General features: G+C 57.2%; 56 protein-coding genes (2 of these 56 running past the window's edge). 29 read left to right on the forward strand and 27 right to left on the reverse strand.

What is annotated here, in order from left to right:
- From MID00_RS20185 to clpS, 11 genes are all read right to left on the reverse strand, one after another.
- A protein-coding gene (locus tag MID00_RS20185; protein ID WP_021446747.1) for an ABC transporter ATP-binding protein crosses the window boundary here: on the reverse strand, positions 1-722 show its 5' portion. 16 nt of this gene lie to the left of the window's left edge; only the first 722 of its 738 coding nucleotides appear in the window; its start codon is at positions 720-722; its stop codon lies off the left edge, out of view.
- Entirely contained in the window at positions 719-1,543 is an 825-nt protein-coding gene (locus MID00_RS20190; RefSeq protein ID WP_026482887.1) for an ABC transporter ATP-binding protein, read from the reverse strand. Before MID00_RS20190 ends, MID00_RS20185 begins: the two co-directional genes overlap by 4 nt.
- Before the next feature lie 8 nt (positions 1,544-1,551).
- A complete protein-coding gene (locus MID00_RS20195; protein ID WP_021446748.1) occupies positions 1,552-2,658 on the reverse strand; it encodes an ABC transporter ATP-binding protein in 1,107 nt (368 codons plus the stop codon).
- Positions 2,655-3,587: a branched-chain amino acid ABC transporter permease gene (locus tag MID00_RS20200; RefSeq protein ID WP_021446749.1), complete on the reverse strand. Its 933-nt coding sequence runs from the start codon at positions 3,585-3,587 to the stop codon at positions 2,655-2,657. The genes MID00_RS20195 and MID00_RS20200 overlap by 4 nt, the downstream gene beginning before the upstream one ends.
- A gap of 128 nt (positions 3,588-3,715) precedes the next feature.
- Positions 3,716-4,873 (reverse strand): branched-chain amino acid ABC transporter substrate-binding protein, encoded by a 1,158-nt coding sequence (locus MID00_RS20205; RefSeq protein ID WP_009455707.1) that lies wholly within the window; start codon positions 4,871-4,873, stop codon positions 3,716-3,718.
- Positions 4,874-5,002: 129 nt separating this feature from the next.
- On the reverse strand, positions 5,003-8,776 hold the full coding sequence (gene putA / locus MID00_RS20210) for a trifunctional transcriptional regulator/proline dehydrogenase/L-glutamate gamma-semialdehyde dehydrogenase (protein ID WP_254499462.1): 3,774 nt from the start codon (positions 8,774-8,776) through the stop codon (positions 5,003-5,005).
- Positions 8,777-8,887: 111 nt separating this feature from the next.
- Complete coding sequence (locus MID00_RS20215) at positions 8,888-9,502, reverse strand: membrane integrity-associated transporter subunit PqiC (RefSeq protein WP_251196257.1); 615 nt, start codon at positions 9,500-9,502, stop codon at positions 8,888-8,890.
- Positions 9,499-11,151 carry an intermembrane transport protein PqiB gene (locus MID00_RS20220; protein ID WP_254499463.1) on the reverse strand — a complete coding sequence of 551 codons (1,653 nt, stop codon included), beginning with the start codon at positions 11,149-11,151 and terminating at the stop codon, positions 9,499-9,501. Before MID00_RS20220 ends, MID00_RS20215 begins: the two co-directional genes overlap by 4 nt.
- A 10-nt stretch (positions 11,152-11,161) precedes the next feature.
- Positions 11,162-12,361, reverse strand: coding sequence for a paraquat-inducible protein A (locus MID00_RS20225; RefSeq protein WP_254499464.1), 1,200 nt, complete (start codon positions 12,359-12,361; stop codon positions 11,162-11,164).
- Between the two features lie 93 nt (positions 12,362-12,454).
- The gene (gene clpA / locus MID00_RS20230) at positions 12,455-14,776 is read right to left on the reverse strand and encodes an ATP-dependent Clp protease ATP-binding subunit ClpA (RefSeq protein ID WP_035268183.1); all 2,322 of its coding nucleotides are present in this window, start codon (positions 14,774-14,776) and stop codon (positions 12,455-12,457) included.
- A gap of 93 nt (positions 14,777-14,869) precedes the next feature.
- Positions 14,870-15,193, reverse strand: a complete 324-nt coding sequence (gene clpS, locus MID00_RS20235; RefSeq protein WP_026482895.1) for an ATP-dependent Clp protease adapter ClpS — start codon at positions 15,191-15,193, stop codon at positions 14,870-14,872.
- Between the two features lie 166 nt (positions 15,194-15,359).
- Between clpS and MID00_RS20240 the strand changes: the two genes are divergently transcribed.
- Complete coding sequence (locus tag MID00_RS20240) at positions 15,360-15,605, forward strand: cold-shock protein (RefSeq protein ID WP_003801483.1); 246 nt, start codon at positions 15,360-15,362, stop codon at positions 15,603-15,605.
- Positions 15,606-15,651: 46 nt separating this feature from the next.
- Complete coding sequence (locus MID00_RS20245; protein ID WP_115635105.1) at positions 15,652-16,122, forward strand: DUF192 domain-containing protein; 471 nt, start codon at positions 15,652-15,654, stop codon at positions 16,120-16,122.
- Here the strand turns inward: MID00_RS20245 and pcaF are convergent, their stop codons facing one another.
- Together pcaF and MID00_RS20255 are read right to left on the reverse strand one after the other, a co-directional pair.
- Positions 16,123-17,328, reverse strand: a complete 1,206-nt coding sequence (gene pcaF, locus MID00_RS20250) for a 3-oxoadipyl-CoA thiolase (protein WP_009455691.1) — start codon at positions 17,326-17,328, stop codon at positions 16,123-16,125.
- 383 nt (positions 17,329-17,711) lie between these two features.
- The gene (locus MID00_RS20255; RefSeq protein WP_254499465.1) at positions 17,712-18,533 is read right to left on the reverse strand and encodes a phosphatase PAP2 family protein; all 822 of its coding nucleotides are present in this window, start codon (positions 18,531-18,533) and stop codon (positions 17,712-17,714) included.
- A gap of 254 nt (positions 18,534-18,787) precedes the next feature.
- On the opposite strand from MID00_RS20255, the gene bfr reads away from it, so the two are divergent.
- A complete protein-coding gene (gene bfr, locus MID00_RS20260; protein WP_009455687.1) occupies positions 18,788-19,252 on the forward strand; it encodes a bacterioferritin in 465 nt (154 codons plus the stop codon).
- 139 nt (positions 19,253-19,391) lie between these two features.
- Here bfr and sodB read toward each other — a convergent pair whose 3' ends face one another.
- Together sodB and xseA are read right to left on the reverse strand one after the other, a co-directional pair.
- A complete protein-coding gene (gene sodB / locus MID00_RS20265; protein ID WP_009455685.1) occupies positions 19,392-19,970 on the reverse strand; it encodes a superoxide dismutase [Fe] in 579 nt (192 codons plus the stop codon).
- Between the two features lie 54 nt (positions 19,971-20,024).
- Positions 20,025-21,371, reverse strand: coding sequence for an exodeoxyribonuclease VII large subunit (gene xseA, locus MID00_RS20270; RefSeq protein WP_009455683.1), 1,347 nt, complete (start codon positions 21,369-21,371; stop codon positions 20,025-20,027).
- Positions 21,372-21,796: 425 nt separating this feature from the next.
- Here xseA and MID00_RS20275 point away from each other — a divergent pair, with 425 nt between their 5' ends.
- From MID00_RS20275 to MID00_RS20320, 10 genes are all read left to right on the forward strand, one after another.
- Positions 21,797-22,402 (forward strand): MotA/TolQ/ExbB proton channel family protein, encoded by a 606-nt coding sequence (locus MID00_RS20275; protein ID WP_009455681.1) that lies wholly within the window; start codon positions 21,797-21,799, stop codon positions 22,400-22,402.
- On the forward strand, positions 22,402-22,806 hold the full coding sequence (locus MID00_RS20280; protein ID WP_009455679.1) for a biopolymer transporter ExbD: 405 nt from the start codon (positions 22,402-22,404) through the stop codon (positions 22,804-22,806). Before MID00_RS20275 ends, MID00_RS20280 begins: the two co-directional genes overlap by 1 nt.
- Positions 22,803-23,882 carry a tetraacyldisaccharide 4'-kinase gene (gene lpxK / locus MID00_RS20285; protein ID WP_254499466.1) on the forward strand — a complete coding sequence of 360 codons (1,080 nt, stop codon included), beginning with the start codon at positions 22,803-22,805 and terminating at the stop codon, positions 23,880-23,882. The genes MID00_RS20280 and lpxK overlap by 4 nt, the downstream gene beginning before the upstream one ends.
- Positions 23,882-24,067: a Trm112 family protein gene (locus MID00_RS20290; protein WP_009455665.1), complete on the forward strand. Its 186-nt coding sequence runs from the start codon at positions 23,882-23,884 to the stop codon at positions 24,065-24,067. The genes lpxK and MID00_RS20290 overlap by 1 nt, the downstream gene beginning before the upstream one ends.
- A 1-nt stretch (position 24,068) precedes the next feature.
- Positions 24,069-24,833: a 3-deoxy-manno-octulosonate cytidylyltransferase gene (gene kdsB, locus MID00_RS20295; RefSeq protein ID WP_250757036.1), complete on the forward strand. Its 765-nt coding sequence runs from the start codon at positions 24,069-24,071 to the stop codon at positions 24,831-24,833.
- Positions 24,834-24,935: 102 nt separating this feature from the next.
- Positions 24,936-25,592, forward strand: coding sequence for an adenylate kinase (gene adk / locus MID00_RS20300; protein WP_009455661.1), 657 nt, complete (start codon positions 24,936-24,938; stop codon positions 25,590-25,592).
- Between the two features lie 63 nt (positions 25,593-25,655).
- Positions 25,656-26,420, forward strand: coding sequence for a 3-hydroxyacyl-CoA dehydrogenase (locus MID00_RS20305; RefSeq protein WP_060186008.1), 765 nt, complete (start codon positions 25,656-25,658; stop codon positions 26,418-26,420).
- Between the two features lie 18 nt (positions 26,421-26,438).
- A complete protein-coding gene (murJ, locus tag MID00_RS20310; protein WP_009455656.1) occupies positions 26,439-27,992 on the forward strand; it encodes a murein biosynthesis integral membrane protein MurJ in 1,554 nt (517 codons plus the stop codon).
- Between the two features lie 56 nt (positions 27,993-28,048).
- Positions 28,049-28,312 carry a 30S ribosomal protein S20 gene (rpsT, locus tag MID00_RS20315; protein WP_009455654.1) on the forward strand — a complete coding sequence of 88 codons (264 nt, stop codon included), beginning with the start codon at positions 28,049-28,051 and terminating at the stop codon, positions 28,310-28,312.
- A gap of 156 nt (positions 28,313-28,468) precedes the next feature.
- On the forward strand, positions 28,469-29,410 hold the full coding sequence (locus tag MID00_RS20320) for a 2-hydroxyacid dehydrogenase (protein WP_009455653.1): 942 nt from the start codon (positions 28,469-28,471) through the stop codon (positions 29,408-29,410).
- 55 nt (positions 29,411-29,465) lie between these two features.
- Here MID00_RS20320 and MID00_RS20325 read toward each other — a convergent pair whose 3' ends face one another.
- Positions 29,466-29,780 carry a DUF3579 domain-containing protein gene (locus MID00_RS20325; protein WP_009455652.1) on the reverse strand — a complete coding sequence of 105 codons (315 nt, stop codon included), beginning with the start codon at positions 29,778-29,780 and terminating at the stop codon, positions 29,466-29,468.
- Between the two features lie 252 nt (positions 29,781-30,032).
- Here MID00_RS20325 and argF point away from each other — a divergent pair, with 252 nt between their 5' ends.
- On the forward strand, positions 30,033-30,974 hold the full coding sequence (argF, locus tag MID00_RS20330; RefSeq protein WP_021446751.1) for an ornithine carbamoyltransferase: 942 nt from the start codon (positions 30,033-30,035) through the stop codon (positions 30,972-30,974).
- Positions 30,975-31,213: 239 nt separating this feature from the next.
- On the opposite strand, the gene MID00_RS20335 is transcribed toward argF, so the two are convergent.
- From MID00_RS20335 to MID00_RS20365, 7 genes are all read right to left on the reverse strand, one after another.
- A complete protein-coding gene (locus MID00_RS20335) occupies positions 31,214-31,921 on the reverse strand; it encodes a response regulator (RefSeq protein WP_009455639.1) in 708 nt (235 codons plus the stop codon).
- Complete coding sequence (locus MID00_RS20340) at positions 31,918-34,587, reverse strand: sensor histidine kinase KdpD (protein WP_254499467.1); 2,670 nt, start codon at positions 34,585-34,587, stop codon at positions 31,918-31,920. The genes MID00_RS20335 and MID00_RS20340 overlap by 4 nt, the downstream gene beginning before the upstream one ends.
- Before the next feature lie 45 nt (positions 34,588-34,632).
- Entirely contained in the window at positions 34,633-36,717 is a 2,085-nt protein-coding gene (gene kdpB, locus MID00_RS20345) for a potassium-transporting ATPase subunit KdpB (RefSeq protein ID WP_254499468.1), read from the reverse strand.
- 14 nt (positions 36,718-36,731) lie between these two features.
- Positions 36,732-37,406: a potassium-transporting ATPase subunit KdpC gene (gene kdpC / locus MID00_RS20350; protein ID WP_009455608.1), complete on the reverse strand. Its 675-nt coding sequence runs from the start codon at positions 37,404-37,406 to the stop codon at positions 36,732-36,734.
- A 12-nt stretch (positions 37,407-37,418) separates the two neighbouring features.
- Positions 37,419-39,122 (reverse strand): potassium-transporting ATPase subunit KdpA, encoded by a 1,704-nt coding sequence (gene kdpA / locus MID00_RS20355; protein WP_254499469.1) that lies wholly within the window; start codon positions 39,120-39,122, stop codon positions 37,419-37,421.
- A 136-nt stretch (positions 39,123-39,258) separates the two neighbouring features.
- The gene (gene kdpF / locus MID00_RS20360; RefSeq protein ID WP_022983188.1) at positions 39,259-39,354 is read right to left on the reverse strand and encodes a K(+)-transporting ATPase subunit F; all 96 of its coding nucleotides are present in this window, start codon (positions 39,352-39,354) and stop codon (positions 39,259-39,261) included.
- 77 nt (positions 39,355-39,431) lie between these two features.
- Positions 39,432-40,184: a type 1 glutamine amidotransferase gene (locus MID00_RS20365; RefSeq protein ID WP_009455602.1), complete on the reverse strand. Its 753-nt coding sequence runs from the start codon at positions 40,182-40,184 to the stop codon at positions 39,432-39,434.
- A 214-nt stretch (positions 40,185-40,398) separates the two neighbouring features.
- Here MID00_RS20365 and MID00_RS20370 point away from each other — a divergent pair, with 214 nt between their 5' ends.
- The 6 genes from MID00_RS20370 (at position 40,399) to MID00_RS20395 (ending at position 46,118) form a co-directional block, all read left to right on the forward strand.
- On the forward strand, positions 40,399-41,454 hold the full coding sequence (locus MID00_RS20370; protein ID WP_128831599.1) for a LacI family DNA-binding transcriptional regulator: 1,056 nt from the start codon (positions 40,399-40,401) through the stop codon (positions 41,452-41,454).
- A gap of 149 nt (positions 41,455-41,603) precedes the next feature.
- Entirely contained in the window at positions 41,604-42,566 is a 963-nt protein-coding gene (locus MID00_RS20375; protein ID WP_251196394.1) for an ABC transporter substrate-binding protein, read from the forward strand.
- A gap of 22 nt (positions 42,567-42,588) precedes the next feature.
- Entirely contained in the window at positions 42,589-43,395 is an 807-nt protein-coding gene (locus MID00_RS20380) for an iron ABC transporter permease (protein ID WP_026482917.1), read from the forward strand.
- Positions 43,396-43,402: 7 nt separating this feature from the next.
- Entirely contained in the window at positions 43,403-44,215 is an 813-nt protein-coding gene (locus MID00_RS20385; protein ID WP_009455599.1) for an ABC transporter permease, read from the forward strand.
- On the forward strand, positions 44,205-45,269 hold the full coding sequence (locus tag MID00_RS20390; RefSeq protein ID WP_254499470.1) for an ABC transporter ATP-binding protein: 1,065 nt from the start codon (positions 44,205-44,207) through the stop codon (positions 45,267-45,269). The genes MID00_RS20385 and MID00_RS20390 overlap by 11 nt, the downstream gene beginning before the upstream one ends.
- A 15-nt stretch (positions 45,270-45,284) precedes the next feature.
- Complete coding sequence (locus tag MID00_RS20395; RefSeq protein WP_254499471.1) at positions 45,285-46,118, forward strand: phosphodiesterase; 834 nt, start codon at positions 45,285-45,287, stop codon at positions 46,116-46,118.
- Between the two features lie 252 nt (positions 46,119-46,370).
- On the opposite strand, the gene argG is transcribed toward MID00_RS20395, so the two are convergent.
- A complete protein-coding gene (gene argG / locus MID00_RS20400) occupies positions 46,371-47,705 on the reverse strand; it encodes an argininosuccinate synthase (protein ID WP_035268236.1) in 1,335 nt (444 codons plus the stop codon).
- Positions 47,706-47,882: 177 nt separating this feature from the next.
- Between argG and MID00_RS20405 the strand changes: the two genes are divergently transcribed.
- From MID00_RS20405 to MID00_RS20420, 4 genes are all read left to right on the forward strand, one after another.
- Positions 47,883-48,473 (forward strand): peroxidase-related enzyme, encoded by a 591-nt coding sequence (locus MID00_RS20405; RefSeq protein ID WP_009455594.1) that lies wholly within the window; start codon positions 47,883-47,885, stop codon positions 48,471-48,473.
- 2 nt (positions 48,474-48,475) lie between these two features.
- Positions 48,476-48,865, forward strand: a complete 390-nt coding sequence (locus MID00_RS20410; RefSeq protein ID WP_009455593.1) for a YbaN family protein — start codon at positions 48,476-48,478, stop codon at positions 48,863-48,865.
- A gap of 46 nt (positions 48,866-48,911) precedes the next feature.
- On the forward strand, positions 48,912-49,325 hold the full coding sequence (locus MID00_RS20415; RefSeq protein ID WP_009455591.1) for an NUDIX domain-containing protein: 414 nt from the start codon (positions 48,912-48,914) through the stop codon (positions 49,323-49,325).
- A gap of 158 nt (positions 49,326-49,483) precedes the next feature.
- Positions 49,484-49,957, forward strand: a complete 474-nt coding sequence (locus tag MID00_RS20420; RefSeq protein ID WP_009455589.1) for a hypothetical protein — start codon at positions 49,484-49,486, stop codon at positions 49,955-49,957.
- Here MID00_RS20420 and metC read toward each other — a convergent pair.
- The gene (metC, locus tag MID00_RS20425; protein WP_254499472.1) at positions 49,937-51,160 is read right to left on the reverse strand and encodes a cystathionine beta-lyase; all 1,224 of its coding nucleotides are present in this window, start codon (positions 51,158-51,160) and stop codon (positions 49,937-49,939) included. The two genes, MID00_RS20420 and metC, sit on opposite strands and share 21 nt — an antisense overlap.
- Positions 51,161-51,306: 146 nt before the next feature.
- Here metC and MID00_RS20430 point away from each other — a divergent pair, with 146 nt between their 5' ends.
- Positions 51,307-51,768 carry an Lrp/AsnC family transcriptional regulator gene (locus tag MID00_RS20430; RefSeq protein WP_009455584.1) on the forward strand — a complete coding sequence of 154 codons (462 nt, stop codon included), beginning with the start codon at positions 51,307-51,309 and terminating at the stop codon, positions 51,766-51,768.
- Positions 51,769-51,786: 18 nt separating this feature from the next.
- Here MID00_RS20430 and MID00_RS20435 read toward each other — a convergent pair whose 3' ends face one another.
- Complete coding sequence (locus MID00_RS20435) at positions 51,787-52,656, reverse strand: MOSC domain-containing protein (RefSeq protein ID WP_254499473.1); 870 nt, start codon at positions 52,654-52,656, stop codon at positions 51,787-51,789.
- Between the two features lie 544 nt (positions 52,657-53,200).
- Between MID00_RS20435 and MID00_RS20440 the strand changes: the two genes are divergently transcribed.
- The 4 genes from MID00_RS20440 (at position 53,201) to MID00_RS20455 (ending at position 56,451) form a co-directional block, all read left to right on the forward strand.
- Entirely contained in the window at positions 53,201-53,467 is a 267-nt protein-coding gene (locus MID00_RS20440; protein ID WP_009455580.1) for a hypothetical protein, read from the forward strand.
- A 181-nt stretch (positions 53,468-53,648) separates the two neighbouring features.
- Positions 53,649-55,097 (forward strand): GGDEF domain-containing protein, encoded by a 1,449-nt coding sequence (locus tag MID00_RS20445; protein ID WP_009455578.1) that lies wholly within the window; start codon positions 53,649-53,651, stop codon positions 55,095-55,097.
- 313 nt (positions 55,098-55,410) lie between these two features.
- On the forward strand, positions 55,411-56,097 hold the full coding sequence (locus MID00_RS20450) for a 3'-5' exonuclease (RefSeq protein ID WP_009455576.1): 687 nt from the start codon (positions 55,411-55,413) through the stop codon (positions 56,095-56,097).
- A gap of 87 nt (positions 56,098-56,184) precedes the next feature.
- A complete protein-coding gene (locus MID00_RS20455) occupies positions 56,185-56,451 on the forward strand; it encodes a DUF3892 domain-containing protein (protein ID WP_230940605.1) in 267 nt (88 codons plus the stop codon).
- An 88-nt stretch (positions 56,452-56,539) separates the two neighbouring features.
- Here the strand turns inward: MID00_RS20455 and MID00_RS20460 are convergent, their stop codons facing one another.
- Positions 56,540-56,630, reverse strand: partial view of an ABC transporter substrate-binding protein gene (locus tag MID00_RS20460; protein WP_021446758.1) — the end only. It continues 1,061 nt past the right edge of the window; the window shows 91 of its 1,152 coding nt (coding positions 1,062-1,152); its start codon lies off the right edge, out of view — the gene reads right to left on this strand; it ends in the stop codon at positions 56,540-56,542.

A 56,630-nucleotide genomic window follows, 5' to 3' on the forward strand; every position in this document is an offset into this window, starting at 1 on the left:
TCTTCCCCCAAATACGCCGCCCTCACCTTCGGATCATGCAGCAACTGTGCAGCCGGGCCTTCCAGGATAATCCGCCCCGACTCCATCACATATCCCCGATCTCCCAGCTCTAAAGCCAGTCGCGCATTCTGCTCAATCAGCAAAATCGTCACGCCTTCTTTGGCAATCGTCTGAATCAGTTCAAAAATCCGTTCAACCATGATGGGAGCCAAGCCCATGGACGGCTCATCCAGCAACAACAATGAAGGCCGGGAAATCATGGCCCGTCCCATTGCCACCATCTGCTGTTCCCCACCCGACAAAGTCCCTGCAGACTGCTTTTTTCGTTCAGCCAGACGTGGAAACAGGGTATAGATACGCTCGATATCCTGACGTACTTCATGGTGATCCTTGCGGGTATACGCCCCCATGGCCAGGTTTTCTTCAATCGTCAGCTGCGGGAAAATCCCCCGCCCTTCCGGCACCATGACCACGCCACGTCTCACCAACTGATGCGACGGCAAGCCGACGATGCTTTCGCCTTGATGTTCAATCTGCCCCGCAGCCGCAGGCACCAGTCCTGTAATGGCTCGCAGTGTGGTGCTTTTACCGGCGCCGTTTGCACCGATCAAGCAAACCAATTCACCCTTACCCACCCGCAGGTCCAGGCCACGTACCGCCCGGATGCCGCCATAAGCTACATCCAGACCCCGAATATCCAGCATCAACGGTTCTGTGCTCATGCCTTTTCCTCTTCAACGGTAATGCCCAGCTCTTTGGCTGCACCTGCGCCCAGATAGGCTTCGATCACGCGTGGGTTATGTTGGACTTCGGCTGGCTTGCCTTCGGCCAGCACTTTGCCGTATTCCAGCACCAAAACCCGGTCGCACAGGCCCATAACCAGCTTCATATCGTGTTCGATCAGCAGGACGGTAATACCGTCGCCACGGATTTTTTCTATCAGTTGGCGCAGGACTACGGTCTCGGACGGGTTCATACCTGCTGCGGGTTCATCCAGTGCCAGCAGCATGGGATCGGTTGCCAGTGCGCGGGCGATTTCCAGGCGGCGCTGGTCGCCGTAGGACAAGGAGCGGGCAATCTCATTAGCGTGCTGGGCAATGCCTACGTAATCCAGCAGCTCGTAGGCACGGGCCTCGATCTGTTCTTCTTCCTGACGGGTAGCGCGGTTACGCAGCACCGCCCCCAGCACGCCAGCACGGGTGCGGACGTGGCGACCGATCATGACGTTTTCCAGGGCAGACAGGCTGCCGAACAAGCGGATGTTCTGGAAGGTACGCGCAAAGCCGGATTCAGCGATTTGATGGGGTTTGCAATCGGTCAGGTTGCGGCCTGCAAAGGTGCAGCGGCCCGACTCGGGAATGTACAAGCCTGTCATCACGTTGAACAGCGTGGTCTTACCTGCGCCATTCGGGCCAATCAGACCGTAGATATCGCCCTTGCGAATGCTGAAGCTGACTTCAGACAAGGCCTGCAAACCGCCGAAGCGTTTGGACAAACCTTCTGCCTGCAACAGCACCTCGCCGTCTTTTACTTGTTGGTTCATGCTCAGACTCATGCTTGCACCTGCTTCATTTTGCGTTCACGACGGCGCACTGCAGAGGGCCACAGGCCTTCGGGGCGGTAGATCATGACCAAGACCAAGGCAAAGCCGAACAACAGCATACGGATGCCGTCCGGGTCCAGAATCACGTCGCCGAACACGCTTTGCTGCAGAGGTACGACGACGGAGCGCAGCAGTTCGGGGAAGACAGATAGCAGCAAAGCGCCAACGATCACGCCGGGGATATGGCCCATACCACCCAGCACCACCATGCACAGCACGGAAATGGACTCGGTCAGGCTGAAACTCTCCGGGCTGACGAAGCCTTGCATGGAGGCAAACAAGCCACCGGCCACACCACCAAACGTGGCACCCATGGCAAAGGCCAGCAGTTTGACATTACGGGTATTGATCCCCATGGCCTTGGCAGCGATTTCATCTTCGCGGATCGCTTCCCAGGCGCGCCCAATGCGGGAGTGCTGCAGACGCACGCAGATGAACACAATCAGCAGCGTGATCAGCAGGAGAAGGTAATAATATTTTTCTGGCCCGGTTATCCGTATGCCAAAGAGGGTTTCCGCCTTGCCAAAGATGAAGTCGCCAATCTTGAAGGTATCGACCCGGTTGATCCCTTGCGGACCGTTGGTGATGTTGACCGGCGCATCCAGGTTGTTCATGAAGATGCGGATAATTTCACCGAAACCCAGGGTCACAATGGCTAGATAGTCGCCCCGCAAACGCAGGACCGGAAAGCCTAGCAGCACACCGAATACGGCAGCCAGGGCGATACCGGCTGGCAATACCATCCAGAACGGCAGGTGCAGACCAAAATGCGGCGATGCCAGCATGGCCCAGACGTACGCCCCTACCGCATAGAAAGCGATATAGCCCAAGTCCAGCAGACCGGCAAAACCCACCACGATGTTCAGGCCCAGGGCCAGCATCACGTACAGCAAGGCAAAGTTCAGGGTGCGGATCCAGCTTTGTCCCGCCATGCCCAGCACGAAGGGCAGAATAGCCAGCACCACACCAATCAGCAGCGCACCGACCCAGACTTTAGCGGGCGTTGCGGGGCGCTGTTTGGAGCCAGCGCCACTTAATGTTTGATTCAGACTCATGCGCGATCTCCCACACGTTCACCCAACAGGCCCGAGGGACGGAAAATCAGCACCAAGATCAGCACGATAAAAGAGAACACATCCTGATAGTTACTGCCAAAGACCCCATTGGTCAGGTCGCCGATGTAGCCTGCGCCCAGAGCTTCGATCAAGCCCAGCAGCAAGCCACCCAGCATGGCGCCACCCAAATTACCAATGCCCCCCAGAACGGCGGCGGTAAAGGCTTTCAGGCCCAGCATGAAGCCCATCGTGTATTGGGCGACGCCGTAGTAAGTCACGATCATCACGCCTGCGACGGCGGCCAGGGCCGAGCCGATCACAAAGGCAGCGGAGATCACGGTATTGATGTTCACCCCCATCAAGCCAGCTACTTCGCGGTTCTGGGCGGTTGCACGCATGGCGGTGCCCAGACGGGTGCGGTGAACCAGCACCATCAGGCCGGACATGATCGCAGCGGCACCACCGATAATCAGAATTTGCAGCAAGCTGATGCGCGCGTCGCCCAGCTGGAACACCATGGGTTCAATAATGTGCGGGAAGCTCAGGTAATTGCGCCCCCAGATCATCATGGCCAGGTTCTGCACAATAAAAGACACACCAATAGCGGTGATCAGTGCAGCCAGACGGGGCGCACGACGCAAGGGGCGATACGCATAACGCTCGGCAGTCCAGCCTATGCCCATGCAGACGGGGATAGCGGCCAAGAGGGCCAACCCCACCATCAACCAGGCGGACAGGCCTGCCGGGTCCGCGCCGACCAGCGATAACACCACTGTCGTGGCCAACATCGCCCCAACCATGACTACATCACCATGCGCAAAATTAATCAGGCCAATAATTCCATACACCATGGTGTAGCCCAGCGCCACCAAGGCGTAGACACTGCCCACGGTCAGGCCATTTATTAGTTGTTGTATCAGGATTTCCATAGATTGGGACTCGTGGTCATTGCTCCCTGCCCCGGCGCACGGCGATAGAACAGGGAGCGCGGGCCTGCCAAACACAGGCCACGGTAAAGATGAGCCCCGAAGGGCTCAAACTGCAGGATCAAGCGTGCTTAGTTAGCCTGACTGACCATGGTTTTCACCATCGTCCACTTGCCATCTTTAACTTCGTAGATGGTGACGGCGATTTCTTTCAGGTCGCCATTCTGGTCGTAGGCAATGTTGCTGCTGGTGGCGCCGTTGCGTTTCAATGCGGCCAGTTTGGGCAGGTAGTCTTCTGCTTTGGAAGAACCAGCTTCCTTCATGGCGGTGATCATGTTCCAGGCGCCGTCGTAGGCGTACGGAGCGTAAACACCGGGTTCTGCCTTGAAGCGGGCCTGGTAGTCCTTGGCAAACTTCTCGCCAGCCGCCATGGTGGACAGAGGCACACCTGCCAGGGAGGCGTAAGTGCCGTCAGCAGCTGCACCGGCCAGACGCAGGAAGGTGTCGCTGCGCGTCATTTCACCCGACACCAGCGGAGCCTTGATATCCAGTGTCTGCATTTGACGCTTCATCGGGCCGGACTGCGCATCCAGACCACCAAAGAAGATGGCATCGGGTGCCTTGGACTTGATATTGGTCAGAATGGAGGTGAAGTCATTGGCTTTGTCCGTGGTGTATTCACGGGCCACGATCTGACCACCGGCTTTTTCTACCGCACGGGCAACCTGGTCAGTCAGACCCTGGCCGTAAGCGGTACGGTCGTCGATCAGTGCCACTTTCTTGGCTGCCAGATCCTTGACGATGAACTGACCCACAGCGGCACCTTGCTGGGTGTCGCTGGTCATCATGCGGAAGGTGTTGTCGTAACCTTGCTGGGTGTACTCAGGCGAGGTTGCCATGGCGATCTGGGGGATGCCCGCGTCGTTGTACACACGCGAAGCAGGAATCGTGGTGCCCGAGTTGAAGTGGCCCAATACGCCATCCACACCATCGTCCACAATTTGCTGGGCAACCTGGACCGCTGTACGCGGGTCAGCCTGGTCATCCTTGGCCACCAGTTCAAAACGGGCGGTTGCGCCATCAATTTCAATTTTCTGGGCGTTGGCTTCTTCCAGCGCCAGCACCAGACCATTGCGCATGTCTTCACCGTAGTGAGCCTGCGGGCCGGTCAAGGGGGCGGAAAAGCCCAGCTTGATTACCTTGTCAGCGGCAAAAGCAGGACTGGCTGCCAATGCACCAAAAACCGCGGTCGAAACCAAGGCCAATTTAAAGCTCGTGATGGACTGCATATTGTTCTCCTTCGTTTTTTAATATAGCCGCGCTACATGCCGGCCCGTGCCGTGAGAATGAACGCAGGGCCGCCGCTCCAGGTGAAATGTGCGACCAAACGTGTGCATAGAAATGGGTGCCATCTGATGTCAACCGACCATCATCAAACTGGCATTGCCCCCAGCTGCCGCTGTATTGGTACTGACCGAGACTTCGCGCAACAAACGCTCGACGAGGTAAGTCGCGCCCCCCTCCAATTCCTGCGTCAACAGCCCTTGAACCCCAACAATGGGGCCACGGCGTTCAGCCACTTGTCCCAATACTTGCCGGAGTTCGTCGCTGTCGCCTTCAAACAAAACAGCATCATAATCTGCCTCACCCAAATCGGACATGGCAATTTGCTCGGCAGGCGCGTCCTGCCAGCCTCCCAGACCCAAACGGTCCAGTAGGATGGCCTGGTTGCCGCTACGTGCGCAGGCCTCGCGCTGAGCTTGCCAGCCGTGCACGCTGACAGGCATGCACAGAACGCGACCTCGTGGGTGCAACTGATAAATATTGGACTCGCCCGTCGGACCAGGCAAGACAGCACCCTGCTCCTGCCAAGCTTGCAAAGGCAGGTTCTGCGGGCAACGGCTAAGCAGTCGGCGCAAGTACAAGGGGCCGCCTGCTTTGGGGCCTGTACCCGACAAGCCCTCACCACCGAAAGGCTGTACACCCACCACCGCGCCCACCATATTGCGATTCACATAGACGTTACCGGCGTGAATGCGCGAAACGACACGCTCCACGGTTTCATCCAGACGGGTGTGAACGCCAAAGGTCAGTCCGTAACCACGTTCGTTGATCTGATTGATCAGGCTGTCCAGCTCGCTACGCTTGAAACGCATCACGTGCAGAACGGGACCGAAAATTTCGCGTTCCAGATCCTTGACCTGCTCGATCTCGATAATGGTCGGCAAGACAAAGGTGCCTGTCAGGCTGCGGCTTTGTTCACTTTGCGTGATACGGAAACCAGCCTCGCGCATGGCGCTGATGTGCTCTTCGATACCGGAGCGGGCTTCTTCATCAATCACCGGACCTACATCCGTGCTGAGCAGATCGGGATTGCCCACGCTCAGCTCCTGCATGGCACCGTTGAGCATGTTCAGCACACGCTCGGCCACATCTTCCTGAATGCACAGCAGCCGCAAGGCGGAACAACGCTGGCCTGCCGAGTCGAAAGCAGAATTCAGTACATCAAACACCACCTGCTCAGGCAAGGCCGAGCTGTCGACCACCATGGCATTCAAGCCACCAGTTTCTGCAATCAGCGGGACGGCCTGACCGTCTGCCGTCAGGCGTTTAGCCAATTGGCGATTCAAGCCCATGGCAACGGCAGTCGAGCCGGTAAACATCACAGCATTAACCTTCTCACTGGCCGCCAAAGGCGCGCCCACGGATGGGCCATCACCAGGCAGGAGCTGCAAGGCACCGGGAGCAATCCCTGCCTTGTGCAGCAGCCCGACGGCGGCCGCCGCAATCAGGCAGGTTTGTTCAGCAGGCTTGGCCAGGACGACGTTGCCTGCAGCCAGAGCCGCCGAGACCTGACCCAGGAAAATAGCCAAGGGGAAGTTCCAGGGGCTGATACACAGCACCACACCGACGGGACGATATTCGTCATTATCAAAGTCGCGCAGAACCTGTCCGGCGTAGTAACGCAGGAAGTCCACGGCTTCACGCACTTCGGCAATCGCATTCGCATAGGACTTGCCAGCTTCACGCACCAGCAGGCCCATCAAGTCCTGCATATTGTCTTCAAGCAGTTGGGCGGCTTGCTGCAGGGCGGCGGCGCGTTCTTCTACCGGCGTGGCCTGCCAGATTGGTGCATAGTGGCTGGCGGCGTCCAAAGCCTGCTCCACATCCTGTGCAGTGGCAAACATGACCTGCCCCACTACATCCTGATGATTAGCTGGATTACGCACAATCGTTGCCTTGGACTCGTCCCAGACCGGATTGCCCTGCCCCAGGATAGGCTGAGCCTGACGTGGCAAGGCAGCGGTTTGCATCAAGGTAGCGGCCAAAGAACCCAGGCGGTGCTCGTTGCTTAAATCCAGGCCAGCCGAGTTCAAGCGCTGCTCCGCCTCCCAGTACAACTGGCGCGGCAACGGAATCTTGTCATGTGGTCGACCCAAGGGTTGCAGGCTCAGGGCCTGAGCCACGGGGTCGGCAATCAGCTGCTCCATGTTCACATCGGCATCGCCAATCTGATTCACGAAAGAGGTGTTGGCACCGTTTTCCAGGAGACGACGCACCAGATACGCCAGCAAGGTTTCGTGAGAACCAACGGGTGCATAGATACGGCAAGGACGGTTCAGCTTGCCGTCCTTGATCGGGCCGACTACCTCGTCGTACAGGTCCTCGCCCATGCCGTGCAGGCACTGGAACTCGTATTGGCCGGTGTAGTAGTTCTGGCCAGCCATCACATAAATAGCAGCCAGGGTTTGCGCATTGTGTGTCGCAAACTGCGGGTAGACGGCTTCTGGGGCCTGCAAAAGCTTGCGAGCGCAAGCCAGGTAAGACACATCCGTGTGCACCTTGCGGGTGTAGACGGGGTAGTCTTCCAGACCATCAACCTGGGCACGTTTGATTTCCGAATCCCAGTAGGCGCCTTTCACCAGGCGCAGCATCAAGCGGTGACCGCTGCGGCGGGCCAGATCAATCAAGTAATCGATGACAAAGGGTGCCCGCTTTTGATAAGCCTGCACCACAAAGCCAATGCCGTTCCAACCTGCCAAAGACGGGTCAAAACACAGCTTGTCCAGCAGATCCAGGGACACTTCCAGGCGGTCTGCTTCTTCGGCGTCAATATTCAAGCCCACATCGTAGTGATGCGCTAATTGTGCCAAGGACAACAAGCGCGGGAACAACTCCCGCATGACGCGATCACGCTGGGAACGGCTGTAGCGTGGGTGCAGCGCGGACAGCTTGATGGAAATGCCGGGGCCTTCGTAAATCCCACGACCCTGGCTGGCACGACCGATCGCGTGGATGGCCTGCTCGTAAGCCTGGTAGTAGCGCTGGGCGTCTTCCGCTGTCGTCGCGGCCTCGCCTAACATGTCGTAGGAATAACGGAAGCCCTGCTCTTCAAACTTGCGGCTATTGGCCAGTGCCGAGGCAATGGTTTGGCCAGTCACGAACTGTTCGCCCATCATGCGCATGGCAACGTCCACGCCTTTGCGGATCAAGGGCTCGCCACCCTTGCCAATCATGCGGGTCAAGGCGGAGGACAAATTCTTTTCACTATTTACACTGACCAGGCGCCCCGTCAGCATCAGGCCCCAGGTGGCGGCATTCACAAACAACGAGGGGGACTCGCCCATGTGTGCACGCCAGTCGCCGTGGCTGATTTTGTCGCGAATCAAGGCATCGCGTGTCGCGCGGTCAGGGATACGCAGCAAGGCCTCTGCCAGACACATCAGGGCAACGCCTTCCTGGCTGGACAAGGAGAATTCCTGGATCAAGCCTTCTACGCCACCGCCACGGCGCTTGGCGCGCAAGGCTTTAACCAGACGAGCGGCCAACTCCTGGGCACGCGCACTTTGAGAAGAACGCGCTGCACTTAACAGCAAGGGCAGACAGTCGGTTTCTGGACGGCGGTAGGCGGCGGTAATGGCAGCGCGCAACACACTTTGCGGTTGCACATCCTGCGCAAAGCCGTAAAACGGGATGGAAGGCATGAGTACACCTTCTTCGGCGGCTTCGGAGTCCCCCCCGCTTAGCAGCGCCAATTCGCTGGGCAGCACACCGCGCTCGATTCCTTCGATATAAGACAGCAAGGCCTGCTTATGCAGCCAATGAGGGGTGCACTGCAACTGATCCGCCGCACGCCGCAGGCGCTCGCGCAGTTCTATATCGACTTTAATCCCTAAGGTTGTGCTCGCCATGCTTCTTATCCCGGTTACGCTTTGTTGACTGCGATAAGCCGAAATAATACTGATGGTTAACCCAAATTCGTATTCAGGTTAACCCGCACATAAAAAAGTTAACCAACAAGGTTAACTAACGCAGAGCATGGCTTTGCTCAGGTTAACCGGGACAGGTTTACCTTGCATTTGTGCGGCCAGTGCATCCGCCCAGCGCTGCTGCAATTGGCGATGCGCCTGCACCAGTTCTGGCACAGAGGACGCAGGCTCGGAGTCCAGCCAGCGGCATTGCTGGGCCTCCCCCTCAAAGCCAACTGGCGTCAGTGTCCAGCTCAACTCCAGGGTAGCGCGTTCGCCATAGACAGATTCGAAGCGCTGTACCAGCACATCGATCTGCCACAGCGGTGTTTTCGGAGCAGCGCTGGCCAACTGGGGAACGCCCAGGCGATCCTGCAAACCAGACGCCAAAGCCAGGGACATTTCATCAGGTAAAGGTGAGGCCCACTGGCTATCGTTGAGCAGGTTGACCTGCCCGCCCGCGGTCTGCGTCAGCACAAAGGATCGACGATCCAATTGAGCAGGCACATCCATGCGTCGCAACTGAAAGCCCTTCCACACTTGCGTGGAAGGAGCCGCAGCCGCCGGAGCGGCATTGGACGCTTGCAAGGTGTAGTAAGTAGGCGTGGTCGAAGCGCAAGCCGTCAGCAAACCGGCGAACGCCACGGGAATCAGAAAACGAGACATCATGGCGCAGGCTCCGGCAGCACGTCAGGGGAACGACCTCGCAGGACCGCCGAGGGCTGGCTTTGCAAGGTATCGCTTAAATCACGCAGGGATCGCAAGGAGCGCTTCAGCTCGCTCAAGGTTTGATCCACAGAAGTATTGAAGGAAGAATCCGAATCCAGCATGGCACCCAGTTTCTGAACAGCGGCATCCATGGACTTGAGAGCGCCATTGAGCTGCGGCACCGTCGTCTTGTCCAGTTGCTTGAGCACCTGACCTAGCTCCGTGAGCCCGCTTTGCAGATTCTTGCCGATCTGATCGAACGGGATAGCAGCAATCTTGGTAACGATATCGCTGACCTGCTCCTGCAAACGGTCGAAGTCGCCCGCAATGACGGGCACCACCAATGGCTTGGCGTTTTCATCGAAGTCCGCTTCAGGCGCTTTGTCGAAGAACTCTAGAGCAATGTACTGCTGGCCCGTAATCAGGCTGGCAGGACGCAATTGACCACGCAGACCACGCTCAACCATCGGTTTGAACAAGGCGCTCATTGGATCTTTCTCGTCCGGTCTAGCCTCCACCACCCGCTCGTACAGGCGGCCAAAACGCTGCGGATAGATACGTGCCTTCACCAGGGCAAAGAAGCGCTTACGCTCAAAATCGAACTCCAGATCCACATCGTAGACCTGCCCCAACTCCAGGCCCCGGAACTCCACCTTGGAGCCCGGCACCAGGCCACGCACGGACTGATGGAAATGGAAGCGCAATTCAACCGCGGGACCATCCGGCTCAGCCATCGCGCGCTCTTGTGTGGGGAACAGTTCGTATTGCGAATCAGCCTGAGCAATATCCGTAGGCTCGCCTTCCATCTGATCAAAGGCCAGACCTCCTGCCAAAGCAGAGACCAAGGAATGCGTACGCACATTAAAGCCGGTGGAATCCAGCGACATATTGACGCCGCTGACGTTCCAGAAGCGCGAGCCCTGCGTCACGAATTTGTCGTTAGGAGCATCGACAAACACCTGCACACGCACCCCATTGCCTTCTTCGTTCAGTTCATAACTGCTGACTTGCCCAACCTGTATGCCCTTGTAGTACAAGGGCGAACCCAGATCCAGCGAGCCCAATTCGGGCGCAGTCAACACGTAACGCTTACCAGCACGGCCACTGGTTACTTCCGGCGGACTTTCCAGGCCCACAAAGTCCAGTTGCTCGCCTTTTTTATTCACTTCAAAAGGCGCGTCCACACCGATATAAACACCCGACAACAAGGTGCCCAAACCGGAGACCCCACTTAAGCCCAAACGCGGGCGCACCACCCAGAAACGCGTGTCTTTTTGGGTAATGAACTCGGAGCCATCACGCTCGAGCTGCGCCGTGACCAAAACCCCTTTTCGACCCGGAGACACCTGAATGTCCGAAATCGTACCCACATCCACTTCGCGATAACGTAACTTGGTTTGATCCACGGCCAAGCCCTCGGCTGAATCAAAGCTGATCGTGATACGCGGTCCGGTCAACATCCAGTTGCGCAGCACCAAAGACGCCCCCACCACGGCGGCGGCTATGGGCAAAATCCAGATCCAGGAGAATCGGGATCGCTTGGCAGGAATCAGTCTAGGCTGTGCGGGCTCGGTCTGACCGTCAGGCTGATTAGTTGTAGGATCGTGCACCTTGTTTCCTTCAGGAAGTCGCCTGTGAGGCAGGCGGAGACGGCGTAGTTTGCGGTTCTATTATTAGTTCTTCGTGGGTATCCTGGTCCCAGCCTTGGCGAGGGTCGTAGCTAAGCGCGGCCAGCATGGTCAAAACCACCACCATGCCAAAGCTCAAGGCCCCCGCTCCAGGAATAATCTGCGACAAGCCTGGGAAGTTGGCCAGTGCTGCCATCAGAACCACCACGAATACGTCCAGCATGGACCATTGCCCAATCAGCTCGACCATGTCGTAAATGCGATTGCGTTGACGCTGTACAGCATTGCCACGCCAACGACGCCCCAACAAAAGAATCATCAAAGCCAGGAGTTTGGTGATGGGGACCACAATACTGGCGATGAACACGATCAATGCCAAGTCCCAGGAACCCAGTTGCCAGAGTTCAATGACCCCACCCAGAATCGTATGCGCGCTACTGCCTAAAATGCTGCGCAGCTCCATGACAGGCAGGACATTGGCTGGAATATAGAACACGCAGGCCGTCAACACCAGAGCGGCCACCCGTGTGCGGCTATTGGGCTTGCGTTTATGCACAGTTGCACCACAACGGTCACAGTCCGGTTTCTGACTGGACTGCACAAAGCCACAGTGGGTACAGGCACTCCAGGCTGGATGCTCTTTCAAGACCTGCCGGGTCGAAACCGGCACCAGATCACGATCCTCTGCCCAGCGCCACAAGCGCCCCGCCGTAATACGGCTCAAGCCGGTCAGCAGGAAGGTCAGAGCAAAAAAGGCGTACAGACCTGGCGCAATCGTCAAATGCCCGATCCCGGCAAATTTCACCATGGCCACGATCAAGCCCAGGAACAGCACAGCCGTCATGGACCAATGCTCCAGATGGCTCAAGGCCCGCAGCCCGATACCGAAATCGCCCGGCAAGGGTTTCTCTCGGGCAATCAGGCCCAAGGCCCAGAACTGGAAAATCAGTTGAAACAGCGGCAGCCAGAATCCCACCAACCCCGCCATGACGGACAAGCCCCAATACCCTTGCTGCCAGATCAGCAACAGGGCTTTGGGAAACGTGGGCGACACTGTTTTACCCGCCATGCTCAAATAGACAACGGGAAACAGATTGGCAATCAGAAAAAGAATAAAAACCGCCAAGACCAGCGCTTGCCATTCACGTGGTGAAAAGCGGCTGTGGCGGTAAAGTTCAGTATCGCAACGCACACAACGAGCGAGCCCCGCTCCTTGAACGGGGACTCGCTCGTGTACGGTGTCACAGTGCGTACAGACGATTAAGGGGCGCGATGCCCTCACGGCTTAGTCGACTAATTCCGGCTCGGGACGCGAAGAGGCCTTGCTACCGGGCTCATCAGGTCCTGAAGAAGGATATTCCAGTACCACCTCGCCGTTCTCGTCCAGATCCACCTCGACCTGGCCACCATCGACCAGACGACCAAACAGCAGCTCGTCGGCCAGGGCACGGCGAATAGTGTCCTGAATAAGCCTGTGCATGGGGCGGGCACCCATGGCTGGGTCGAAGCCCTTGGCAGCCAGATGTTCGCGCAAGGCGTCCGAGAAGGACACTTCGACGCGCTTCTCGTGCAGCTGGTTTTCCAGCTGCATCAGGAACTTGTCCACCACGCGCAGGATAATGTCGCGCGACAAAGGCTTGAAGCCAATGATCGCATCCAGACGGTTACGGAACTCTGGCGAGAAGTGACGCTTGATATCCTGCATTTCATCACCCGAGCGCTGGGGCTGGGTAAAGCCAATACTGGTCTTGTTCAGCGCTTCGGCTCCGGCGTTGGTGGTCATGATCAGGATGACGTTGCGGAAATCGGCCTTGCGACCGTTGTTATCCGTCAGCGTGCCGTGATCCATCACCTGCAGCAGGATGTTGTAGACGTCCGGGTGCGCTTTCTCGATTTCGTCCAGCAGCAGCACGCAGTGCGGCTGTTTGGTAACGGCTTCGGTCAGCAAACCACCCTGATCGAAACCGACGTAACCAGGAGGAGCACCGATCAGGCGCGACACGGTGTGACGCTCCATGTATTCGGACATGTCAAAGCGCAGCAGCTCTACGCCCAGCACAAAGGCCAACTGACGCGCCACTTCGGTTTTACCCACGCCGGTCGGGCCGGAGAACAGGAAGGAACCAATAGGCTTGTCAGGCAGACCCAGGCCAGAGCGCGCCATCTTGATGGCAGCTGCCAAGGCGTCAATGGCTACATCCTGACCAAACACCACCGATTTCAGATCGCGGGCCAGGGTTGCCAGCTTGTTGCGATCATCACTGGAGACCGTCTGGGGCGGAATGCGTGCAATACGCGAAACCGTTGCCTGGATGTCGGCCTTGCCGATAACCTTTTTCTGCTTGGAACGTGGCAGCAAGCGCTGCGCTGCACCAGCCTCGTCGATCACGTCGATGGCCTTGTCCGGCAAAAAGCGGTCGTTGATATAACGGGCGGACAACTCCGCTGCCGCCGTCAGGGCCGCCGCCGAGTAACGTACACCGTGGTGCTCTTCAAAATTGGACTTCAAACCACGCAGAATCTGGATGGTCTGCTCCACTGTCGGCTCAGCCACATCAATTTTCTGAAAGCGACGCGACAAGGCGTGGTCTTTTTCGAAAATTCCGCGGTATTCCGAGTAGGTGGTCGCACCCAGACACTTGAGCTGACCGGAGGACAGCGCAGGTTTGAGCAGGTTGGACGCATCCAGCGTACCACCCGAAGCCGAGCCGGCTCCGATCAGTGTGTGGATTTCGTCGATAAACAAAATGGACTGTGCCGTTTCCTTGAGCTGCTTGAGCACCGCCTTCAGGCGTTGCTCGAAGTCGCCCCGATATTTGGTCCCGGCCAGCAAGGCACCCATATCCAGCGCGTAAACACGCGCTTCACTAAGAATATCCGGGACGTCACCACGCTGAATGCGCAGCGCCAAGCCTTCGGCAATCGCGGTTTTACCCACGCCAGCCTCCCCGACCAGCAAGGGGTTGTTCTTGCGGCGGCGGCACAGCACCTGGATGACACGCTCCACTTCCTTTTCACGGCCAATCAAGGGATCAATGCGACCCAGGCTGGCTTCGGTATTCAGGTCTGTAGCGTACAGATCCAATGGGGACTTCTGGGCGTCCGAGCGCGTGTCGGCTTCCGCAGCAGCGGCGGCCTTGGGTGGCTCGGGGGCAGCAGGTTCCGGATTGGCCTTGGTGATACCGTGCGAGAGGAAATTGACAACATCCAGGCGCGAGACACCTTGTTGCTGCAAGTAATACACCGCATGCGAGTCTTTTTCCCCGTACATCGCCACCAGCACATTGGCACCGGAAACGACATTTTTACCGGAGTTGCTGGACGATACGTGCATGATGGCACGCTGTATCACACGCTGAAAGCCCAGCGTGGGTTGGGTATCGACCTCGCCTTCACCAGGGAAAGTGGGCGTATTTTCGTTAATGAATTTACGCAGATTCTGGCGCAGTGCATCAATATCGGCAGCACATGCTTTCAACACTTCCAGCGTGGAGGCGTTATCGAGCAGGGACAACAGCAGATGCTCTACCGTGATGAATTCATGGCGCGCGGCACGAGCCTCGACAAAGGCCATGTGTAGACTGACTTCAAGTTCTTCGGAGATCATGCTTCCTCCTACACGGCAAGAGTAAAACTAGGGGTTAAAGCTATTCTATGACTAATTTGCCTGATCTGAACAATACGGTAAACCATTAAATGGTCAAGCATCAGGCACCGGCTCCATCACACACTGCAAAGGGTGCTGTCGCGACTGCGCCAGTTGTCGCACAATTTCCACCTTGGTGGCGGCAATGTCGCGTGGATACACACCACAGACCGCCCGACCCTCGTAATGTACTTTAAGCATAAGCTGTTCGGCCTGCTCCGGGGTCTTGGCAAATACCCGCTCCAGTATATTCACCACGAACTCCATGGGTGTGTAGTCATCGTTGAGCAAGATGACCTGATACATGGGTGGTGGGGCAAGCCGCGCGGATTGGCGCTCTACCGTTGTGGCGCCTTGCTTATCGATCTCAATGGCCATAATACAGAACTAGGTGCTTTCCATAGGTTGACTGGGGGGAACAAAATTCAGCATCATCCGACTGATCGTGTCAACTTCACAATAAAAAAGTGAGGTGCCGCGATCACAGGCCCAGGGAGGGGCCGAAAAAAGTATCAACCATACACTAAGTTGAGAGGCAGCAAGCATGTCGGAAACTACCACCACCGCAGGCACTGGAGACAATCAAAAACTATCCGGGACCGTTAAGTGGTTCAATGATGCCAAAGGCTTTGGGTTTATTACACCCGATAACGGCGGCGAAGATCTCTTCGCTCATTTTTCATCCATTCAGATGAACGGGTTCAAGACTTTGAAAGAAGGCCAGAAAGTTCTGTATGAAGTCGCCCAAGGCCCCAAAGGCAAGCAGGCACTTAATATTACTTCGCCTTAAGATCTCTTGCGCTCTCGATTCTAACAAAAGCAGGTTCGCAACACACATGCAGTATCGCACTACGACTACGGGGCCTGCGCGCCCTGTTTTTTTTGCCTGTCTTCTGGCAGCGCTTTGTATTAGCGCCCCGGTCCAGGCGGATGAGACTCTTCCCACCCTGACACTATCCCTGGGTTCAAAACAAATCCAGGCTGAAGTGGCCGATCGCGACGAGACTCGTGCACAAGGTTTGATGCATCGAGAAAGCCTGGCCCCCGATCACGGCATGTTATTCGTATTCGAGCAAAGCGGAATGCCTTGCTTCTGGATGAAGAATACGCCTCTGCCGCTGGATATTGCCTTTATTACCGAAGAAGGCACGATTACCAATATCGAGGCCATGCAACCCTTTGATCTTCAATCCCACTGCCCGGTGCGACCTGTGCGCTATGCCTTGGAGATGGAACAAGGCTGGTTCAAGCAAGCAGATAAAAAGGCCGGTGAGACAATCACCGGCCTGCCTGCCCTGCAACCTTAGTTAGACGCGCTCAAGAATCAAGGCCACGCCCTGGCCGACACCAATACACATGGTGCACAGGGCGTAGCGTCCGCCTGTGCGATGCAACTGGTTGATAGCCGCAATCGCCAGACGCGCACCACTGGCACCCAGAGGGTGACCCAGCGCAATCGCGCCCCCGTTCGGGTTCACGCGAGGATCGTTATCTGCCAGACCCAGCATGCGAGTCACCGCCAGACCTTGAGCGGCAAAGGCCTCGTTCAGCTCGATCACATCCATTTGATCCAGAGTCAGACCCGCCAAAGCCAGCACCTTCTGGCTGGCAGGTGCCGGGCCAATACCCATGATGCGTGGCTCCACACCGGCAAACGCCATGGCCACCACACGAGCGCGCGGAGTCAGGCCTTGGGCTTCGACGGTTGCCTTGTTCGCAACCAGCAGCGCGCAAGCACCATCGTTCACACCCGAGGCATTGCCCGCGGTCACGGTACCATCGGCACGCACGACAGGCTTCAAGCGAGTCAGGGACTCCAGAGTCGTGGCACGTGGGTGCTCGTCCTTATCCACCACAATGGGATCGCCTTTGCGCTGGGGAATGATCACAGGGGTAATTTCTTCAGCCAGAATGCCGGCTTCCTGGGCAGCGGCAGCACGCAGCTGGCTATTCAGGGCAAACACGTCCTGGTCTTCGCGGGACACATTGAACTGCTGAGCCACGTTTTCAGCCGTTTCGGGCATGGAGTCCACACCGTACTGCTCTTTCATGGCTTTGTTGATGAAGCGCCAGCCAATCGTGGTGTCATAAATACCCGCGCTGCGGGAGAACGCTGTTTCAGCCTTGCCCATGACGAAGGGGGCGCGGCTCATGCTTTCCACACCGCCGGCCAGGATGAAAGAGGCATCGCCAGCGCGAATGGCACGAGCAGCCGAACCAATCGCGTCCAGGCCCGAACCGCACAGACGGTTCAAGGTCACGCCAGGCACGTCCACGGGCAAACCGGCCAGCAGAGCGGACATCCGCGCCACGTTGCGGTTGTCTTCACCCGCCTGGTTGGCGCAGCCGTACATCACATCATCCAGCTTGCTCCAATCGACTTGGGGGTTGCGCTTCATCAGCGCGGCAATAGGCACCGCACCCAGGTCATCCGCCCTCACAGCGGACAGCGAACCGCCATAACGTCCGAAAGGCGTACGAATTGCGTCACAAATAAAGGCGTCCTGACTCATGAAATTCACCCTGATATCTTGAATAAAATCACGCGAGAGCACTATGAAGAGCGCTCGAAATCTACTGTTTTGATAGTAGCGCTTGAGTACAGCCGGGTTTTTTCTGGTGATTCAGCATGTCCGCAGTGCGGTCAGTTTAGCGCATCCAGTCCCGAACGATCCGGCGGTCTATGCACCAAAGCGCCTGGTACAGTGACAAGCCGAATCCGCAGCAGGAAAAGCTTATTCAATTCTCATACCCGCAACGCCGGGTAATCACGGCATTAAGAAAACAAGGCGCGCTCGCACAGGAAAGCAGACGGAAGCCCTCTTCCCTGCACTCAAACCAATATGAGGACGCTCGTTTTTACAATCGCCAGCCGAACGACCCACTCAAAGCAGCACTAGAACTGTTCGGTGCAATTAAGCGCTTGACCACTTGAAGCAACTTTCGCTTGTGCCAATTCTAGTCGGGCGGCCAGGATGTCAGCCTGGAAGGCCTCCTCACTCTGCACACGAGCCACCGCGGCGGCGCCTATCACACGCCCCGCCTCCACATCACTTTGCCAATGTACATTGCAAATGACACGGCTTTGACCGAAAGACAGGCCACGAGCCAGCAACTCATTACTTCGTTCAGGGCTGATCTGCGCCAACACTAGTGCCCACGCCCAGCCAGCAGCCGCATGGCCGGAGGGATAGGAACCATCATTGCGCAAAAACTCCTCATCCGCTGGCGTGCATGTATCTTCATTATGAAGATCGAAAGGACGCACCCGCTGATACTTGTTTTTGGCTCCGTAGGTGGATAGACCCGCATCAGGCAACAAGCGACGCATCATCTGATAAATAACCGGCGTGCTCTCTTGGTCGATTTGAACTCCCAATGCGCACGAATAATTCTGAGCGGGCCGTGGAAATACCAAGTCTGCATCTTGTTTAGCCAGTGCCCAGCGAGCTGACCCTTTTAGCTGCCCGGCAGCCCGACGCACTTCTTCATCCCGGGCAAAGGCCGCACTATCTGCAGCCGGCGGCGGATCGAGGAGCATCACACTATCCGGCAGTTCAGTTTGGTCCAAGTAACCAGCCACCCGCTTGACGGAAGAGTGACTTTCCTCGACTTCCAAATGTGTAGAAGGCTGGGCGCTCAACTGACCCGCCGACAAAACCAAGACACTGCCCACCAGGCCCAACAAGGCAGGACGAACAAGCAAAGCAGCAGACATAGCAGACCTCGACTAAAGGAGCAAAAAGCCCCGGTTTCGGAAAACGCCAACAGCCGCGTGTGGAGCTCTTGACCCGGCTGAGACCGGTAAACACTGAAGCTGCATCCCGGCACGATTGGAAGACAATCCGCGATCTTGCCATTGCAGCCGCCAAACTGAATAGCGTGCTAGCCATTTAGTGCCACAGATCAAGCACCCTCATGGCCTGCTCATGGCATACTTCCCCCGTTGGTATCCTCTACAGGCTCATCATCATGCAAGGCAAGCCCGAAGTCCTCGACTATCTGAATCAACTGCTGCGCGGCGAACTCGCAGCGCGCGACCAGTACTTTATCCATTCCCGCTTTTACGAGCATCTGGGTTTCACGCAGCTTTACGAGCGCATGAACCACGAAATGGAAGAAGAAACACAGCACGCTGACGCCCTGATACGCCGCATCCTGATGCTCGACGGTATTCCCGACATGCGCCCCAATGCGTTTGAACCCGGCAAGGACGTGGTCGGCATGTTGCGCAAGGATCTGGAACTGGAATATGAAGTTCGCGCTGCTCTGCAAAAAGGCATAGCACTGGCAGAATCCGCCAGCGATTTCGTGACACGCGACATCATTCTGGCCCAGTTGCGCGACACGGAAGAAGACCACACCTACTGGCTGGAGAAGCAATTGGGCCTGATCGAAAAAGTGGGCCTGGAAAACTACCAGCAATCCCAGATGTAAGGTCTTCACCAACAAGGCATGGCCGCATACGCCCTATGACTTATTTTCATTGACGCCATAAAAAAACCGCCAGCATGCGCATGGCGGTTTTTTTATTGCCGGGTAGCCCTCCAATGAGCGCTACCCTCAACCAGGATGATTAACCCAGGTTCTTGGCGGCAAAGTCCCAGTTCACCAGGTTCCAGAAAATTTCCAGGTACTTGGGACGGGCATTGCGGTAGTCGATGTAGTAGGCGTGTTCCCACACATCACAGGTGATCAGGGCGACGTCGTCGGAAGTCAGCGTCGTGCCAGCGTTGCTGGTGTTGACGATGTCCAGGGAACCGTCGGCCTTCTTGACCAACCAGGTCCAGCCCGAACCGAAGTTGCCAACGGCAGACTTGGTGAAGGCTTCTTTGAAGGCGTCAAAGCTGCCCCATTTGGCGTTGATGGCATCAGCCACTTTGCCGGTAGGAGCGCCGCCGCCGTTGGGGGACAGGCTGTTCCAGTAGAAAGTGTGGTTCCAAACCTGAGCAGCGTTGTTGAACACGCCACCGGAGGATTTCTTGACCACATCTTCCAGGGAAGCGTTTTCAAATTCGGTGCCAGCAACCAGATTGTTCAGGTTGGTGACGTAAGCCTGGTGATGCTTACCGTAGTGAAACTCCAAAGTTTCCTTGGAGATATGTGGCTCAAGGGCGTTGAGTTCGTATGGAAGAGCTGGAAGAGTGAATGCCATTTCAATTCCTTCTAAAAAAAAACCGTGTTTGGTATCCAACAAGGACGACGCAGCCTAGAGCAGATCGTGCGTGCGCACCACATCCACCGACACATGACCGCGACTCAACTCGACATCGAGTCGTTCACCAATCTTTAAGTCTAACGCATTTTTTACAACTTTCCCCTCGCTATCCCTGACTATGGCATATCCACGATTGATGATAAGGCGCGGGGACAAGGCTTGCAGCGTTTGCTGGGCCGCGGCCAGGCGCTGGCGACGCAAAACCAGCGCATGATCCAGACCTTTTTCCAGCCGTTGGAAAAGCATATTCAGATTTTGCTGTCTTGACGTCAGCTGAGGAATGCTGCGCTCCAAACGCGCCCTCAAGGTAGTCAGGCGCAACGCAGCAGTATCGGGGACGCTGCGAGCCACACGTTGCAGCCTTTGGGTCAGATGATCCAGACGTTGCTGCTGCTGGGCCAGGCGTTGATGCGGAGAGACCAATTTGGCTACCGCCCGATCCAGACGCAGAGAGGCCCGATCCAGATGACGCTGCACACCGTGGCTCAGCGCGCCCATGCGCGCAAACACCTGTTCCAGTAACTGATCGCGCCCCAGACAGGCCAGTTCGGCGGCGGCGGTTGGCGTGGGTGCGCGCAAGTCAGCTACAAAATCAGCAATGGTGAAGTCTGTCTCGTGCCCCACCCCACTAATAATAGGGATAGGACTGGCCGCGATCAGACGCGCCAGACCTTCGTCGTTAAAAGCCCAGAGATCTTCCAGGCTACCGCCCCCACGTACCAGCAAGAGCGTATCAACCTCGGCCCGCTCAATCGCGGTTTCCAGAGCTTGCCGCAATCGCGGCGGTGCTTCTGCTCCTTGGACCGGAGCAGGATAAATAATGATGCGCACGTGCGGAGCACGACGCTCCATCGCAGTCAGGACATCCCGCAAGGCCGCGGCTGCCAGGGAAGTGATAATACCTATGCTGCGCGGCAAGGTGGCAATAGGACGCTTGCGTTCCGGCTCGAACAGGCCTTCGCTTTGCAACTGCCCCTTCAGACGCAGAAACGCTTCGTGCAAATCCCCCAGCCCGGCGCGGCGCATGCCTTCCACCTGAACCTGGAAGTCTCCGCGTGCCTCGTACAAGGTAACCGAGCAACGAAACTCGAAGCGCTCGCCCGCACGCGGCACAAATCCCACGGCCTGGGCTCGCCCCCGAAACATCACGGCACGAACAGCCGCCTTGTCATCCTTGATGGAAAAGTACCAATGCCCGGAAGCGGCCTGGGTAAAGTTGGACACTTCACCGCTAACCCAAACGACGGGCATGTGCTCGTCCAGCAACTGGCTGACACGGCGATTCAACTGTGCCACGGTCCATACCGCAGGTGCTCTAGATTCTTGATAATGCATCATATTCTTTGTTTTTTACTCGCCCCGAACTAGTTTTCCACCGCTCCGTATCCACAACTGTCATGCTTTTGTCAAATAGACGCCAAGACAATGGCTTCCGTTGAACACCTGATGCAGCACTTTACCGAAACCGGATAAGCCATTGAAATTAAAGACTATTTATAAAAACACCAAGATGGTCGAAAATTAGCCAGAGAACCTCTAAACCACCGCCCGAGCCACTATGGGATGTTTTATACACAGAATTATCCACAGTTTTTGTGGATAGTTTTAGCACTACACCTATTACTTCAAATACATCAGGGGTTTGGCCGTGCTTTGTGGGAAAAGACCGTAAAGTGTACCGCGCTCGCGCCGGAACATTCCCGCAATGCGGACAGGGGCTCTACAATAAGCGCTGATTTATTTCGTGACCGGATAATAGACTCGTGCTTACTTTGATCCATGCCGCTGGCTGGCCTGTCTGGTTCCTGCTGGCCTGCTCCATTCTTGCCCTGGGTTTGATCCTGGAGCGTCTTTTGGCTCTGCGCAGCAAACGAATTCTACCGGCCGGACTGGCACGCCAGATCAGCGAGCTGACGGCCCAGAACCGGATTCAGGACGAGTCCCTGCCCCGCCTGTACGATAACTCCCCTTTGGGTCGAGTATTAGCTACCGTACTGAAAAACCGCCACCAAGCTTCCGCCGTGCGTGAGTCCGCGGTCGAAGCAGAAGGCAAAGACATCAGCTACCAATTGAACAAGTACATTCCGGCACTGGGCACCATTGCCGTGATAGCCCCTTTGCTGGGCCTGTTTGGTACGGTTATTGGCATGATCGACATCTTTGCTGCCTACGACCCCGCCGGTGGCGACCCCAGCCTGATTGCCCGTGGCATTTCCGTGGCCCTGTACAACACCGCCCTGGGGATTCTGATTGCTGTCCCGGCCATGATCTTTCACCGCTACTTTCGCAGCCGTGCAGACTACCTGCTGCACTGCCTGGAAACGGAAGCGGGTGCGCTGGATCGTCTGTTGGCGCAGAGGGCCGTCTAATGCGCTTTCGCCGAGCCCAAGACCAGGACACGCTGGAACTGAATCTGGTGCCCTTGATTGATGTTTTGCTGGTGGTGCTGATTTTCCTGGCTGCCAGCAGCACCTTCGTGCGCTATCGCCAGTTGGATGTTTCCTTGCCCCAGGCTCAGGCCCAGGCCGCCCAGACCACGGAACTGCTTTTGGCCATCAGCCAGGACGGGCGCTACGCCTTGAACGGCATGTGGCTGGATGCCAGCAGTGGTTCTCCCCTTAGCCACGCCTTGTCGAGCGAAAAGACTGACGAAAACAGCAGCCTGCTGATTCTGGCCGATGCCCAAGCCCCCCACTTTGCGGTGGTCCAGGCTATGGAGGCCGCCCGTCAGGTTGGCATTCATCGCATTCACTTTGCGACCCAGGCCCCATGAGTGCGCGCGTCCGCCTGACTCATTGGCTTCACCAGCAGTGGCAGAAAAAAGGCTGGTTCAGCCTTGTGATGCGCCCGCTTTCAGCGCTGGCTGCGCTCTTCGTACAGCGCAAGCAGCAACGCTACGAGCAAGATCCCGCCGCATCCTACCGCAGCCCGGTGCCGGTGATCGTGGTGGGCAATATCATCGTGGGTGGCGCAGGCAAAACCCCCGTCGTCCTGGCTCTGACCGAGCAATTGCGCGCCCTGGGATGGACACCCGGCATTGTCAGCCGAGGTTACGGGGTAGAGATCGGCCCCAGCCCGCGCGTAGGCCAGGGCCAATTAGCCGCCGAACAATTTGGCGATGAACCCGCCCTGATTGCCGCCCAAACCCGGGCCCCCATCGCCGTTCACCCTCGCCGTGCGCTGGCGGCCCAGGCTTTGCTCGAGAAATATCCGGCAGTCGACCTAATCATTTCGGATGACGGCCTTCAACATCTGGCCTTGCAACGCGATATGGAAGTCGTGGTACAGGATGCTCGCGGTGTAGGAAATGGCTTGCTGCTGCCAGCGGGACCATTGCGTGAAAGCCCCGAACGCCTGCGTCGCGTGGACTGGCTGATCAGCCAGATTGTGGCCGACCAAACGCCGCCTTCCACCCCTCAACCCGCCGAGCCTGGCCGCGCCCTGAGCATGAGCCTGCGTCCTTATCAGCTGGAGCACCTGAGTTCGGGCCGTCGCCTGAGCTGGTCGGACTGGTATCAGGAATACGGCCAGCAAGAACTGCAGGCGCTGGCCGCCATTGGCCAGCCCGCCCGTTTTTTCACGATGCTGCGCGCTTGTGGTCTGCATCTGAGCCAGACTTTCCCCCTGCCCGACCATGCCGCCTTGCAAGCTCAGGACTTTCAGGCCCCGCATGAGGGGCCGGTACTCATTACCCGTAAAGACGCCGTAAAATGCCAGCACCTGAACGACCCACGCCTGTGGGTTGTGGATGTCCAGCCCGTGTTTTCACGCCCGGACTGGATTGCTGAACTGGATAGCCTGCTGCGCGAACGGCGCTCAACCTTACCCACATTACCCGGAGTTCAATAATGGAAGCTCGCCTACTCGAAGTGCTGGTCTGCCCCTTGTGCAAAGGCCCGCTGCGCCACGACCGCGAACAGCAAGAATTGGTCTGCAAGGCCGACAAACTGGCCTTCCCCATTGTGGACGGCATCCCTACCATGCTGATCAACGAAGCACGTCAACTGGACGCGCAGGAACCTTCCAGCAACTGATATGACTTTTTCCGTCATCATCCCTGCCCGCCTGGGCTCCACCCGTCTGCCCAACAAACCGCTGGCCGACATTGCAGGCCAACCCATGATCGTGCGTTGCGCTCAACAAGCCGCGCAAAGCGGGGCGCGTCAGGTCTGGGTGGCGACGGACTCACCGCAAGTGCTGGAGGCTGTACAGGCACATGGTTTCAATGCCTTGCTGACCGACGCAGAACACCCGACCGGCACCGACCGTCTGGCCCAGGCCGCTCGCCTGCTGGAGCTGTCCGAGGACGAGATCGTGGTCAATGTGCAAGGTGACGAACCCCTGATTCAGCCCGAGCACATCAATGCCGCCGCCGAGCTGCTGGCGCGCAGCGAACAGGCCGACATTGCCACGCTGGCCGCGCCCATCAAGAACGCCGAGACACTCTTTAACCCCAATGCCGTCAAAGTGGTTTGCGACCTGCAAGGCCGCGCCCTGTACTTTTCCCGCGCTCCCATGCCCTGGGCCCGCGACGCGCTGGCCGATGGCGAACAGGTGCTGGCCGACGGGCTTCCCGCATTGCACCATATTGGCCTTTATGCCTACCGAAATCGCTTCCTGCAGCAGTACGCCCAGCTACCTCGTGGGCCACTGGAACACTTCGAGTCTCTGGAGCAACTGCGAGCCATGGAAAACGGCTTCCAGATTATGGTTCACCGCCTCCAGGAGATTCCTGCAGCCGGGGTAGACACCGAACAAGACCTGGAAAGAGTACGCGCTCACTTCGCAAATCGGTTATAAAAGATCTTTTTTCTGCTCTATCCGAATAAAAAATGCGCTAAATATGCTGCAACGCATCATACTGAAGCGAGAATCGGATCGACGCATTTCCTGGAGGAATTCATGCGACTCATACTGCTCGGGCCCCCTGGTGCCGGCAAAGGCACTCAAGCTGCTTTCATCACCGAGAAATTTGGTATTCCACAAATTTCCACGGGCGATATGTTGCGTGCCGCTGTCAAAGCCCAAACCCCGCTGGGTGTAGAAGCCAAAAAAATCATGGACGCCGGCGGCCTGGTTTCGGATGACCTGATCATCGGCCTGGTACGCGACCGCCTGCAAGCAGCCGACTGTGAGCCCGGCTACCTGTTCGACGGTTTCCCACGCACGATTCCCCAGGCCGATGCCTTGAAGGATGCCCAGGTCAAACTGGACTTCGTGATCGAAATCGACGTACCGGAAGAAAGCATCATCGAACGCATGAGCGGCCGCCGTATCCACGCTGCCAGCGGTCGTAGCTACCACGTCACCTTCAATCCACCCAAAACCCCCGGTGTGGACGATGTGACGGGCGAACCCTTGCTCCAGCGCGACGATGACCGCGAGGAAACCGTACGCCACCGCTTGTCTGTCTATCGCGAGCAGACCCGCCCTCTGGTCGATTACTACTCGCAATGGTCAGCCACCGGCGACCCAGAAGCTCCGGCCTATCGCAAGATTTCCGGCGTGGGCAGCGTCGATGAGATCCGCCAGCGCATTGTGGACGCCCTGGCAAGCTAAGTAAGTCAAGATTCAGCCGGCCCCAAAAGGGCCGGTTGTTTATTATCCAAGGGAGACAAGCTCATGCAAATCAATAACAAGACTTTTATTGTCACCGGCGGCGCATCGGGTCTGGGCGCAGGCACCGTACGTATGCTGGTTGAAAACGGCGCCCGCGTGGTGATCGCCGATATTCAGGACGAGGCCGGTGAGGCTCTGGCCAAAGAGCTGGGCCAACTTTATCAGCGCTGTGATGTTACTTCCGAGCAAGATGCCCAGGCCGTCGTGGATCTGGCTTGCCAGGACAGCGCCCGCCCCCTGTTCGGACTGATCAACTGTGCCGGCGTGGCTCCCGCCTCGCGCACGGTAGGACGCAATGGCCCGCACACGCTGGACCTGTTCCAGAAAACCGTCATGATCAACCTGGTCGGCACCTTCAATATGTGCCGCCTGGCCGCTGCGGCCATGGGCAGCAACACCCCCGAAGCCTCGGGCGAGCGTGGCGTGCTGATCAACACCGCTTCGGTAGCCGCCTATGATGGCCAGATTGGCCAAGCCGCTTACGGCGCTTCCAAGGCCGGTGTGGTCGGTTTGACCCTGCCTCTGGCCCGCGATCTGGCCCAGACCGGCATCCGTGTCATGACGATTGCTCCCGGCATCTTCGGCACCCCCATGATGTTTGCCATGCCTCAGGAAGTTCAGGACTCCCTGGCGGCCAGCATTCCTTTCCCATCGCGCCTGGGTCGCCCTGAAGATTTCTCCCAACTGGTGCAGAGCATCATCAATAATGAAATGCTCAATGGCGAAACCATCCGTCTGGATGGCGCTATTCGTATGGCACCAAAATAACTTTCTGTATCGGCTCCAATGGGTTTGTTTCGCTCAGCGGCCACAATTAGTGGCCTGACGCTGCTGTCTCGTATCACCGGACTGGCACGCGATATTCTGATTGCCCGCGCCTTTGGGGCGGGCCCGCTCACCGACGCTTTCTGGGTGGCATTTCGCATTCCCAATCTGCTGCGACGCCTGTTTGCAGAAGGAGCGTTTTCACAAGCCTTTGTCCCCATCCTGGGGCAGGTGCGCAAGGAGCACGAGCAGGACAAGGTCCAGCAATTGCTGGACCGCGTCGCCCTGCTGCTGACCTTTGCTGTCATGCTGGTCACTGCCATTGGCATTGTTGCGGCCCCCTGGGTCGTCAGTGCCATGGCCAGTGGCCTGACCGCCCCCGAGCGACAAACCGAATTTGGTGCCGCCATCACCATGACGCGCATGATGTTCCCCTACATCATCTGCATGTCGCTGGTGGCTTTTGCCTCTGCGGTACTGAACACCTGGAGCCGCTTTGCGGTTCCGGCTTTCACTCCTATCCTGCTGAATCTGTCCATGATTGGCGCCAGCCTGTTTCTGGCCCAGCATATGGAAACACCCATTTACGCCCTGGCCGTTGGGGTGATGGTGGGCGGTCTGGCCCAATTGCTGGTGCAATGGAGCGCATTGGCCCGTCTGGGCCTGTTGCCACGATTCTCGCTACGACTGGGTGAAGCGCGCCGCGACCCTATCGTGCAGCGCATTCTTAAACAGATGCTGCCCGCCATTCTGGGCGTTTCTGTTGCGCAGATTTCCCTGCTGATCAATACCAATATCGCCACTTGGCTGCAGTCCGGCAGCGTGACCTGGCTGTCCTTTGCCGACCGTCTGATGGAGTTCCCCACTGCCCTGCTAGGTGTGGCACTGGGCACGGTCTTGCTGCCCAAGCTGTCGGCCGCCCATGCCGGCAAGGACGACAAGAACTACAGCGGCTTGCTGGACTGGGGCCTGCGCCTGGTCCTGCTGCTGGGCCTGCCTGCCGCCCTGGGCATGGCCTTACTGTCCGACGGCCTGGTCGCCACCCTGTTTCACTACGGTGCGTTTGCTGCCGCTGATGTTGCCCAGACCAAATTGGCAGTCGGTGCCTATTCGGTTGGCCTGGTGGGCCTGCTGGCCATCAAGATTCTGGCCCCCGGCTTTTACGCCCGCCAGGATATCCGCACTCCCGTACGCATCGCCATTGCCGTCCTGATCATTACCCAGCTCTTTAACCTGGTACTGGTGCCTACCTTTGCCCATGCCGGGCTGGCCTTGTCGATTGGCCTGGGTGCCACCGTCAATGCGCTGACCTTGCTGGTCATGCTGCGAAAGCGCGGGATTTACCAGCCCAATCATGACTGGTTACGTTTTTTCCTGAAGATTATTCCCGCCCTGGCTGCTCTGGCCACCGTCCTCTTGCTGGCTGACCGTTATATCGACTGGATCAGCCTGGGAGCCACGCCCCTGCTGCGTGTACTGTATCTGGGCGGCGTGTTGCTTGCCAGCGGCATTTCCTATTTCGGCATGTTGTTTATCGTAGGCATTCGCCCCTCTTACTTTACAAAGCGGGCTTAGTATCCTAGAATAATTGTCTTTGCCGATTAAACTTTAAAACTTAGGCTTTATTAAAAATGGCTAATTCCGCACAAGCACGCAAGCGCGCCCGCCAAGCAGTGGCTCGCAACAAACACAACGCCAGCATCCGTTCCATGCTGCGTACCGCTATCAAGCGCGTTCGCCAGGCTATCGAAGCCGGTGACAAAACCGCTGCTAACGAAGTATTCCGCAAAGCGACCAGCATCATTGATCGCGTTGCCGACAAGAACATCATTCACAAGAACAAGGCTGCCCGCCACAAGAGCCGCCTGTCTGCTGCTATCAAGGCCCTGGCCTGATTGCTGAAGATTTTTAATGGTTTAATCGGCTCTGGCCTAAAAACCAGTTAGAAAGGGGGTGCTTAGCACCCCTTTTTTATTAGCCACAAAACCATTGCCTGAACATGCAGGCCAATCATGCTAAGTTATGGATTTGCTTTTTCATTAGCGAGTCCCATGACACGTCCCATCGTGCTGCAACTGGCATCTTTGGCCCAGCACCCTTCTTTTGACGAAATCGACCGTCATTTCGAGCGCATTGTCCTCCAGGACCTGAACCAGCTCTCTGCCCAGCAGATCGAACGCGTACAGGTACTCCTGACCAGCGCTGTCACTGCTACCCCCGCTTCCTTGATGGACCGCCTGCCCGCTTTGAAAGCGATTTGCAGCGTAGGGGTAGGCTACGACTCCATCGACGTACAGGCCGCCAAAAAGCGCGGTATTCAGGTCAGTACCACTCCTGATGTTCTGAACGATTGCGTGGCCGATATGGCCTGGGCCTTGATGCTGGATGCGGCTCGCCGTGTGACGGAATCGGATCGCTACGTGCGTGCCGGTCTGTGGGACAGACCCAATGGTTTCGGGCTGGGGACGCGGGTCAGCGGCAAGAAGCTGGGCATTGTGGGCCTGGGACGCATTGGCCAGACCATTGCCCGCCGCGCCAGTGGCTTTGATATGGAACTGCGCTATCACAACCGCCGTCCACGTCACGATGTGCCCTGGCACTACGAGCCTTCCCTGATCGAACTGGCCCATTGGGCAGACATCATGGTGATTGCTGCCGTCGGTGGCGATGAGACACGGGGGCTGATCAATATAGACGTGCTGAACGCCTTGGGTCCCAAAGGGATTCTGGTCAATATTGCCCGCGGCAGCGTGGTCGATGAAAGCGCACTGATTGCCGCCCTGCAGGAAGGACGACTGGGCTCTGCCGGGCTGGATGTGTTCGAGAATGAACCCCAGGTGCCCCAGGCCTTGCGCGATCTGAACCAGGTCGTTCTGGCACCGCACACGGCCAGTGCAACGCACGAGACACGCGAAGCCATGCTCTCGCTGACGCTGGAAAATGTATTGCAGTATCAAAAAACCGGCAAAGTGCTCACGCCGCTTACCGTATAAAAAACAAGTCGCCTACCGTTTTCGCGGTGGCGACTTATTGAATGCGCTGTCTGAATCAGGAATCGACAGGGTCCATATTGTCGGGGTCAATGCCGCTGGTTTTTAAATTATTATCATCGGCAAAGCCACAGACGAATTTCCAGGCCAAAGGTTCAAGCTCTCGCAGGCGAGCATCCACCACCACACATCGCACGCCGTCAATCAATCGCGGCACCACATAGGGCGAATAGGTCAGATGACCACCCATCGCCCCAGCGGGACGAAACTGGGACATTACACCGGCCAAGCGTTCTGCCCAATCACTGGGACGAAAGCGCTGATCCTGCCGGGTCACACCATGGATTACAAGTTGCTTCACTGGCTCTGTCATAACAATTAATCGCTCATCGTGCAGTTCAGGTATGCTGCACCTTTTCCTTTCTCGCCACGCATTGTATCCGATCGCGGCCACGCAAAGCCCGGGATTCAATAAATTAGCCGCTTGACAATTTATTGCTAATCATTACTTTGCCCTCTCGCTTTATTCCAAAACCAAACGGTTTCCCCCTCCCCGCCACAGACCGGCTTTGCTCTTAATAGCCGGACAGGTTAAGATGGCTTTCTTTATCCGCAGGATTTTTTTATGGATGCCATCGTGCAAGCAGGACCGCTTCGGCACTTTCTGCAATTTCGCGACTTTTCTCACGACGAAATTTTATATGTACTGGAACGCGCACGCCTGATCAAAGACAAGTTCAAACGCTATCAGCCGCACCACACATTGCACGACCGCACCCTGGCGATGGTTTTTGAAAAAGCCAGCACCCGTACCCGTGTTTCGTTTGAAGCCGGTATGTATCAGTTGGGCGGTTCGGTCATTCACCTGACCACCACCGACTCGCAGCTGGGCCGCTCCGAACCTATCGAAGATACCGCCCGCGTGGTTTCACGCATGGTCGATATCGTCATGATTCGTACCTTCGAGCAAACCCGTCTGGAGCGCTTTGCCTCCCACTCGCGTGTGCCGGTCATCAATGGCCTGACCAACGAATTTCATCCTTGCCAGATTCTGGCCGACATCTTCACCTTTATCGAACACCGTGGCGATATCAAGGGCAAGACCGTGGCCTGGATTGGTGACGCCAACAATATGGCCTACACCTGGCTGCAAGCGGCGGAAATCCTGGGCTTCACCCTGCATGTGTCGGCCCCTAACGGCTACCACCTGGAATCCGATCGCACCGGCAACCCGGATTCCAGCATTCTGCGTGAATTCGACGACCCACTGGAAGCCTGCAAGGGCGCGCACCTGGTCACCACCGACGTGTGGACCAGCATGGGTTACGAAGACGAAAACGAAGAGCGTCGCAAAGCCTTTGCTGACTGGTGTGTGGATCAGGAAATGATGGATGTGGCCGACCCAGAAGCCATCTTCATGCACTGCCTGCCCGCTCACCGTGGCGAGGAAGTAACCGGCGAAGTCATTGACGGCCCACAAAGCGTGGTCTGGGACGAAGCCGAGAACCGCTTGCACGTACAGAAAGCGTTGATGGAGTTCCTGATTCTGGGTCGTCTGGAAGCCTGAGTGCTTCTACCCGGAGCAGACTTTGCTCAATGACATAAAAAGGGGATACGTCGTATCCCCTTTTTAATACCGGATCGCTTCACACGCCTATTCAAACGGGATTCAAATAATCCCTTTGAATATACGTTCTAAACTGGCGTACTGCTGATCCTTTAACCGCCAAACTCAAGTCCTGAAAGCGTCAGGCAATGCGATAAGCGATCTCAAGCAACACCGCCAACATCAACACCAGATTCGCTTTACTCCTGGATTTCCAAACCCGCCAAGCGATAGCCAACCTGCAACTCAGTCAGTAAATACTTGGGTTGTGCCGCATCCTCTTCCAGCTTTTGGCGCAGCTGCATCATGTACACCCGCAGGTAATGAGGCCGATCGGAATACGCCGCTCCCCAAGTTTCATGCAGCAAATGTTGGTGCGTCAGCACCTTGCCATGTCCCCGGATCAAGGCCGTCAGCAAGCGAAACTCGATCGGTGTCAAATGCACCGCCTCCCCGTCCCGCGTGACCTCATGGGAGGCCAGATCCACCTGCACGTTCCCAAAGCGAACCCGCGAAGAAGCCGTCTGAACATTCGGAACCAGCTGAGAGCGCCGTAACAAGGCCCGGATCCGGGCCAGCAGCTCCGGTACGCCAAAGGGCTTGACCAGATAATCGTCCGCCCCTGCATTCAAGGCTGCTACTTTTTCTTCCTCTCGCTCACGCGCCGACAGCACCAGAATGGGCGAATACACCCAGCTGCGCAGATCACGAATCAAGTCCTTGCCATCCCCATCGGGCAGACCCAAATCCACAATCATCAAATCAGGACGACGGGTTGCCGCATCCATGCGCGCCTGCGCCAGCGTGCTGGCCTCAATCACGGACATGCCTTCCTGCTCCAAGGCAATTCGCACGAAACGACGAATATTGGATTCGTCCTCCACGATCAGTATCTGGGCTTTGTTCATGTCAGTAGCTCGTCATCATCCATACGGGGAGCCGCTTTCCAGGGCAGGCGAATCTCGAAGATCACGCCATGGGGCATACGCGGCTTGGCGCTGATCGTACCACCATGTGCGGCAATAATCGTGCGACACAGGCCCAGCCCCAAGCCCACACCTGCCACAGAGGACTCTTTCTGCCCCCGGGTAAACGTATCGAACAAGCGCTCGGGATCACCGGGCGGCAAGCCTGGCCCGTCATCACTGATCATTAAATACATGGACTGACCAGAACACAGGCCGCGCAGGGAAATCGTACTGGTGACGGGCGTATATTTGGCGGCATTATCCAGCAGATTCGTCACCACTCGCTCCAGCAAAACACCATCCACCTCGATCAAAGGCAGGTCGGCCGCAAACTCGGTCACCACCTTGCGAGGCTGCAAAGCCGCTGAGCAACGGGCAACGGCAATCCCCACAATCTCGCCCAGGGCATGCCATTCCTTATGCAACTTCACCCCTTCGCTTTGCATACGCGCCAGATCCAGCAGGTTGGATACTTGGCGGCGCAATTCGTCCGATTCAATGCGGATCGATCGGGCAATATCCGTGCGCTCGGTTTCACTCAAGCCTTTGGGCTGCTCCAGCGTTTCTGCCAGGCCTCGAATCACAGTCAAGGGCGTGCGTAAATCGTGCGAGACAGCGGATAGCAAGGTATTGCGCATTTTCTCCCCCTCCATGCGCAGCACCGTATCCTGGGCGATTTCCACATAATGAATTCGCTCCAGAGCCTGGGCCAAGGTAAAGCAACAAGCATCCAGCAAGCGCCGTCCATCCGGTGTCCTCAAGGAAGCGGCTCCACCGGACTGCACCACCAAGACCCCACGCGGGGCCATGGGGCCTTTCAAGGGCAGATACAGGGCACTGGCACCGCTCAGGGTTTCAGTGCCATTACCGGCGGCTTCCATATGATCAAACACCCACTGCGCCACCGATAGCTCTACAAAGCCTGTATGACGAGTCGCTACCAACTGGTTTTGCTGATCCGGCACCACCAGTACCACCTGCATCTCGAACAAAGGTTCCAGCGTATCGCGGCAGACCGCCAGGACTTGTTCCAGGGCCAAGGCTCCGGCCAAGTCCCGGCTGACACGAGTCAATGCCGCAGCACGGCGTTCACCATCACGGGCAGCCCTGGCTTCGGCCTGCAGCTTGGCAGCCAGTTGGCCAATAATCAGCGCCACTCCCAGCATGACGCCGAAGGTAAAGACATATTGGGTATCCGTTACCGAGAAGGAATAGCGCGGCTCGACAAAAAAGAAGTCGAAAAACGCCACTGACAGCAAAGAAGCCCATACTCCCGCCAGTCGTCCCAAACGCAGGGCAATAAAGACCACAGTGATCAGGAACAGCATGATCACGTTGGAGAGCTCGAAAAAGGGCAAGAGCTTCTCGGCCAGCAAGGTGGTCACAACACAAATAATGGACGCAATCGACAAGGCCTTGCCTTGTGCCATGGGTTGTTCCAGCTCCAGGGGCCGTATGGGCCGCTGTACCGTATCCATACGCAGCAGCAGCAAACCAATTTCAGGGTTGCTGCGCGCCAAGCGCTCGGACAGACGAGTGCGCCAGGGCCAGATAGATCGCGCTGACGAGTTTCCCAAAATCAGCTTGGTCGCATTGCGTTGACGGGCATAGGCCAGAATCGTATGCGCCACATCCTGCCCGGCAATATTGGCAAACTCGGCTCCGGCATGCTGAGCGCTGGCCGCCAAGCGCACCAGTGCTTCCTGCGCCTTGATCTGCCCGCTTTCCTGCGGCGTATCCACATGCAGCACAATCCAGGGCGTCTGCAATTGCTGGGCCAAGCGCGCCCCCTCCCGAATCAGGGCTTCCTGGGCGCTATCGGCACTGACGCATACCATCAGTAACTCACGTGTCGGCCAAACTGTCCGGATCGCATGGGAGATCCGATACACATGCACGTCCGCATTGACCCGATCCGCCACCCGGCGCAAAGCCAACTCACGCAGAGCAATCAGATTGCCGCGACGAAAGAAGTTCTGACGCGCGTGGGCCACCGAGTCGGCCAGATACACTTTGCCCGCACTCAGACGAGACAAGAGATCATCCGGCGGCAGATCCACCAGCAAGACATCGGCCGCCCGATCAAAAATCCGGTCTGGCACCGTCTCCCGAACCCGTACCCCGACAATGCCGCCCACCACCTCATTCAGGCTGTCCAGATGCTGCACATTGAGCGCGGTATACACATCAATGCCCGCATCCAGCAATTCCTCCACATCCTGCCAGCGCTTGGCGTGTCGACTGCCTTCAATATTGGAGTGCGCCAGCTCGTCCACCAGCAGCAGCTGATAACCCGAGGCCAAGGCGGCATCCAGATCGAACTCCGTCACCGCCCGCCCCTGACGTTGATACTCCTTGCGGGGCAGCACGGGCAAACCGTCAATCAGAGCCTGGGTTTCCTGGCGGCCATGGGTTTCCACAATCCCGATAGCCACGGACACGCCCTCGGACTGGCGTTGATGCGCCTCCTTGAGCATGGCGTAGGTTTTCCCTACGCCCGCACAAGCGCCGAAGAAAATCTTGAGCTGCCCGCGACGAGGCTGGTGCGGATCTTCGCCAATCACCTGCAGCAGCTCATCCGGGTCCGGCCTATCCTCAAGTGACATGAATCTGCGCACTCCATCCAGAAAATTGCTATTGATCTTACGCTCTTATCCAAAAAACGGCGTCAGCAGCAAATCAATCAGCTTGATGCCTATGAAAGGGGCGATCAGCCCTCCCAAGCCGTAAATCAGCAAGTTGCGTTTCAGCAAACGGCTGGCCGGTTCGGCCCGATACTTCACACCCCGCAAGGCCAAGGGAATCAAGGCGATGATGATCAAAGCGTTGAAAATGACTGCCGACAGGATGGCGCTAGCCGGACTATGCAGTTGCATCACATTCAAGGCACCCAAAGCAGGATACGTGACCACAAAAGCCGCAGGAATAATCGCAAAGTACTTGGCCAGATCATTGGCAATGCTGAAGGTGGTCAGGGCACCGCGCGTCATGATCATCTGCTTGCCCACTTCCACCACACGCAGGAGCTTGGTGGGGTTACTGTCCAGATCCACCATATTGCCGGCCTCTTTAGCCGCCTGGGTGCCGCTGTTCATGGCCACGGCCACATCGGCCTGCGCCAGAGCAGGCGCATCATTCGTGCCGTCGCCAGTCATGGCAACCAGGCGACCTTCATCCTGATAGCGCCGAATCAATTGCAGCTTGTCCTCGGGCGTGGCTTCGGCCAGATAATCATCCACCCCGGCTTCGGCCGCAATGGCAGCGGCGGTCAGCTTGTTGTCCCCGGTAATCATGACAGTCTTGATGCCCATGGCGCGCAACTCGGCAAAGCGCTCCTTGATACCGCCTTTGACGATATCCTTGAGCTCCACCAAACCCAGCACCTTATTACCTTCAGTGACAACCAGCGGTGTGCTGCCCCGGCGGGCGACCTCATTGACCAAAGTGTCCAGTTCGCGAGGAAACACGCCGCCCTGGGACTCGATATGGGAGCGCATGGTATTTGCCGCCCCTTTACGAATCTGACGACCCTCGATATCAATGCCGCTCATGCGTGTATGGGCGCTAAAGGCAATGGTCTGCGCACCTTGCAATTCACGACCACGCAAATTGAAAAGCTGCTTGGCCAGCACCACAATGGAGCGTCCTTCGGGGGTCTCGTCCGCCAACGATGCCAATTGAGCCGCGTCTGCCAAGGCCTGTTCCGATACTTGCGGCGCGGGCAAAAAGGCCGAGGCCTCCCGATTACCCAGCGTAATGGTGCCTGTCTTGTCCAGCAGCAGAACATCCACGTCTCCCGCCGCCTCGATAGCGCGGCCCGAGCTGGCCAGCACATTGGCTTTCATCATCCGGCTCATCCCGGCGACACCTACCGCCGACAGCAAGGCACCGATGGTAGTCGGAATCAGACACACCAACAGAGCAATCAAGGCGGTAATCGTAACGGGCGAACCTTGGCCGGTCAGCACCGTCGCAAAGCTGGAGAAAGGCAGCAAGGTCACGCAGACCAGCAGAAAGATCAGCGTCAGGGCAACCAGCAAGATATTCAAGGCAATCTCGTTCGGCGTCTTGCCGCGCTTGGCGCCCTCCACCATCGCAATCATGCGATCCAGAAAAGCCTCACCCGGTTTGGCGGTGACCCGCATCACGATCCAGTCGGACAGAACACGGGTTCCCCCCGTAACGGAACAAAAGTCGCCCCCCGATTCCCGGATAACCGGCGCCGATTCACCCGTTATGGCGGACTCGTCTACCGACGCTGCCCCCTGCAGAACTTCGCCATCAGCCGGAATAATCTGGCCCGCCTCAACCAGCACATAGGCACCGGGCAACAGCTCGTCGCTGGGGACAGGCCAGGCGCGGCTATCACGGGCGGGGTCTTTCAGAACCTTGGCCATGACCCGCTTGCGCGTAGAACGCAGCGCATCAGCCTGAGCTTTACCACGGCCTTCTGCCACGGCTTCGGCCGCATTGGCAAACAGGACTGTAAACCACAACCAGGCTGCAATAGACCAGATAAATCCAGCGGGGGCCTCACCCTGCCCCATCAAGGCCTGAATGCCCAGCAAGCTGGTGACGATACTGCCCAGATACACCACACACATCACCGGGTTCTTGAACTGCACCCGAGGCGACAATTTCTTGAAGGCTTCCTTGCACACCGTGCCCCAGGGTACGGCCTGAAATGCCGTCGAACGCTCGGCCTCTTGCGGGGCTTTCAGATCAGTAATAGACATAATGACACCTGCTCCTAACGCACTGCGGGCTGGGCACGCTTGGCCATGTCCAGCGCCAGATTAAGCTCCAAGACCTGCACGCGTGGCTCGCCCAGCACACCTAATTGACGAGCACTGGTATAGCGATCAATCAGGACCTGGACCTGAGCCAGCGGCATACCGCGCACTTTGGCGATACGGACGGCCTGCAAACGGGCGTTGGCCACCGAAATATGCGGGTCCAAACCCGATGCCGACGCTGTGACAGCATCTACAGGCACAGGAGCATCCTCTGCCAAACCGTTCATCAGGCGATATGCCTTGCTGCGTTCTGCCACAGCCTCCAGCAGACTTTTGCTTAGCACCCCCTGATTGCTGGCCCCACTGGCCGCCGCGTTATAGGGCTGCGCAATGCTCTTGGAGGAGTCAGCCGGATCGGCTCCCAGCGTCGCGCTGGGACGCCCATGGAAATACTCGGGCTGACTGAAGTACTGACCAATCTGGCGCGAACCCACGAGTTGCCCGTCCCGCTGAATCAGGCTGCCCTTTGCCTGCTCCGGGAACAAGGCGGTGCCAATAAAGGTCGTGGCCAACGGGTAGGCAATGCCCGTCAACAGCATAAAAAACACGGCAGACAGCAGCACGGGACGCAACAAGCTTTTCATCGTCGGTGCCGCCGGTGTCGAAACCATAAATTGATGGGTAGACATGACAGTCAATCCTCAAAAAGTAATGCCATCGAGCATCAACAGGTGCTCCACAATCGGGCCCAGCGCCAGTGCAGGCAGGAAAGTCAGCCCGCCCACCACCAGGACCACGAAAATCAACAGGCCGGTGAACAAGGGGGTGGCCGTCGACAAGGTGCCTGGACCCGCAGGAACTGCTTTCTTGGCAGCCAGCGCACCGGCCAAAGCCAGCAGGGGGAGCAGGGTCAGATACCGCCCCACCAACATCGCCAGCCCTATCGTTGTATTGAAGAATGGTGTGTTCGCGTTGAAACCTGCAAAGGCGGAGCCGTTATTGGCCGTACCCGAGGTATAGGCGTACAGCACTTCGCTGAAACCATGCGGCCCCATATTGGACAGACTGTCCATGGTGGATGGCAGCACGCTGGCCAAGGCCGTAAAGCCCAGAATGCTGAAGGCATGCGCCAGCATGGCCAGCATCACGTACTTCATCTCCCGCGCCTCGATCTTCTTGCCCAGAAACTCCGGGCTACGCCCTATCATCATGCCCACCAGAAACACCGTCAGAATGGCGTAGCTGACCAGGCTGATAAAGCCCACGCCTATCCCGCCAAACACGTTGTTCAGCATCATTTGGGCAATCGGCACCAGGCCACCCAAAGGAGTCAGCGAAGAGTGCATGGCATCGACCGAGCCGGTAGTCGCAGCCGTAGTCACGGTGGCAAACAAGCTGCTTTGCGCCACACCGAAGCGCAGTTCCTTGCCTTCCAGATTGCCACCGCCCATCGTGCTGCTTTGGGTCTGGTCCACACCCAGGGAAGTAAGCAAAGGATTGCCTGCCTGTTCAGCGCTATAAATCAGGGACAGAAAACCGATGAACATCACCAGGAAGGCCGCAAAGAAAGCCCAACCCTGGCGACGACGAGCCAGCATGGAGCCAAAGGCGTAAGTCAGGGCCGAAGGCACCAGCAACATGCTGAGCATATGCACGGTATTAGTCAGCGGCGTAGGGTTTTCAAATGGATGAGCCGCGTTCATACCAAAGAAGCCGCCCCCATTAGTCCCCACATGCTTGATGCTTTCAAGGCTGGCTACTGGCCCCAGAATTATCTGCTGCTTGAGCCCTTCCAGCGTATTGACCACGACATCCGAGCTCAGTGTCTGTGGCATACCCTGCCAGATATACAGCAAGGCCAGCAGGAAGCTGCACGGCAAGAGCAAGCGATACAAGGAGCGGGTGAAATCCACCCAGTAGTTGCCAATATCCGCCGAGCTTTTACGGCTTAAGCCACGGATGAAACCTCCTGCCGCTGCCAGACCCGTTGTGGCACTGATCATCATCAGAAAGGTGATGGCCGCCATTTGGGAAAAATTGGACAGACTGGATTCACCCGAGTACGCCTGCCAATTGGTATTGGTCGTAAAAGACACAGCGGTATTGAAGGCCAGGTCAGGCGTTTGCGCGGCGCGCTGCAGACTGTCGCCCGGAATCCAGCCCTGCACCCGCAAAAGAATATATCCCAGAAGCAACATGGCGGCATTGCTCAACAAGAGCGCCAGACCATATCGCTTCCAGGACATTTTCTCTTCAGGATTCACGCCCAGCAGCCGATACGTGCCACGCTCGATCAAGCTGTGATTGGGGCTACCGAAAAAATGGGCAATCCATTTACCCACCACTACTAACAAGACCGTAGAGACGGCCAGAATAACTAGAAACTGCATCAGATCGTCCAGCATGACAGCTCCTCTTACAGCTTCTCAAGACCAAGAACAAATCCGGTCGCCATCGCAAAGAACGCGAACAGCACCGCTAAAAATAGAAAATCACTCATATGCACACCTGTTCCCACAATGAACACTTGCTGGCCTGAACTTAGAATTTTTCGGCCTTGAGCAAGGCATAGAACAAATAGATAAACAGCCCCAGAGAAATCCCTCCTGCCAGAACCGTAAAAAAGGACGCACTCATCCCGAACTCCCCGATCAATGCTGACTTGCAGCAGACAGAGAAAGTCTAGGAGTGGCGGCATAAATTCAGAGCAGTGTTTACTGGCCCGCGTATAAAGACGGCATATGGATTTGGGCCAGGGCGACACCGGCACGCTCCAGCAACTGATCTGTCCAGCGTTGATAAGTCTGTCTGGCAATAAGGTGCAAAGTGCTCAGGTGCTGATCCAGGCCCGACAAGATATGTTCTGCATCCTGGGCCGCCGGACCGTATACCTGCTCCAACTCGCAGCGGCCGTGATCACACCACTGACGGATGCTGTCGGCAGTCACTTCCAGGTGGCCTTGAAAGGCCCAATGCGGGCCCAGGCAGAAACCTTTATTCAGACAATGAGGGCCGTATAAAGTCCGGCTGGCCCCCGAGGGAATCTGGAAGGTGTCGTAATGCCAGTTGAACAGCATGGCACGCCTGGGCAGGCCCATGACACGCCGGGCGTAGGGACTGCTCCAGACCTGACCCCAGCCTATGTTCGGATACGGATTGCGCTGCACGCGGGCCCCCAGGGAACGCGCCAGCAGTTGTGCCCCGAAGCAATGCCCCAGAACCGGAACATGACGCTGAACCGCATCCTGCAACAAGGCATGCTCCTGCTCTATCCAGGGCAAAAGATCATTGACACTGCGATCACTGCCCAGCACCACCACCCCGCTGTAATCACGAGCCGACACGGGCGCCCGGCCATCCAGCGGCGACATGCACAAGTGATAGGGAAGACCGTGGCTCTCCAGATGATCCAGCAGCACCCCCGGCCCTTGCGTGACCTCGTGCTGCAAAACAAGAATGGGTTTCATGAGATAAAAGCCTGACCGCGCAGGCCTGTTGTTCAGGAGAACTCACTGTAGAACTGGCCGTATCAAGACCAGGATTTGTTTGCGATCAGGCTCGTATAAGTGGCATCAAGGTGCTTCCTGCTGCACACAAAAAACCAAGACCGTCATTTGCCTGACATATGCCTTTGCTCAAATGTAATCGTTTTCATTTTGACGGCTGGGTGTCATGGCCAACATAGGAATACTGGATGTCGCCAGAGCAGCACAGGTATCGGTTGCGACGGTATCGCGCGTGCTCAATGAGCCGGAAAAGGTGGGTGAGAAAACCCGCCTGCGCGTGCAAGCCGCGATCGACGCACTGGCCTATGAGCCCAATGCCTCGGCACGCAGTCTGCGCAGCCAGCGCAGCCGAGTCATCGGCGTGGTCTTGCCGACCTTGCTCAACCCCGTCTTTGCCGAGTGCCTGAAGGGCATCGCCGATACCGCAGCCCGCGGCGGCTATGCCATCCTGCCCTTCTTTACCGACTACCACCTGGAACGTGAATCCCAGGCCGTGGCTTTGCTCTTGGCCAGCAATGTGGAAGGCATTGTGCTGGTGGTCTCCAACCCGGCTCACTCTCCTGCTTTAGGTCGGCTGAGCAAGACACGCTGTCCCTACGTACTGGCGTACAACCTGCATCCCGAGCATCCTTGCGTCACCGTCAACGGCGAGCAGGCCATGATTGAATTGATCGGCCACTTGGCAAGGCAAGGCCATCGCCGCATTGCCATGGTAAGCGGTCATCTGCACGTTTCTGATCGCGCCCAGCAACGCAGCCGCGGCTATCTGAAAGGAATGGACAAGGCTGGCCTGGTGCCCATGCCACTGCTGGAAGTGCCTTTCATGGATCAAGGAGAGCAAAGGCAAGCACCGTCTTCTGAGCACGTGCATCTTGCCAGCGTCGCCCGACTCTTGCGCCAACCAGAACGCCCCACAGCCATGATTGGCTCCAACGATCTGATTGCCATTCGCTGTCTGCGCACGGCGCAGCAGATTGGCCTGCAGGTTCCCAACGATATCAGCGTGATCGGCTTTGACGGCATCGCCCTGGGCGCTGAACTGTTTCCACGCCCGGCCACCATCGCACAGCCCAATGAAGAAATTGGTCGCCAGTGCATCGGCCTGCTGCTGGAAGCGGTAGCCCAGCAAAAAACGGTTCCCGCGCAGGCCTCGGTTCTGCTGCCCTACACCTTCAACCCGGGCGAGTCCTGCGCCCCTGCCCCTTGTTCACCACGGGCGCATCCAGGATGAAGCCCCTTTCCTCTTCGGGACCCGCTCCCGCCCCCCTGCGTTCAAGCCAATCCCGGCTTTTGCCTGACACCACTTATTGACTGGAGTGATCGACCATGAAACATATGCTGAGCACATTGGCTTGCCGCCTGGCACTGCCCCTGGCCCTGATGACAGTGGGAAGCGCGGCTGCCGCGCAAACCGCCATTTGCTACAACTGTCCACCTGAATGGGCCGACTGGGCGAGCCAGATCGAGGCCATCAAGGCGCACACCGGCATTACCGTCCCGCCCGATAACAAGAACTCCGGCCAGTCCCTGGCCCAACTGGTTGCCGAGTCCGCCAACCCGGTCGCCGATGTGACTTATCTGGGCATCACCTTTGCCATTCAGGCCCAGAAAGAAGGCGTGACCCAGGCCTATAAACCCCAGGGCTGGGAGCAGATTCCCGAAGGCTTGAAAGACCCGCAAGGCCATTGGTTTGCAATCCACTCCGGCACCATGGGCATCATGGTAAACAAGTCGGCCTTGGGCAATGTGCCTGTGCCTGCCTCCTGGAACGACCTGCTCAAGCCCGAATACAAAGGCCTGGTCGGGTATCTGGACCCCTCTTCCGCCTTTGTGGGTTATGTGGGTGCCGTTGCCATCAACGAAGCCCTGGGCGGCAATATGGACAACTTTGATCCCGCCATCAACTGGTTCAAGGCCCTGCAAAAGAACAATCCCATCGTTCCCAAGCAAACCGCCTATGCCCGCCTGATTTCCGGCGAAATCCCCATCTTGCTGGATTATGACTTCAGCGCCTACCGCGCTCAGTACAAGGATGGCGAGGACGTCGCTTTCGTGATTCCCCAGGAAGGCACGATTGTGGTGCCGTATGTGATGTCCCTGGTCAACAAGGCTCCACACACCGAACAGGGACGCAAGGTGCTGGATTTTGTGCTGTCCGAGCAAGGGCAGTCCATCTGGGCCAATGCTTTCCTGCGCCCGGTTCGCAGCAGCGCCGTCAGCAAGGAAGCCCAGGCGCGCTTCCTGCCCGACAGCGAATACGCGCGTGCCAAGGCCATTGACTATGAGCGCATGGCACAGGGTCAGAAACCCTTTGCCGAGCGTTATCTGGCAGAGGTCCGCTAAGCGGTCCATGTGGAGTTAGCGTATGCAACGCAAATACCTGCTGCCCTTATGCTCGGCCCCTGCCGTCGCTTTCTTTGCCGCATTCTGGCTCTTGCCCGCGGTACAGCTTCTGGCCCTGCCCGCACAAGAAGGCATGCACACCTACTGGGTCGTGCTGACATCGGGGCGGTACTTGCAGGCCTTGCTGCAAACGCTGCTCCTGTCCGCCATCGTGACCCTGGCCACTTTGGTGCTGGGTGCCATGGTCGGCATCGTGATGGCTCGCTATCGCGTGCCAGCCAAGCGCCTGCTGCTCTCCCTGATGACGCTGCCCCTGTCCTTTCCTGGCGTCATCGTGGGCTTTTTCATTATCTTGCTGGGCGGTCGGCAGGGGCTGCTGGCCCAGATCGGCCAGGATCTGGGGCTGGGGCGAGTGACCTTTGCCTACGGCCTGCTGGGTTTGTTTCTGGCCTATCTGTACTTTTCCCTGCCCCGCGCCATTGCTACTTACACCGCAGCCGCCGAATCCATAGACCGCAACCTGGAGGAAGCCGCGCGCTCCTGTGGAGCCACACGCTGGGATATTGCCAGAGATGTCTGGATACCGGAACTGGCTCCCACGTCCCTGTCTTGCGGTGCCATTGTTTTTGCCACCTCCATGGGCGCTTTCGGTACGGCCTTCACCCTGTCCAGCCGCTACGAAGTGCTGCCCATCACGATCTATAACGAATTTACCAACTATGCGAATTTCACCCTGGCGGCCAGCTTGTCCATTTCCCTGGGGCTGCTGACATGGTTTACCTTGTGGCTGGCCCGGCGTCTGGTCCGCGATCCCTCGGTCGTTATTTGAGGGCACCATGAAACTGAAAACGGCTTCAAACCCCCATCGCCCTGCCCCCTTGCTTCTGGCTGTCACCGGACTGACCGTGCTATTCCTGCTCGGCCCCATTCTGGTTTCCGTGCTGGCCGGGCTGGTCAACAATTATCGTATTGGACTGAAAAGTGGCCTGACCCTGAAATGGGTGGAGCACGTCTGGGCCAACTACGGCAGCACAGTCTGGCTATCCCTGCAGCTGGCGCTGCTTTGTGTGCTGGCTGTCATTGTGCTGGGCGTCCCCTGTGCCTATGCCCTGGCACGCAGCCGCTCCCGTCTGGCCCGAAGCTTTGAAGAACTGCTGACCTTGCCAGTAGCGGTCCCCGGCATGGCCTCGGCCCTGGCCCTGCTGCTGGCCTATGGCTCCTTGCAAGGCTTTCGTCAAAGCTTCTGGTTCATTCTGGTGGGCCACATTGTGTTCACCCTGCCCTTTATGGTGCGCACGACCACGGCAGCTCTGCAAAAACGCAGCCTGATCGATCTGGAAGAAGCGGCCCGCTCGCTGGGAGCCAGCTTTACGCAAATCTTTTTCGGCATCCTGCTGCCGGCCATCCTGCCTGCGATTGTGGCTGGCAGCCTGATGGTCTTCACCTTGTCGCTGGGCGAGTTCAACCTGACCTGGATGCTGCATACGCCACTGACCCGCACCTTGCCCGTGGGGCTAGCCGATAGCTATGCGTCCATGCGTATCGAGGTGGGCTCGGCCTATACGCTGATTTTCATGCTCGTCATCTTGCCCGTGCTGTGGGGGCTGCAGACCTTGGCGCGCTTGCTGGAGAAACACTATGGAAAATAAACACGTACCGGTGCGTATCGAACACTGCGCCAAAACCTATGCCGATGGCACACGGGGTTTGCATCCCAGCACCCTGGACATCACCCCCGGTGAAGTCATGGCTTTGCTGGGGCCCTCGGGCTGCGGCAAGACCACCTTGCTGCGACTGATCGCCGGCCTGGAAATGCCCGATGCCGGCAGCCGCATTCTGTTCGACGGCCAGGACGTCACCCATCTGCCGATTGAAAAGCGTGAGGTCGGCATGGTGTTTCAACATTACGCCCTGTTCCCGAACATGACGGTGGAAGCCAATATCGGCTATGGCCCGAAGATCAAGGGAATGGATCCGGCCGCTCGCCAAAAACTGGTGGGTGAGCTGGTCGAACTGATGCGCCTGAACGGTCTGGAAAAACGCCAGCCCTCCGCCTTGTCGGGTGGGCAACGACAACGAGTTGCCATCGCACGTGCCATTGCCAATCAACCCCGCGTTCTGCTGCTGGACGAGCCGCTGGCCGCCCTGGATGCCAAGCTGAAAGTCTCCTTGCGCGACGAGCTGGCCGAGCTGCTGCGACGCCTGCGTATCACGGCCATTCATGTGACCCACGATCAGCAGGAGGCTTTTGCCATTGCCGACCGTCTGGCCGTCATGCACGAAGGCCGCATCATTCAGATTGGCGATGGCGAAAGCCTGTACCGCCATCCGGCCCACCCTTTTGTCGCCACCTTCCTCGGACGGGTCAACGTCCTGCAACGCAACGAACAAAGCCTGCTCAATAACGAGATCCGTCTGGCAGACCTGAGCCTGACTTGCCCCGAGACCTTGCGCGGGGCGCAGGAGTTACTGGTTCGCCCGGAAGACATCAGCGTTTGCATGGATACACCCAGCGGCTGGGCACGTGCCAAAGTGCGACAACGCAGTTTTATGGGCGGACGGGTGCAACTGACCCTGGACGTGGACGGACAAGCCCCTCTGACTGCCGAGGTAGACCGTGATCACGGAGCCGTCCTTGGCAGTACAGTGGGAATTCACATCAACCCCGGCAAGCTGATGCCCGGTACCGTCCCACTCTCTTAACGCAAGCGGATAACGATGCTGAAAACATTACTGATTCAAATGACGGACCCGCATATTCGGGAAGAAGGTCGGCTGGCTTATGGCCGTCTGAATACCGCACCCTATCTGCAGGACGCCATCAACCACGCTCTAGCCCTGCCCCAGAAACCGGATGCCCTGGTGTTGACGGGCGATCTGACCGACTTTGGTCGACCACAGGAATATGCGCACTTGCGCCGCTTGCTGGCACCGCTGGGCTCCATCCCGGTGTATTTGTTGCCGGGCAACCATGATGACCGCCAGCAACTACGCGAGAGCTTTCCCGAACATAGCTATCTGGGTAAGGCCGGGCCCGTTTGCTACAGCGTGGATATTGGAGAGCTAAGACTGCTGGCCCTGGACAGTGCGGTATTGGGAGCCAGCGCGGGCAGTCTGGATCAGGAACAACTGGACTGGTTAAGTACCGCGTTGGCCCAACAGCCTGAGCGCCCCACCATCATTGCCCTGCATCACCCTCCTTTCAACACCTTGATCGGCCATATGGACAAGATAGGCCTGCTGCAAGGAGCGGAACAACTGGAAGCGATTGTGCGCCGACACAGCAATATAGAACGTGTGATCAGCGGACATTTGCATCGCAATATCCAGATCCGTTTTGGCGGCACCATTGCCAGCACCGCCCCATCGGTGGCGCATCAAGTCTGTCTGGATCTGGCTGAAGACGCAGCGTCGGCCTGGACACTGGAACCGCCCGGCTATGCCGTTCATGCGCTGGACGGCCTTGGCCAGATCGTGACCCATACTGCCACCGTCGGCCAATTCGACGGCCCCTTCGCCTTCCATGAGCCAAGCGGGAAACTGATCGACTGATTGGGTGCACGGCGTACACCAACTGCTGCTTGGCCTTGATGGTCTCGTCAAGCCAAGTTGACTATAGGTCCCTCTTTGCTAGCTCAAGGCAGTAGCAAACACTGACAGCATTAAGCAAAGCCGTTCAAGAACGCTAGGCCCATCCCATAAAAAAACACCCCAATATCGGATTCAACGATATTGGGGTGTTTTGATACTGCTGCTTCAGATCAAGAGGGCTGCTCAGAGACACCCCGATCTGCAAGCCATGTCTTACTTCTTGCTGTCTTTCAGCTGAGGCACAGCCGAACCAGCGGCAGGAGCCAACAGGCCAGCCTGGGTGTAGGTGAACAGCTTGTCGCGCGTGTCCACGATGTCCAGATTACGCATGGTCAGCTGACCGATACGGTCGCGTGGCGAGAACATGCTGTCCACTTTTTCCATGCTCAGACGCTCGGCCTTGTAAGTCAGGTTAGGCGAGACGGTGTCCAGAATGGAGTAGTCGTTACCGCGGCGCAGTTCCAGTGTCACTTCGCCAGTTACGGCGCGAGCCACCCAGCGCTGGGCGGTTTCACGCAGCATGATGGCTTGTGGGTCAAACCAGCGGCCTTGGTACAGCAGACGGCCCAGACGCAAACCGTTGATGCGGTACTGTTCGATGGTGTCTTCGTTGTGGATGCCGGTGACCAGACGCTCGTAAGCGATGTGCAGCAAGGCCATGCCAGGGGCTTCGTAAATGCCACGGCTCTTGGCTTCGATGATGCGGTTTTCGATCTGATCGCTCATGCCCAGACCATGACGGCCACCAATGCGGTTGGCTTCCAGCATCAGTTCCACGGGGTCGGAGAATTCCACGCCGTTCAGGGCGACAGGCTGACCTTCTTCAAAGCGCACACGCACTTCTTCAGCAGCCACGGCCACATCGTCACGCCAGAAAGCCACGCCCATGATGGGCTTGACGATATTGATACCGGCGTTCAGATACTCCAGATCCTTGGCTTCGTGTGTGGCACCCAGCATGTTGGAGTCGGTGGAGTAGGCTTTTTCGGCCGACATCTTGTAGTCGAAGCCGTTTTCCTGCATGTACTCGGACATCTCGGCGCGGCCGCCCAGCTCATCAATGAAGGTCTGGTCCAGCCAAGGCTTGTAAATCTTCAGTTCAGGGTTGGTCAACAAACCGTAGCGGTAGAAACGCTCGATGTCATTGCCCTTGTAGGTGCTGCCGTCGCCCCAGATATGGACGTCGTCTTCTTTCATGGCGGCAACCAGCATGGTGCCGGTAACAGCACGGCCAATAGGCGTGGTGTTGAAGTAGGTTACGCCACCGGTGGTGATGTGAAAGGCGTTGCACTGCAAGGCGGCAATCCCTTCAGCCACCAGTTGCTGACGGCAGTCCACCAGACGGGCCAGCGTGGCACCGTATTCCTTGGCCTTGCGGGGAATCGCATCGTAATCGGGTTCGTCAGGCTGGCCCAGGTTCGCAGTGTAGGCGTAAGGGATCGCGCCCTTGTTGCGCATCCACAAAAGTGCAGCGCTGGTGTCCAGGCCACCGGAAAAGGCAATGCCGACCTTCTGGCCGACTGGAAGAGATTCAAGGATGGTTGTCATTATCGCGTCAGTAGTGGTGTGCAAGTACAGTTCCGCCCGTAAGGCTCTCTTGTAGAGCCCTGCCCGCGGCAGGATCAATATGTCATTATATCGTCTTGACCGACCCTGGACACCTTTGCGTAGCTGGATTTAATTACTCGATGAACTAGAACATCCATTTTTACCTGGAGACAAGCCATGCCCGAGACCCACGCTCAACCCGCTATCAGCCGCTATCCCGTCCCCACGCTGGCCGAAATGCCCGAGGATATTCGCAGTCGAATTGAAGCCGTCCAGGAAAAATCCGGTTTTATTCCGAATGTGTTTCTGGCCCTGGCCCACCGTCCTGACGAATTCCGTGCCTTTTTCGCCTATCACGACGCGCTGATGGAAAAGCCCAGTGGTTTGAGCCATGCAGACCGGGAAATGATTGTGGTGGCCACCTCCGCCGCCAATCAGTGTCATTACTGCGTGATTGCCCACGGTGCCATCTTGCGCATCCGCGCCAAGAATCCCCTGGTGGCAGACCAGGTTGCCGTGAACTGGCGCAAGGCCGATATTCCGGCACGCCAAAAAGCCATGCTGAGCTTTGCCATGAAAGTCTCGCAAAACGCTCAGGAGATTGAAGACGCCGACTTCCAGGCCCTGCACGAGCACGGTTTCAGCGACGAGGACGCCTGGGATATTGCCGGCATCAGTGCCTTTTTTGGCCTGAGTAACCGCATGGCCAACTTCATGTCCATGCGCTGCAATGACGAGTTCTACATGCTGGGACGCGTTCCCCGCTAAACATGATGCGTTACGCCCTGTTGTTTGCCGGGTGGATTTGTGTGGCGCTGGCGATTGCCGGCGCTGTTTTACCCTTGCTGCCTACCACGCCGTTTGTACTGCTGGCCGCGTGGTGCTTTTCCCGTAGCTCCCCCCGCTTTCATCAATGGCTGCTGGATCAACGCCATCTGGGCCCATACCTACGCAATTGGGAGAACGGCCAGGGCTTGACCCGCCAGGCCAAACGCCGGGCGCTGATCATGTTGTGGCTGTCGCTGGCCGTCTCGGCCTGGCTGACCAGTCACCTGGGCTGGTATCGACTCGGACTCTTGATTCCAGGCATTTTCGCCACCCGCTATTTGCTGCGTGCCAAAACCCTGGATGACACCCCTTCCGAGCCTGTGCAAAAATAGCCTGCTTGAACCGATTCTGGCTTGACCCTTTTTGCTTGAAACACCTATGTCCAATCCTGTCATCTTGCTGGCTGCCGCCTACATCACCAACTCTGAAGGCCAAATTCTCCTGGTCCGCAAACGTGGCAGCGCCTATTACATGCAGGCAGGCGGCAAGCTGGAAGCAGGTGAAACGCCCTTGCAAGCCCTGCAACGCGAACTGGACGAAGAACTGGGCCTGACAGCGGAAGAAACCGCCTCGGCCCGCTACGAAGCATACTTTGAAAGCCCCGCCGCCAATGAACCTGGTCACGTGGTTCATGCCCACGTTTTCACCTTGACGGTAAACCGGGAAATCCAGGCCGCCGCCGAGCTGGAAGAAGCACGCTGGGTCAGCCCGCAGGAAATCCGTTCGCTGACGCTAGCTCCCTTGCTGGCTAATCACATTCTGCCGCGCCTGTGCGCCCAGGCCGCCGTCTGAGTGCCAGCCCGCACAAGACTTCCTTCCGTCTTGTGCCGTCCAAGCCACGAACCGCCTATTTTTTGGCATAATGTCGCCCTTGAGTCCCCTCTTTTGGGGACGCAGCTAATTGCCCGACCAGCCCGCAACGGCGGGCTTTCTTTATTGAGCGCTAATTTATGTCCTCTTTGCCCTGTCAAGGCGCAATCGTCACCTTTACCCTGCAGCAGCTGCGTGCCGCCACGCAAGCCGGGGGGATTTTAGGTGTGTCCATCAAAGGACAAGGCAATCATTTTTTTGTACAAGTGGCCACGCGTGCCGGTCAGGCCGTGCTGGTTACCGCCCGCAGCAAAGATCCGCGCAGTTTCAAAAGCCCCTTGCAGGCCATGGTTCTGCTCAAGCAAGTCGGGATCGTCACTGGCCAGTTTGATCTGACCCAGTACTCGCCTGACCAGCACGAAACCGCCCCGCGCAGCCGTCGTCGCCCGGCCAAACCCAGCAAACTGGGACTGCGCTGGAACCGGATTGCAGAAAGCATCTCCAGCCCCGCTCAACCTTCTTTGGATGATCCCAGCCTGGACATCAGTGAAGAACAGACGCGTCGCCTGATCGCCAGGCAGGAAAACCAGCAGTTAAGCCTGCTGGGCAACTAAACGCAGCCCACTTGTGCCTCCGGACGTGTTGAGCGCATAAGCCGCGTCCAAAGCCTGTTCCAGGTCTTGCTGCAAGTGCTGGGGCTCTTCCAACCCCACATGCAAACGCAATAACTGCCCTTCCCCGAACAAGGCTTTCCCATTGCGTTTGGGCATATCCATGGGTAGAGCCAGACTCTCGAACCCACCCCAGGACAGACCGATGCCAAACAGGCGCAAGGTCCTGAAAAAGCAGGATAACTGCGCTTCGTTCAAAGGTTCCAGCACAAGGCCAAACAAGCCGGTAGAGCCGGTGAAATCCCGCTTCCAGATAGCATGACCGGGATGCGATTCCAATGCCGGATGCAACACCTGCTGAACCTGCGGGTGATTCTCCAGAAAACGGGCAATCTGCAAGGCACTGGCTTGGTGCTGACGCAAACGCACACCTAAAGTACGCATGCCGCGTAGCGCCAAAAAGGCATCGTCAGGACCGGCTGTCTGACCAAAATCATGTGCAGCACGGCGCAGCAACGGCCAGGCACGCTCATTCGCGGTGGCAATTCCCAGCAAGGCATCGGAATGCCCGGTCAGATACTTGGTGGCCGCCTGAATGGATACATCCACACCATGCTCGAAGGGCTGGAAGAACAAGGGAGTAGCCCAGGTATTGTCCAAGAGCACATACGCCCCCACCGCCTGTGCGCAGCGAGCAATCGCAGGAATATCCTGAATCTCGAAGGTGGCCGAACCGGGCGACTCTACGTACACCACCTTGGTATTGGGACGAATCAGGCTGGCCATGCCGTCACCCAAAGACGGCTCATAGAACTGCACCTGAATACCCATGCGGCTAGCCAGCACCTGCTGGGCAAACGCGCGTACCGGTCCATAGACTGAATCCGGTATCAGCAAATGATCTCCAACTTCCAGCATGCCCAACAAGGCATGAGTACAGGCCGCCAATCCAGAGGGAAACAAACTGGCCTGAAAACCGCCTTCCAGCTCGGCCACGGCCTGCGTCAAGGCTTGCAAGGTGGGATTAGTGAAGCGACCATAAGAGGCGTAGGGATTATCGGGCTCCTTGCGCTGCGCCCATTGTTCCAGATTGTCGGCCAGGATCGTGGAGCCGCGACAAACGGGCACATTCACAAAACCAGCCGACACGCTGGTGTCCCGTCCTACATGGGTCAAACGGGTATGTTGATAATTGCAGTCCTGCATGCTGTTTTCCTGATCCAGATCGCTAGAGATGAATGGAAACAGTCTACGCAAGAGCCCAAGGGCAATTATTGCGTTTTCACGCTATTGCAGGCAGAATTCCGAGAATAAAAACCTACAATCAGCAAGATTATTGGGAAATTATTTTTATGCTGGACAAATTCGACAAGCACATTCTGGAGATCCTCCAAAACGATGCCACCTTGGCCATCCAGGAAATTGCCGATCGGGTGGGTTTGTCCAGCACACCCTGCTGGCGACGCATACAGCGCCTGGAGCAGGAAGGCTATATCGAAAAACGGGTGGCTTTGCTCAGCTCTGAAAAGCTGAATGTCGGGGTGACGGTGTTTGTGGCCATCAAGACCAATCAGCACAACAAACAGTGGTACAGCCAGTTTTCGGCCGTGGTGGAAGCGATCCCGCAAATTGTGGAGTTCTATCGCATGAGCGGCGATACCGACTATTTGCTGCGCGTGGTTGTGCCTGACATCAAAAGCTTTGACCGTGTTTACCAGCGCCTGATCTCGGAAATAGAGCTGACCGACGTCAGCTCCAGTTTCGCCATGGAGCAGATCAAGTTCACGACCCGTCTGCCCCTGGACTACGCCTGATCCAGTGTGGTTCAAGGCTTAAAAGCTGTATTCCACATCCAGCGTCTGGCCGATACTCAGTCTCTGAGGTTTGGATTCAACCAGCATGGCCTGCATGCCAAACAAGGTCCCTTGCGGGAACTGACGGCTTTGCGCCAGGGCCAGGCCAGGTTGGGTACCCACATCCCCAGTCAGCTGATTCACATTGGGCATAGGGCAACGAGTACAGGGGCGGATAAAAGCAAAGCTCAAGCCTTCACTGCTGACGCCCAGCACATAGTCCTCTTCATACGCGGGCAAACCCTCAAAAACCACATTCGCGCGGAAACGATCCATGGGCACGGCCTGCTCACCCGACTGTTGCACCAGGCGGTTCAGCTCTTCCAGGGACGCCTCATTGGTAAACAGAAAAGGCAGCGCATCTGCAAAACCAAAACCGTTGATCTGATCACCAATCTGACGCCAGCCCTGGGCCTTTTCTTCCCAGGGACGCACACGCTCGGTCAGTACATAACGCCTGGCGCGGCTATGGTTACGCAATACCCGGCAAGGAGTCTGCAAAAAATCGCTAAACCATTGCGCGACCTGATCGCCCTCGTCCCGGCCCAAGGTATCTGAACTCCAGATACGCACGGACACAGCGACGTTATCCCCTGCCGGGGCATCCAGAGACCAGGACAAAGAATCCATACCAGGCGCTTGCACAGTAATCCGCCCGTCCTGCACCACTGGCTGAATCAAGGCCATGCGCGGCCAGCGACGTTGAGTCATGAATACGCCCTGTTGGTCAACAACAACCCACTCTCGGTCAAAGGCCAGGCCCGCAACGCTGACCTCCACGCCCTGCGGATGGGCCTGGGCGGCACAGGATTTGATGGGATGGGTAAAAAGGCCAGTGATGGTAATCATGAGTCGCAACAAAAAAGGCAAGTTAAGGGACTTATTCTAAAACAGGCTGAGCGCCTGCCTGCCCCTGCTTTGGAGACTGATTGCAAAGAAGTGGATCAGAAACATCGACTCTGAAAATCTATTTCGCACCAACACTTGACAACAGCGCAAAGCTATGAGTTAATAGTCAATTGATTGCACCAACATACCATTACATCAAGAAAGTGCGATCAACATTTTTTTGAATGTACCCACGCAAAACAGGTCCCTTTGACCTTCTGGCATGTCCCCAAACATGCGGGTATTCATTCACCACGGCGACGACAGCCACATCCAGACTTATTTTTTGCATCGTAGCGGACTCGCTCCGTCCATTTGCTTGGCAAACGAATAAGGCGCTGTCCATGCTGCCACAGAGCACGTCTGCCTGACATTTGTTCGACCAGCGCGGCTCTACATTGAAATAGCAATGGCTTGGCCTCCGTGTGGAGACCGATCCATCATGGTGTCATCAAATCTCAATAAAAAAACGATGTAATGACGCAACACGATAAGGAAAAAAATTATGAAAAATATCTATCCAACCGGTTTGGTATCGCGCCCTGAGCATATTGCCTTGAACAAGACCGATATTCGCATTGGCGATACCGTTTACTTGCAACCCAAGAACGGCCCTCGCATGGCGGGTACCGTGATTTTCAGCTCGCCTGTACACGGCTGCACCACCTATACGGCAGACGCGCAGAACCAGGACGCCAACGTGCGTTTCCGTTTCCGCCTGCAGGACGTGCATCACGTGGCTCCGCGCCACCCTTTGCCAGCCTTGAACTAAGGCTTTGCCTGCTAATGAATACGGGGAGCGGAACCCAACTCCCCGTATTTATTTCATTTGCAAACAGATAATTACAATTTGCAAGAAACATTCCTGCTTTCATCCTAAAATAGTGGCGGCTTGAAACTTATCCGACGCTGTAAAGCGTCCACGACGAGCGTGCGCTCCTATGGCAACGGATATGAAATCAAAGCAGGCTTCCTGCTTGCGCCCGCCGCGGCGCTATTCCTATCTCTCCCGTTTTTTCCTGTTCAGCCTGGTCTTGATCCTGACCCTGCTGGGCACCAAGCTGCGCCATTACGACGCCCTGACCATCTTCTGGCCTGCCGAGGCCGTGCTGCTGGGCCTGTTCATTCGTCGCCCGGATTGGGCCAGCCAGTTCCTTAACTGGGTCATTGTTGTTCTGGCCTATCTGTGTGCCGAACTGATCGCCCTCAATCCCCTGCCTATTGCCCTTTTGCTAACCTTGGCCAATGTCAGTGGCGTCGGGCTGGCATACTGGCTGATCACCCGCAATCCGCTGCTGGACCTGTCCTTGCGCCGGCCTCAGGCCATGCTGACCCTGGCTGCCTACTACGGGCTGGCCTGTGCCCTTTCCGCCCTGCTAGGCGGCATTGCCCTGTCTTTACATACCTCTCAAGCCTTGTCGCTGGCCATCCTGTCCTGGATGCTGACCGGCATGATCTCCTACACCGCTATTTTGCCCGTCATCCTGACTGCCCCGGCCCGCCCCATACGCCGTTTCATGGAGTACTGGAACGAGCCCCATTTGATGAGTCTGGCCCAGTTGGCACCCGCCCTGTCCTTATTACTGACCAGCTTGCTGAGTTTGCTGATTGACGGCCCCGGCTCCATGGCCTTTCCCGTCCTGCCTTTATTGTGGTGCGCCCTGAGCTACTCGCTCTTTTCCACCACCTTGTTGACCTTGTTCTATGTGCTCTGGACACTGTTCGCCCTGAGCCAGCCGGTCTACTTCCTGCCCAGCCAGCTATATACCTCGCTGGATCTGCTGTCGCTGCGCATCGGCATTGCCTCCATTGCACTCGCCTCCATTACCAGTGCCAGCTTGATCTCAGCCCGTAATCAGGCAGTGGAAAAACTCCAGCGGCTGGCTCACCACGATGCCCTGACCGGTTTGCTCAACAAGCAGGCCTTTTATCAGCAAAGCCAGACCATGTTGACTCAATGTCGCCTAAGGCACGTTCCTGTCAGCGTCATTGTTCTGGACATCGACCACTTCAAACCCATTAACGACACCCACGGCCACCATGTCGGTGACCTGGCCTTGAGCGCCATCACCCAGCGTATTTCCCTGGCTTTGCGCGATACAGACTTGTGCGGTCGATTGGGTGGCGAGGAATTTGGCATCTTGCTGCCCGACTGCAGCGCCACCCAAGCCCATGCCGTGGCCGAGCGCGTCCGCAAAAGTATTGCTCTGCGGCCCCTGGCCCTGGATAACGAGCAGCAACTGACCATGACGGCCAGCTTGGGTATCGCGACTCTGGAAGCCTCCACGCTGGATCTGCATGCTCTGCTTCGTCAGGCCGACACAGCCCTGTACGAGGCAAAACGTGCCGGTCGGGATCAGAGTTTTTCCTATCATTTCGCCGAACCACAAACGAAGACTTGACGCTATCCGTAAGCAAACCGATACTGATGTGTCAATACGAAACAAAACATCAGGGAGCGGTGATATGGCGTCAGTTTACGGCTCGCCCTTGTGCCAAGCGTGTTTAACCTTGCCACAGGGATTAAGTACTAGCCAAGCGCATGCTGACTTGCGTTTACTGGGACAGCATCCTCCCTCTCCTGACGGGGCTCATGAGACCCAGTACCGCTGCCTGAGCTGCCAGACCCACTGGCTGCTACGCACCAATCGCTGGGGCGTTCCCGAAGGCTTTCGCCTGAAACCCGTATAGGCAAAGCGGGGCACATGCACTACCATGACGGCTTTGTCTGTTAGCGATTCCCGTATGTCTGCCCTGCTGTTTGATACTGAAACCACCGGCACTGCCAAACCTCAAGTCATCGAGGCAGCCTGGCTGCGTTTAAGCGACCCTGTCTTCTTGCTGGTCAATGAAGAATTCGAGCAACGCTACCGGCCTGATGAGGCCAATTCTCTGGGTGCGCTGGCCACCCACCACATTTACGACGAAGAGCTGCAAGACTGCCCGTCGCATACCGAGTTCAAGCTGCCTGCCGACACCCAATACATCATTGGCCATAACGTGGACTACGACTGGGGCGTGGCCGGTTCGCCCAATATCAAGCGGATTTGCACTCTGGCCTTGGCCCGGCACTTGATTCCAGGCCTGGACAGCTACAGCCAGTCCGCCCTGATCTATCACATTGATCGCGCCAACGCCCGCGAGCGCCTGCGCAATGCGCACAGCGCCTTGGCCGATGTACGTAATTGCCTGGCACTCCTGCAATACTTGCTGGGCCTGACGCAAAACATCAATACCTGGGAACAGTTGTGGCAGCTCTCCGAGCACGCCCGGATTCCCACCATTTTGCATTTTGGCAAACACAAGGGCATGGCCATTGCCGATGTACCACAGGACTACAAGAACTGGTTGCTGCGTCAACCAGACCTGGATCCCTATCTGGTCAAGGCCTTGAAGGTCTAAACCTCAAGGTTCGTAAAATCCCTAATGGCTGTCAGCCATCATATGCCCAATGATGAAGGTCCCAACAAGAACTTCATGAGGTGGCAAATGATCGAGGTTGCATACGTCACGAAAGATATGCGTCGGGACCCTTACGAACGAATCACCCATCTTGGAGGCGCAGGCTGGCAACGCTCTCAACCGGATGTGGTCCAGCAAATTGAGCAGGGCCAGGAGGACTATTACATTCTTCTGGATGGCATTCCCGCCAAACTGATCGTGGCGCTCAGCCGTTTTGGTGCCAAGTACCTGAAAACTGAGCTTGAAGTTGAAGAGCCTCATATTTTGCTCAGCCTTCCCAGCCAGGCTGGTTAAGCAAGCCGGTCCTCCCTCCACTTTCCTTCAAGAAAAACAGAAAACGCGGCTTTAAGCCGCGTTTTTCCATGCCTGCCTTAAAACCTGTTTAAGGCTTGAGCAAATGCCATTGGCCATTACGTACCGTAATCAGCTCGCGACCACGCTCGTCAAAGCCGCTATGGTCTTCGGGCGACATG

The sequence above is a fragment of the Alcaligenes sp. NLF5-7 genome (assembly GCF_024266725.1).
GTDB lineage: Bacteria > Pseudomonadota > Gammaproteobacteria > Burkholderiales > Burkholderiaceae_B > Alcaligenes > Alcaligenes phenolicus.

What these genes read in the sequence shown, in the direction of transcription:
- MID00_RS20190 (WP_026482887.1), bottom strand. Translation starts at nt 1,543, where the DNA reads ATGAACCAACAAGTAAAAGACGGCGAGGTGCTGTTGCAGGCAGAAGGT.
- MID00_RS20195 (WP_021446748.1), bottom strand. Translation starts at nt 2,658, where the DNA reads ATGAGTCTGAATCAAACATTAAGTGGCGCTGGCTCCAAACAGCGCCCC.
- MID00_RS20200 (WP_021446749.1), bottom strand. Translation starts at nt 3,587, where the DNA reads ATGGAAATCCTGATACAACAACTAATAAATGGCCTGACCGTGGGCAGT.
- MID00_RS20205 (WP_009455707.1), bottom strand. Translation starts at nt 4,873, where the DNA reads ATGCAGTCCATCACGAGCTTTAAATTGGCCTTGGTTTCGACCGCGGTT.
- putA (WP_254499462.1), bottom strand. Translation starts at nt 8,776, where the DNA reads ATGGCGAGCACAACCTTAGGGATTAAAGTCGATATAGAACTGCGCGAG.
- MID00_RS20215 (WP_251196257.1), bottom strand. Translation starts at nt 9,502, where the DNA reads ATGATGTCTCGTTTTCTGATTCCCGTGGCGTTCGCCGGTTTGCTGACG.
- clpA (WP_035268183.1), bottom strand. Translation starts at nt 14,776, where the DNA reads ATGATCTCCGAAGAACTTGAAGTCAGTCTACACATGGCCTTTGTCGAG.
- clpS (WP_026482895.1), bottom strand. Translation starts at nt 15,193, where the DNA reads ATGGCCATTGAGATCGATAAGCAAGGCGCCACAACGGTAGAGCGCCAA.
- MID00_RS20240 (WP_003801483.1), top strand. Translation starts at nt 15,360, where the DNA reads ATGTCGGAAACTACCACCACCGCAGGCACTGGAGACAATCAAAAACTA.
- MID00_RS20245 (WP_115635105.1), top strand. Translation starts at nt 15,652, where the DNA reads ATGCAGTATCGCACTACGACTACGGGGCCTGCGCGCCCTGTTTTTTTT.
- pcaF (WP_009455691.1), bottom strand. Translation starts at nt 17,328, where the DNA reads ATGAGTCAGGACGCCTTTATTTGTGACGCAATTCGTACGCCTTTCGGA.
- MID00_RS20255 (WP_254499465.1), bottom strand. Translation starts at nt 18,533, where the DNA reads ATGTCTGCTGCTTTGCTTGTTCGTCCTGCCTTGTTGGGCCTGGTGGGC.
- bfr (WP_009455687.1), top strand. Translation starts at nt 18,788, where the DNA reads ATGCAAGGCAAGCCCGAAGTCCTCGACTATCTGAATCAACTGCTGCGC.
- sodB (WP_009455685.1), bottom strand. Translation starts at nt 19,970, where the DNA reads ATGGCATTCACTCTTCCAGCTCTTCCATACGAACTCAACGCCCTTGAG.
- xseA (WP_009455683.1), bottom strand. Translation starts at nt 21,371, where the DNA reads ATGATGCATTATCAAGAATCTAGAGCACCTGCGGTATGGACCGTGGCA.
- MID00_RS20280 (WP_009455679.1), top strand. Translation starts at nt 22,402, where the DNA reads ATGCGCTTTCGCCGAGCCCAAGACCAGGACACGCTGGAACTGAATCTG.
- lpxK (WP_254499466.1), top strand. Translation starts at nt 22,803, where the DNA reads ATGAGTGCGCGCGTCCGCCTGACTCATTGGCTTCACCAGCAGTGGCAG.
- MID00_RS20290 (WP_009455665.1), top strand. Translation starts at nt 23,882, where the DNA reads ATGGAAGCTCGCCTACTCGAAGTGCTGGTCTGCCCCTTGTGCAAAGGC.
- kdsB (WP_250757036.1), top strand. Translation starts at nt 24,069, where the DNA reads ATGACTTTTTCCGTCATCATCCCTGCCCGCCTGGGCTCCACCCGTCTG.
- adk (WP_009455661.1), top strand. Translation starts at nt 24,936, where the DNA reads ATGCGACTCATACTGCTCGGGCCCCCTGGTGCCGGCAAAGGCACTCAA.
- MID00_RS20305 (WP_060186008.1), top strand. Translation starts at nt 25,656, where the DNA reads ATGCAAATCAATAACAAGACTTTTATTGTCACCGGCGGCGCATCGGGT.
- murJ (WP_009455656.1), top strand. Translation starts at nt 26,439, where the DNA reads ATGGGTTTGTTTCGCTCAGCGGCCACAATTAGTGGCCTGACGCTGCTG.
- rpsT (WP_009455654.1), top strand. Translation starts at nt 28,049, where the DNA reads ATGGCTAATTCCGCACAAGCACGCAAGCGCGCCCGCCAAGCAGTGGCT.
- MID00_RS20320 (WP_009455653.1), top strand. Translation starts at nt 28,469, where the DNA reads ATGACACGTCCCATCGTGCTGCAACTGGCATCTTTGGCCCAGCACCCT.
- MID00_RS20325 (WP_009455652.1), bottom strand. Translation starts at nt 29,780, where the DNA reads ATGACAGAGCCAGTGAAGCAACTTGTAATCCATGGTGTGACCCGGCAG.
- argF (WP_021446751.1), top strand. Translation starts at nt 30,033, where the DNA reads ATGGATGCCATCGTGCAAGCAGGACCGCTTCGGCACTTTCTGCAATTT.
- MID00_RS20335 (WP_009455639.1), bottom strand. Translation starts at nt 31,921, where the DNA reads ATGAACAAAGCCCAGATACTGATCGTGGAGGACGAATCCAATATTCGT.
- MID00_RS20340 (WP_254499467.1), bottom strand. Translation starts at nt 34,587, where the DNA reads ATGTCACTTGAGGATAGGCCGGACCCGGATGAGCTGCTGCAGGTGATT.
- kdpB (WP_254499468.1), bottom strand. Translation starts at nt 36,717, where the DNA reads ATGTCTATTACTGATCTGAAAGCCCCGCAAGAGGCCGAGCGTTCGACG.
- kdpC (WP_009455608.1), bottom strand. Translation starts at nt 37,406, where the DNA reads ATGTCTACCCATCAATTTATGGTTTCGACACCGGCGGCACCGACGATG.
- kdpA (WP_254499469.1), bottom strand. Translation starts at nt 39,122, where the DNA reads ATGCTGGACGATCTGATGCAGTTTCTAGTTATTCTGGCCGTCTCTACG.
- kdpF (WP_022983188.1), bottom strand. Translation starts at nt 39,354, where the DNA reads ATGAGTGCGTCCTTTTTTACGGTTCTGGCAGGAGGGATTTCTCTGGGG.
- MID00_RS20365 (WP_009455602.1), bottom strand. Translation starts at nt 40,184, where the DNA reads ATGAAACCCATTCTTGTTTTGCAGCACGAGGTCACGCAAGGGCCGGGG.
- MID00_RS20375 (WP_251196394.1), top strand. Translation starts at nt 41,604, where the DNA reads ATGACAGTGGGAAGCGCGGCTGCCGCGCAAACCGCCATTTGCTACAAC.
- MID00_RS20380 (WP_026482917.1), top strand. Translation starts at nt 42,589, where the DNA reads ATGCAACGCAAATACCTGCTGCCCTTATGCTCGGCCCCTGCCGTCGCT.
- MID00_RS20385 (WP_009455599.1), top strand. Translation starts at nt 43,403, where the DNA reads ATGAAACTGAAAACGGCTTCAAACCCCCATCGCCCTGCCCCCTTGCTT.
- MID00_RS20390 (WP_254499470.1), top strand. Translation starts at nt 44,205, where the DNA reads ATGGAAAATAAACACGTACCGGTGCGTATCGAACACTGCGCCAAAACC.
- MID00_RS20395 (WP_254499471.1), top strand. Translation starts at nt 45,285, where the DNA reads ATGCTGAAAACATTACTGATTCAAATGACGGACCCGCATATTCGGGAA.
- argG (WP_035268236.1), bottom strand. Translation starts at nt 47,705, where the DNA reads ATGACAACCATCCTTGAATCTCTTCCAGTCGGCCAGAAGGTCGGCATT.
- MID00_RS20405 (WP_009455594.1), top strand. Translation starts at nt 47,883, where the DNA reads ATGCCCGAGACCCACGCTCAACCCGCTATCAGCCGCTATCCCGTCCCC.
- MID00_RS20410 (WP_009455593.1), top strand. Translation starts at nt 48,476, where the DNA reads ATGATGCGTTACGCCCTGTTGTTTGCCGGGTGGATTTGTGTGGCGCTG.
- MID00_RS20415 (WP_009455591.1), top strand. Translation starts at nt 48,912, where the DNA reads ATGTCCAATCCTGTCATCTTGCTGGCTGCCGCCTACATCACCAACTCT.
- MID00_RS20420 (WP_009455589.1), top strand. Translation starts at nt 49,484, where the DNA reads ATGTCCTCTTTGCCCTGTCAAGGCGCAATCGTCACCTTTACCCTGCAG.
- metC (WP_254499472.1), bottom strand. Translation starts at nt 51,160, where the DNA reads ATGCAGGACTGCAATTATCAACATACCCGTTTGACCCATGTAGGACGG.
- MID00_RS20430 (WP_009455584.1), top strand. Translation starts at nt 51,307, where the DNA reads ATGCTGGACAAATTCGACAAGCACATTCTGGAGATCCTCCAAAACGAT.
- MID00_RS20435 (WP_254499473.1), bottom strand. Translation starts at nt 52,656, where the DNA reads ATGATTACCATCACTGGCCTTTTTACCCATCCCATCAAATCCTGTGCC.
- MID00_RS20440 (WP_009455580.1), top strand. Translation starts at nt 53,201, where the DNA reads ATGAAAAATATCTATCCAACCGGTTTGGTATCGCGCCCTGAGCATATT.
- MID00_RS20445 (WP_009455578.1), top strand. Translation starts at nt 53,649, where the DNA reads ATGAAATCAAAGCAGGCTTCCTGCTTGCGCCCGCCGCGGCGCTATTCC.
- MID00_RS20450 (WP_009455576.1), top strand. Translation starts at nt 55,411, where the DNA reads ATGACGGCTTTGTCTGTTAGCGATTCCCGTATGTCTGCCCTGCTGTTT.
- MID00_RS20455 (WP_230940605.1), top strand. Translation starts at nt 56,185, where the DNA reads ATGATCGAGGTTGCATACGTCACGAAAGATATGCGTCGGGACCCTTAC.